47 protein-coding genes (2 of these 47 only partly in view) are annotated in these 57,671 nt (G+C 71.6%); 27 read left to right on the top strand and 20 right to left on the bottom strand.

Annotation, left to right across the window (positions count from 1 at the left end; genetic code table 11):
* Nucleotides 1-2,802, bottom strand: partial view of a beta-N-acetylglucosaminidase domain-containing protein gene (locus tag RM704_RS32225; RefSeq protein ID WP_052146387.1) — the 5' portion only. It extends 306 nt beyond the left edge of the window; the window shows 2,802 of its 3,108 coding nt (coding positions 1-2,802); the start codon lies at nucleotides 2,800-2,802; its stop codon lies beyond the left edge, outside the window.
* 160 nt (nucleotides 2,803-2,962) lie between these two features.
* Between RM704_RS32225 and RM704_RS32220 the strand changes: the two genes are divergently transcribed.
* From RM704_RS32220 to RM704_RS32195, 6 genes are all read left to right on the top strand, one after another.
* On the top strand, nucleotides 2,963-3,496 hold the full coding sequence (locus tag RM704_RS32220; RefSeq protein WP_033530852.1) for a MarR family winged helix-turn-helix transcriptional regulator: 534 nt from the start codon (nucleotides 2,963-2,965) through the stop codon (nucleotides 3,494-3,496).
* Nucleotides 3,497-3,727: 231 nt separating this feature from the next.
* The gene (locus RM704_RS32215; protein WP_033530853.1) at nucleotides 3,728-4,651 is read left to right on the top strand and encodes a cyclase family protein; all 924 of its coding nucleotides are present in this window, start codon (nucleotides 3,728-3,730) and stop codon (nucleotides 4,649-4,651) included.
* A 153-nt stretch (nucleotides 4,652-4,804) separates the two neighbouring features.
* On the top strand, nucleotides 4,805-7,831 hold the full coding sequence (locus tag RM704_RS32210) for a SpoIIE family protein phosphatase (protein ID WP_033530854.1): 3,027 nt from the start codon (nucleotides 4,805-4,807) through the stop codon (nucleotides 7,829-7,831).
* A gap of 162 nt (nucleotides 7,832-7,993) precedes the next feature.
* A complete protein-coding gene (locus RM704_RS32205; protein WP_033530855.1) occupies nucleotides 7,994-9,595 on the top strand; it encodes a sugar ABC transporter ATP-binding protein in 1,602 nt (533 codons plus the stop codon).
* On the top strand, nucleotides 9,592-10,719 hold the full coding sequence (locus tag RM704_RS32200; protein ID WP_033530856.1) for an ABC transporter permease: 1,128 nt from the start codon (nucleotides 9,592-9,594) through the stop codon (nucleotides 10,717-10,719). Before RM704_RS32205 ends, RM704_RS32200 begins: the two co-directional genes overlap by 4 nt.
* Nucleotides 10,720-10,897: 178 nt before the next feature.
* Nucleotides 10,898-12,067 (top strand): substrate-binding domain-containing protein, encoded by a 1,170-nt coding sequence (locus tag RM704_RS32195; RefSeq protein WP_033530857.1) that lies wholly within the window; start codon nucleotides 10,898-10,900, stop codon nucleotides 12,065-12,067.
* Between the two features lie 54 nt (nucleotides 12,068-12,121).
* Here RM704_RS32195 and RM704_RS32190 read toward each other — a convergent pair whose 3' ends face one another.
* The gene (locus RM704_RS32190; RefSeq protein ID WP_033530858.1) at nucleotides 12,122-13,375 is read right to left on the bottom strand and encodes a PP2C family protein-serine/threonine phosphatase; all 1,254 of its coding nucleotides are present in this window, start codon (nucleotides 13,373-13,375) and stop codon (nucleotides 12,122-12,124) included.
* Between the two features lie 202 nt (nucleotides 13,376-13,577).
* Nucleotides 13,578-15,074: an FAD-binding protein gene (locus tag RM704_RS32185; RefSeq protein WP_033531082.1), complete on the bottom strand. Its 1,497-nt coding sequence runs from the start codon at nucleotides 15,072-15,074 to the stop codon at nucleotides 13,578-13,580.
* 527 nt (nucleotides 15,075-15,601) lie between these two features.
* On the opposite strand from RM704_RS32185, the gene RM704_RS32180 reads away from it, so the two are divergent.
* The 6 genes from RM704_RS32180 (at nucleotide 15,602) to RM704_RS32155 (ending at nucleotide 22,376) form a co-directional block, all read left to right on the top strand.
* On the top strand, nucleotides 15,602-16,807 hold the full coding sequence (locus RM704_RS32180) for a sensor histidine kinase (RefSeq protein WP_033530859.1): 1,206 nt from the start codon (nucleotides 15,602-15,604) through the stop codon (nucleotides 16,805-16,807).
* On the top strand, nucleotides 16,804-17,205 hold the full coding sequence (locus RM704_RS32175; protein ID WP_033530860.1) for a roadblock/LC7 domain-containing protein: 402 nt from the start codon (nucleotides 16,804-16,806) through the stop codon (nucleotides 17,203-17,205). The genes RM704_RS32180 and RM704_RS32175 overlap by 4 nt, the downstream gene beginning before the upstream one ends.
* Nucleotides 17,202-17,579 carry a DUF742 domain-containing protein gene (locus RM704_RS32170; protein ID WP_033530861.1) on the top strand — a complete coding sequence of 126 codons (378 nt, stop codon included), beginning with the start codon at nucleotides 17,202-17,204 and terminating at the stop codon, nucleotides 17,577-17,579. Before RM704_RS32175 ends, RM704_RS32170 begins: the two co-directional genes overlap by 4 nt.
* Nucleotides 17,554-18,147: a GTP-binding protein gene (locus tag RM704_RS32165; protein WP_013005331.1), complete on the top strand. Its 594-nt coding sequence runs from the start codon at nucleotides 17,554-17,556 to the stop codon at nucleotides 18,145-18,147. The genes RM704_RS32170 and RM704_RS32165 overlap by 26 nt, the downstream gene beginning before the upstream one ends.
* 13 nt (nucleotides 18,148-18,160) lie before the next feature.
* A complete protein-coding gene (locus RM704_RS32160; protein ID WP_033530862.1) occupies nucleotides 18,161-19,501 on the top strand; it encodes a cytochrome P450 in 1,341 nt (446 codons plus the stop codon).
* Nucleotides 19,502-19,835: 334 nt separating this feature from the next.
* On the top strand, nucleotides 19,836-22,376 hold the full coding sequence (locus tag RM704_RS32155; RefSeq protein ID WP_052146388.1) for a tryptophanase: 2,541 nt from the start codon (nucleotides 19,836-19,838) through the stop codon (nucleotides 22,374-22,376).
* Between the two features lie 52 nt (nucleotides 22,377-22,428).
* Here RM704_RS32155 and RM704_RS32150 read toward each other — a convergent pair whose 3' ends face one another.
* Nucleotides 22,429-24,441, bottom strand: a complete 2,013-nt coding sequence (locus tag RM704_RS32150; protein WP_033531084.1) for an SMI1/KNR4 family protein — start codon at nucleotides 24,439-24,441, stop codon at nucleotides 22,429-22,431.
* A gap of 227 nt (nucleotides 24,442-24,668) precedes the next feature.
* On the opposite strand from RM704_RS32150, the gene RM704_RS32145 reads away from it, so the two are divergent.
* Genes RM704_RS32145 through RM704_RS32120 form a run of 6 tightly spaced genes read left to right on the top strand, consistent with a single transcriptional unit; the run spans nucleotide 24,669 to nucleotide 28,433 of the window.
* Complete coding sequence (locus RM704_RS32145) at nucleotides 24,669-25,043, top strand: PhlB family protein (protein ID WP_157856781.1); 375 nt, start codon at nucleotides 24,669-24,671, stop codon at nucleotides 25,041-25,043.
* Between the two features lie 59 nt (nucleotides 25,044-25,102).
* Nucleotides 25,103-26,404, top strand: coding sequence for a CaiB/BaiF CoA transferase family protein (locus RM704_RS32140; RefSeq protein WP_078937385.1), 1,302 nt, complete (start codon nucleotides 25,103-25,105; stop codon nucleotides 26,402-26,404).
* Complete coding sequence (locus tag RM704_RS32135; protein WP_033530863.1) at nucleotides 26,401-27,579, top strand: acyl-CoA dehydrogenase family protein; 1,179 nt, start codon at nucleotides 26,401-26,403, stop codon at nucleotides 27,577-27,579. Before RM704_RS32140 ends, RM704_RS32135 begins: the two co-directional genes overlap by 4 nt.
* Before the next feature lie 26 nt (nucleotides 27,580-27,605).
* Complete coding sequence (locus tag RM704_RS32130; protein WP_311591595.1) at nucleotides 27,606-27,755, top strand: hypothetical protein; 150 nt, start codon at nucleotides 27,606-27,608, stop codon at nucleotides 27,753-27,755.
* Nucleotides 27,756-27,793: 38 nt separating this feature from the next.
* Nucleotides 27,794-28,057 (top strand): hypothetical protein, encoded by a 264-nt coding sequence (locus tag RM704_RS32125; protein ID WP_052146390.1) that lies wholly within the window; start codon nucleotides 27,794-27,796, stop codon nucleotides 28,055-28,057.
* Between the two features lie 55 nt (nucleotides 28,058-28,112).
* The gene (locus RM704_RS32120) at nucleotides 28,113-28,433 is read left to right on the top strand and encodes an electron transfer flavoprotein subunit beta/FixA family protein (RefSeq protein WP_052146391.1); all 321 of its coding nucleotides are present in this window, start codon (nucleotides 28,113-28,115) and stop codon (nucleotides 28,431-28,433) included.
* A gap of 128 nt (nucleotides 28,434-28,561) precedes the next feature.
* Here the strand turns inward: RM704_RS32120 and RM704_RS32115 are convergent, their stop codons facing one another.
* Both RM704_RS32115 and RM704_RS32110 read right to left on the bottom strand, forming a co-directional pair.
* Nucleotides 28,562-29,056, bottom strand: a complete 495-nt coding sequence (locus tag RM704_RS32115; protein ID WP_033530864.1) for a flavin reductase family protein — start codon at nucleotides 29,054-29,056, stop codon at nucleotides 28,562-28,564.
* Entirely contained in the window at nucleotides 29,053-30,234 is a 1,182-nt protein-coding gene (locus RM704_RS32110; RefSeq protein ID WP_033530865.1) for an acyl-CoA dehydrogenase family protein, read from the bottom strand. The genes RM704_RS32115 and RM704_RS32110 overlap by 4 nt, the downstream gene beginning before the upstream one ends.
* A 434-nt stretch (nucleotides 30,235-30,668) precedes the next feature.
* Here RM704_RS32110 and RM704_RS32105 point away from each other — a divergent pair, with 434 nt between their 5' ends.
* Nucleotides 30,669-31,619, top strand: coding sequence for an AraC-like ligand-binding domain-containing protein (locus RM704_RS32105; protein WP_033530866.1), 951 nt, complete (start codon nucleotides 30,669-30,671; stop codon nucleotides 31,617-31,619).
* Nucleotides 31,620-31,665: 46 nt separating this feature from the next.
* On the opposite strand, the gene RM704_RS32100 is transcribed toward RM704_RS32105, so the two are convergent.
* From RM704_RS32100 to eno, 5 genes are all read right to left on the bottom strand, one after another.
* On the bottom strand, nucleotides 31,666-32,532 hold the full coding sequence (locus tag RM704_RS32100) for a 3-hydroxybutyryl-CoA dehydrogenase (RefSeq protein WP_033530867.1): 867 nt from the start codon (nucleotides 32,530-32,532) through the stop codon (nucleotides 31,666-31,668).
* Nucleotides 32,533-32,818: 286 nt separating this feature from the next.
* Nucleotides 32,819-33,928 carry an alcohol dehydrogenase catalytic domain-containing protein gene (locus tag RM704_RS32095; RefSeq protein WP_192829809.1) on the bottom strand — a complete coding sequence of 370 codons (1,110 nt, stop codon included), beginning with the start codon at nucleotides 33,926-33,928 and terminating at the stop codon, nucleotides 32,819-32,821.
* Between the two features lie 40 nt (nucleotides 33,929-33,968).
* A complete protein-coding gene (locus tag RM704_RS32090; protein ID WP_033530869.1) occupies nucleotides 33,969-34,532 on the bottom strand; it encodes a carboxymuconolactone decarboxylase family protein in 564 nt (187 codons plus the stop codon).
* 27 nt (nucleotides 34,533-34,559) lie between these two features.
* Nucleotides 34,560-35,570 (bottom strand): VOC family protein, encoded by a 1,011-nt coding sequence (locus tag RM704_RS32085; protein WP_033530870.1) that lies wholly within the window; start codon nucleotides 35,568-35,570, stop codon nucleotides 34,560-34,562.
* Nucleotides 35,571-35,681: 111 nt separating this feature from the next.
* Entirely contained in the window at nucleotides 35,682-37,004 is a 1,323-nt protein-coding gene (eno, locus tag RM704_RS32080) for a phosphopyruvate hydratase (RefSeq protein WP_052146392.1), read from the bottom strand.
* Between the two features lie 449 nt (nucleotides 37,005-37,453).
* Here eno and RM704_RS32075 point away from each other — a divergent pair, with 449 nt between their 5' ends.
* A complete protein-coding gene (locus RM704_RS32075; protein WP_078937386.1) occupies nucleotides 37,454-38,047 on the top strand; it encodes an NADPH-dependent FMN reductase in 594 nt (197 codons plus the stop codon).
* 93 nt (nucleotides 38,048-38,140) lie between these two features.
* Here RM704_RS32075 and RM704_RS32070 read toward each other — a convergent pair whose 3' ends face one another.
* The gene (locus RM704_RS32070; RefSeq protein WP_033530871.1) at nucleotides 38,141-39,172 is read right to left on the bottom strand and encodes a LacI family DNA-binding transcriptional regulator; all 1,032 of its coding nucleotides are present in this window, start codon (nucleotides 39,170-39,172) and stop codon (nucleotides 38,141-38,143) included.
* Between the two features lie 183 nt (nucleotides 39,173-39,355).
* Here RM704_RS32070 and RM704_RS32065 point away from each other — a divergent pair, with 183 nt between their 5' ends.
* Nucleotides 39,356-40,135: a fumarylacetoacetate hydrolase family protein gene (locus tag RM704_RS32065; protein WP_033530872.1), complete on the top strand. Its 780-nt coding sequence runs from the start codon at nucleotides 39,356-39,358 to the stop codon at nucleotides 40,133-40,135.
* A 73-nt stretch (nucleotides 40,136-40,208) separates the two neighbouring features.
* Here the strand turns inward: RM704_RS32065 and RM704_RS32060 are convergent, their stop codons facing one another.
* On the bottom strand, nucleotides 40,209-41,477 hold the full coding sequence (locus RM704_RS32060) for an MFS transporter (RefSeq protein WP_033530873.1): 1,269 nt from the start codon (nucleotides 41,475-41,477) through the stop codon (nucleotides 40,209-40,211).
* Between the two features lie 691 nt (nucleotides 41,478-42,168).
* On the opposite strand from RM704_RS32060, the gene RM704_RS32055 reads away from it, so the two are divergent.
* From RM704_RS32055 to RM704_RS32045, 3 genes are read left to right on the top strand one after another with little or no spacing between them, the layout of a single operon-like run.
* Complete coding sequence (locus RM704_RS32055; protein WP_052146393.1) at nucleotides 42,169-43,197, top strand: C-terminal binding protein; 1,029 nt, start codon at nucleotides 42,169-42,171, stop codon at nucleotides 43,195-43,197.
* On the top strand, nucleotides 43,194-44,327 hold the full coding sequence (locus RM704_RS32050; RefSeq protein ID WP_311591585.1) for a phosphotransferase family protein: 1,134 nt from the start codon (nucleotides 43,194-43,196) through the stop codon (nucleotides 44,325-44,327). The genes RM704_RS32055 and RM704_RS32050 overlap by 4 nt, the downstream gene beginning before the upstream one ends.
* Nucleotides 44,328-44,346: 19 nt before the next feature.
* On the top strand, nucleotides 44,347-44,877 hold the full coding sequence (locus RM704_RS32045; RefSeq protein ID WP_033530875.1) for a cupin domain-containing protein: 531 nt from the start codon (nucleotides 44,347-44,349) through the stop codon (nucleotides 44,875-44,877).
* Between the two features lie 78 nt (nucleotides 44,878-44,955).
* Here RM704_RS32045 and RM704_RS32040 read toward each other — a convergent pair whose 3' ends face one another.
* From RM704_RS32040 to RM704_RS32015, 6 genes are all read right to left on the bottom strand, one after another.
* Nucleotides 44,956-45,816: a 3-hydroxybutyryl-CoA dehydrogenase gene (locus RM704_RS32040; protein ID WP_033530876.1), complete on the bottom strand. Its 861-nt coding sequence runs from the start codon at nucleotides 45,814-45,816 to the stop codon at nucleotides 44,956-44,958.
* 44 nt (nucleotides 45,817-45,860) lie between these two features.
* Complete coding sequence (gene icmF, locus RM704_RS32035; RefSeq protein WP_033530877.1) at nucleotides 45,861-49,091, bottom strand: fused isobutyryl-CoA mutase/GTPase IcmF; 3,231 nt, start codon at nucleotides 49,089-49,091, stop codon at nucleotides 45,861-45,863.
* A gap of 92 nt (nucleotides 49,092-49,183) precedes the next feature.
* Nucleotides 49,184-50,209, bottom strand: coding sequence for a PDR/VanB family oxidoreductase (locus RM704_RS32030; RefSeq protein WP_033530878.1), 1,026 nt, complete (start codon nucleotides 50,207-50,209; stop codon nucleotides 49,184-49,186).
* A 17-nt stretch (nucleotides 50,210-50,226) separates the two neighbouring features.
* Nucleotides 50,227-51,417 carry an acetyl-CoA C-acyltransferase gene (locus RM704_RS32025; protein WP_033530879.1) on the bottom strand — a complete coding sequence of 397 codons (1,191 nt, stop codon included), beginning with the start codon at nucleotides 51,415-51,417 and terminating at the stop codon, nucleotides 50,227-50,229.
* Between the two features lie 21 nt (nucleotides 51,418-51,438).
* Nucleotides 51,439-52,053, bottom strand: a complete 615-nt coding sequence (locus RM704_RS32020; RefSeq protein WP_033530880.1) for a histidine phosphatase family protein — start codon at nucleotides 52,051-52,053, stop codon at nucleotides 51,439-51,441.
* A 113-nt stretch (nucleotides 52,054-52,166) separates the two neighbouring features.
* Entirely contained in the window at nucleotides 52,167-53,705 is a 1,539-nt protein-coding gene (locus RM704_RS32015) for an AMP-binding protein (RefSeq protein WP_033530881.1), read from the bottom strand.
* A gap of 195 nt (nucleotides 53,706-53,900) precedes the next feature.
* Between RM704_RS32015 and RM704_RS32010 the strand changes: the two genes are divergently transcribed.
* The 3 genes from RM704_RS32010 (at nucleotide 53,901) to RM704_RS32000 (ending at nucleotide 56,778) form a co-directional block, all read left to right on the top strand.
* A complete protein-coding gene (locus RM704_RS32010) occupies nucleotides 53,901-55,139 on the top strand; it encodes an acyl-CoA dehydrogenase family protein (RefSeq protein WP_033530882.1) in 1,239 nt (412 codons plus the stop codon).
* 73 nt (nucleotides 55,140-55,212) lie between these two features.
* Entirely contained in the window at nucleotides 55,213-55,977 is a 765-nt protein-coding gene (locus RM704_RS32005) for an SDR family NAD(P)-dependent oxidoreductase (RefSeq protein WP_033530883.1), read from the top strand.
* A 3-nt stretch (nucleotides 55,978-55,980) separates the two neighbouring features.
* Nucleotides 55,981-56,778 (top strand): ThuA domain-containing protein, encoded by a 798-nt coding sequence (locus RM704_RS32000; RefSeq protein WP_033530884.1) that lies wholly within the window; start codon nucleotides 55,981-55,983, stop codon nucleotides 56,776-56,778.
* A gap of 37 nt (nucleotides 56,779-56,815) precedes the next feature.
* Here the strand turns inward: RM704_RS32000 and RM704_RS31995 are convergent, their stop codons facing one another.
* Nucleotides 56,816-57,671, bottom strand: the 3' portion of a protein-coding gene (locus RM704_RS31995) for an NAD(P)-dependent alcohol dehydrogenase (protein ID WP_033530885.1). 188 nt of this gene lie beyond the right edge of the window; 856 of the gene's 1,044 nt are visible here — the last part of the coding sequence; the start codon falls outside the window, past its right edge; the stop codon is at nucleotides 56,816-56,818.

The raw sequence follows: 57,671 nt of genomic DNA, 5'->3' as shown, positions 1-57,671 counted from the left end.
CAGCGTCGGCTCGGTGTCGTTGCTCGCGGTGTCGATCGGAGTGACCGTCGAGCCGCCGGAGTTGGACACGTACACCGTCTTCCCGTCCGGCGCGGCGACGACGTTGAAGGGGCGGGGCCCGACCGGGATCGCCGCCCCCGCCCTCCGGGTCGTGAGGTCGACCGGCGAGACGGTGTTGTCGTGGATGTTCGCCACGTACAGCGTCCGCCCGTCCGGGGTGACCGCCATGTTCTCGGGCCCCGACCCGACCGTGATCGTCGCGCCCGCCCGCAACGTGCCCGTGTCCACCGGCTGCACCGTGCCGTCCGTGTAGTTGGCGACCCACAGGGTGCCGCCGTCCGGGGTGAGCGCGAGCCCGGCGGGGACCCGGCCCACCGCGACCGTGGCGGTGACCTCGCCGCCGGCCACGTCGATGACGCTCACCGAGTTCGCGCCCTGGTTCGCGGCGTAGGCGGTGCGCCCGTCGGCGCTCACGACCACCTCTCCCGGGTTGGCGCCCACGGCGATCTCCGTGCTCCTGCCGGAGGACAGATCGACGGAACTGACCGACGCCCCACTGAAGTTGGCCGTCAACGCCCTGGGTGTGCCCTCCCCGTCGGTGACCCGCACCGGGAGCGCCCGGCCGAGCACGCCCGAGCCGGACACCACCACGGAGTGCACGCCCTCGCTGGCACCGGTCAGGGTGACGTCGACGGACGCGCCGCCTCCGGCCGGCACGGTCACGGTTCCCTCGGCGGGCGAGGCGGTGACACCGTCCGGCACGTCGAGCTTCCAGCCGACCGTACGGCCCGCCTCACCGGAGAAGCGGAGCTCCACCGTCTCGGACGCCCCCGGCTCCACGGAGAGCGAACCCGGGACGAAGGAGGCGTCGACGCCGGGGTCGGGCGCGTGCTGGAGCATCGCCCGGTACAGGAACTGGTCCATCACCCCCGGCGCCACCTGCTGCGGTATCGCGTCCAGTGCCTTGCGCTCGCTCCGCAGCCTGTTCCAGTACGTCGACACCGCGTCGGCGTCGCCCCGCTTGCCGGCCAGCAGCAGGTCGACGGCGGTCAGCCCGGCGGTGCCGTAGGAGCCGAGCTTGTCCAGCCAGGGCGAAGTCTCCTCGAGGAAACCGGGGTTGGCGAGCAGCGCGCGCAACCGCGCGGGCGTGGCGGCCATGTCCGTGAAGTACGACCGCAGCGCGGCCGTGGCCCCGTCGAGGCCGCTGTCCTTCTCGTACGCCTCGTGGAAGGCGGCGAGGAGCCCCGCCAGCGTGGGGGACTCGGTGGCGTCGAGCGGGGAGGAGTAGCTGTTCTCGGCGAAGATCCGCAGCCATCCCGCGGCGTCCGGCCCCGCCAGGTCCCGGACGGAGGCGAGGAAGGCGGCCCGGGGGTCGTACGCGTCCGCGTTCCACAGGTAGGCCGCCGACGTGAACAGCGCGAGCCTGCTCGCCTCGGCCTGCACCATCGGGTTGGCGGTGACACCGACGGACTCCCGCGCCACACCGGCCTCCCGGCCCGTGTAGGGGCCGAGCAGGAGACGGCTGGTGACGTAGTCGTTGACCGGGTAGTTGTCCCAGACCAGGACCGGATGCCCGTAGACCTCACGGGCCTGCCGCAGCTGCGCGGCGGTGATCGTCGGCGCGATCACCCCGACACCGGTCCACTCCACCACCACGTCCGGGTCCAACCACTCGCGCAGCGCCTTCTTGTACGGGGTGTCCGCGAGGTCCGAGTACTCGGTGGGGACCATCTCCAGCGGATCGAGCCCGGGACGGCCGGCGGAGAACTCCTCCCACACCCGGTTCAGCAGATGCGCCTGAGCCGCGCCGGCGGCCCCGCCCCCGCTGCCGAAACGCTCCTCGTCCGCCGCGCAGTTCCACTCGGTGTAGCTGATGTCGTCCAGCGGGATCGCGAAGGACCGCACACCGATGTCGTACAGCGAGGCGAACTTGCGGACCAGCGCGGTGCTGTCACCGTCCGAGGAGTAGCAGACCGACAGGCCGGGCGAGAGGGCGTAGGTGAGGCGGACGTGGTCGGCGGTGGCCCGCTCGACGAGTTCGCGCAGCTGGGCGAGCCGGTCGGCCGGGTACTCGTCGCGCCACCGTTCCCGCAGATACGGGTCGTCCTTGGGGGAGTACACGTACACGTTCTGCTTGGTGCGGCCGTAGAAGTCGAGTTGGCTCAGCCGTTCGGCGTGGGACCACGGGGTGCCGTAGAAACCCTCGATGACACCGCGCAGCGCGGCCGTGGGCCAGTCGCGGACGGTCACCTCGGGCAGGTGGCCGCCGGTGAGGAGCTGGCGCAGGGTCTGGGCGGCGTAGAACGTGCCGGTGGTGTCGGCGCCGGAGAGCGCCAGCAGGGTACGGCCGGCGCCGCGGCCGGAGGCCAGGACGTACCCCTCGGGAGGCAGCCCGGCCGGGGATCCGACGCCGAGCCGCCGCAACGCGCCCTCGGTCGCCGGGTTCTCGTCGGGACCGCCGACGTAGACGGTGAGTCCGGCGGGCGGCGGGCGCTTCCCGGCCGGCACGGTGACGATCCGGTCGGCCCCGGCGGCTCGCAAGGCGGCCTCGACGACGCGGCGCGCGGAGGGGTCGGTGCCGGGTCCGACGACCTCCACCACCCGGTCGGGAACGGGGAGCCGGCGTCCGTCGCCCTCGATCTGGCGGGGCGTCGGCCAGACCTCGGGCACCGACGGGGTCTTCGGGGCGGACGGTGCGGCGGCGGCAGCGGACGGCAGCGAGGGGAGGCTCAGGCTCAGGGCCAGCAACAGCGCCCACGGGAGGCGCAGGGAGCGTGGGAGGAAAGAGGTGATTGAAGCCATCGAAAGAGGCTAGAGCTGCTGAATCAAGCATTCAACAGGGCCTGGACGTCGTCCAGGAACCCTTCCCGTCCTGAGAGGCGGGCCCGCCTCGGTCATGAGGAGGGAAAATCTGTGCGGATCCACGGCCGGTCACCACAGCACGGCGGGATAGAAAGAGACCATGACTGAACGCGATGGGCCGACGGGTGGCGCGGACGACGTCGATGAGGTGACGCGCGCGGTGCTCACCGCGTCGCGGCTGTTGGTCGCGATCTCCGCACGGTCACTCGCCGCCGTCGAGGAGCGGGTGACGCTGCCGCAGTTCCGGATGCTGGTGGTGCTGTCCGTACGAGGCGCCACGAAGCTCGTCGTACTCGCCGATCAGCTCCAGGTCGCCCCGTCCACCGCGATGCGCATGGTCGACCGGCTGATCGCCGCCGGGCTCGCCGACCGGCAGACCAACCCCGACAACCGCCGCGAGACCCTGCTCCGCCTCACCGACGAGGGCCGGCGCGCCGTCGAGGAGGTCACGGTCCGGCGGCGCGCCGAACTCGCCACGGTGGTCGAGCGTCTCGCCCCGAGGCAACGGGCGGCGCTCGTCGACGCGTTGACCGCGTTCAACGCGGCGGGCGGGGAACCTGTGGCCCCGGCGACGGACGACGCGGAGCCGTACCCGCTCGGCTGGGCCGACACCGGCGTGGGCGGAGGCATCTGAGACACCGGGCGCCGCCCCGGCGACCCGGGCGACGACGGGGCGCCCGGGGGTCGTGGTGGCGCATCCGCACTCCGCCGCCGTGGCGCTGCCCGCCCTCCTGCCCCTGTGCCACCCGAGCGACTTCTCCTCGCACAGCCCGATCGCCGCGGCGCGCGACACGGCCATAAGGTGCTTACGGGGCGCCGTGCCCGCGCCCTGCCGGCCTGGTGTCGACCCGAACAGCGAGGACGTATGAGCGCGCGGCCCACCGTCTCCCGCGAGGAGTTCGACGCACTCTTCGAAGCGGTCCGCACCTGGGGGCGCTGGGACCGGGCCGATCGTGGCGCGTGGAACCGGGTGACCGGGGACCACGTGCGGCGGGCCGTCGGACTGGTGAGGTCCGGCGTGGTCGTCCCGATGGCGCTGCCCTGGAACACCCGCTCGGGCCCGGACAACCGCAAGCCCGCCTTGCACCACATGACCGACCTCGGGGACGTGGAGGGTCCCGAGCCCACGACCCACAAGGACTTCATCGCCGCCGACTACCACGGCAAGGGCGTCACCCATCTCGACGCCCTGAGTCACATCGCCTACGCGGGACTGCTCTACGACGGCAGGCCGGCCCGCGAGAACGTCGACGCCGCGGGTGCCCGCTTCGGCTCGGTGGCGGCGCTCGGCCCCCTCGTCACGAGAGGGGTCCTCCTGGACCTCCCCGCCGTGCTCGGCGTCCCCTGGCTGGAGCCGGGGCACGCGGTGCGCGCCGGGGACGTCCGTGCCGCGGAGGAGGCGCTCGGCGTGACGATCGGCGAGGGCGACGCGGTGCTGCTGCGCTCCGGACACGTCCGCCGCCGCGCGGAACTGGGCGCCTGGGACCCCGCCACGGCGAGCGCGGGGTTCCATGTGGACGCCGTACCCCTGCTGGCCGAGCGGGGGGTCGCGCTGCTCGGCGGGGACGGGGACAGCGATGTGCGGCCGTCGCCCGTGGCGGGCGTGCACTCGCCGGTGCACGCCCTGGCGGTGGCCGCGATGGGGGTGCCGCTGCTGGACAACCTGGACCTGGAGGCGCTCGCCGGCGCGACCGCCGAGGCGGGGCGGTACGAGTTCCTGCTCGTCGTGGCCCCGCTGAACGTCCCGGGCGGCACCGGTTCGCCCGTCAACCCGGTCGCCGTCCTGTGAGCCGGACCCGACGCTTGTCCACCGGACCGGCCCCGCCCGGTCACCGTGGGTGAGGCAACCCGTGAACCGTGACTCGTGTTGCTGATGCCCTTATCCTCGTCAATGTCAGATATTTCCGATAAGCGGATTGTCCAGGGCGCGAGTGAGGCCAGCGTGGTGCGGTCCGACGGCGAGCCGATACCCACGGGGCGTGCGACAGACGGCACGGGCCCCACCCTTTTCCGTGAGCGGTTCCTGCAGGGCGAGCCGCTGGAGTCGGGCGTGCGCGCCTCGATCCTCGACTCCTGGCGGCGTTGCCGCTCCCTGGGGCTCTTGCCGGACCGCTCCGACCCTCCCTTCCGGGACGACTTCGACCGCGACGGCCGGGTCGCCCGTGCCGCCGCGCCGGTGCTGGACCGGCTGGAGTCCAGGTTCGCCGGCAGCGCCATGAACATCTCCGTCGCCGACGCGAACGGCACGGTACTGCTGCGCCGCTTCGGCGAGGCGTCCCTGGCCAGAGCGCTCCCTGACATCCAGACCGTGCCGGGATTCGTGTTCGCCGAGCGGTTCGCCGGCACCAACGGCATCGGTCTGGCCCTGGCGGAACGGCGACTCATCAGGGTCTACGGCGCCGAGCACTTCGCCGAGCGCTCCCAGGGCAGCGCTTGCCGCGCGCTCCCCGTCCGCGACCCGCTCAGCGGGCGGATCGAGGGCGTCCTGTGCTTCGGATATCCGCGCGGCTTCGAGAACCCGGCACTCTCCACCGTGATCCGCAAGGCCGCCGCGGCCATCGAGCGGCGGCTCCTCGGGCAGAGCTCCGCACGCGAGCGCTCCCTGCTGCGGGCGTATCTGAACGCGGGGGACGAGGTGGGCGCGGGCCCGCTCCGCACCATCGGCGTCGACGAACTGGCCCTCGGGCTGCGCCCCGCCGACCGGGTGACCCTCCTGGAGAAGGCCGCCGAGCTGATCTCGCGGGCGCAGCGGGCAGCCGTCGAGGTGGCCCTCACGGACGGCCGCCGCGTCACGCTCGTGAGCCGCCCGATGACGAGTGCCTCCGGGGTGGAGGGCGTCGCCGTCGAGGCCGTCCCGCACGACTCCTCCCGGCCCGAGGTGTTCACCGCGCCACGCCGGATCGAGCCGGTGCCGAGCCTCACCGCCGGGTCCGCGAGCCCCGTCGCTCCCCTCGCGCCCGTCGACCCCTCGATGGTCCACCGCGTCCGGAACGCCCCCCTCGTCGAGGCCTCCGGCCCACTCTCCGCCGTGCCGGTCCCCGGTCACCCGCGTGAAGCCACGTCCCCCGGCAGGACCGGGACGGGTGTCGACGGCCTCACTGCCGGGAGCCGCCCCACCGCCGCCCCGGCGGAGGCCCTGGCCGCCGACGGCTCGCCCACGGCCGACGGCCCCACGCCCGCCCCCGTCGTTCCGCCCGCCGCCCCCGTCGTTCCGCCCGCCGCCGACGGCGTCCCGGGCGGCCGTCCCGGCTCCCCGGCGCCGGAGAGGGGTCTTCTGATGGTGGGGGAGCCCCATGTCGGCGGCTACGCCCTGGCCGCGCGCCGCCGGCTGGAGCTGCTGTCCGAGGCCAGCGCCCGGATCGGCACCACCCTGGACGTGCGCCGCACCGCCCAGGAGCTCGCCGAGACGGCGGTGCCGCGCCTCGCCGACTTCGTCACCATCGATCTGGCCGAGCCCGTGCTGCGGGGCGAGGAGGCGGCGGACCCCCGGAGCGACCTGCGGCGCACGGTGGTCCACGGCATCCGGGACGACCTCCCCTTCAGCCCGGTCGGCAAGCAGGTCGACTACGGCCCGACCGTCCCGCAGCTGCGCTGCCTGACCAATGGCGAGGCCGTGCTGGAACCGGACCTGAGGACGGCCGCCGGCTGGCTCGCGCAGGACCCCGAGCACACCGAGCGGCTGCTGGGCCACGTCCACTCCCTCATCGCGGTGCCCCTGGTCGCCCGAGGGGTCGTCCTGGGCGTCGCCGCCTTCTACCGGGCCCAGGACCCCACCCCCTTCGGGGACGACGACCGCTCACTGGCGCAGGAACTCGCCACCCGCGCCGCCCTGTCGATCGACAACGCCCGGCGCTACACCCGCGAACGCACCATGGTCCTCGCCCTGCAGCGCAGCCTGCTCCCGCAAGGACTGCCCGACCGGGACTCCGTGGAGGTCGCCCACCGGTATCTGCCCGCCGAATCCGACGTCGGCGGCGACTGGTACGACGTCATCCCGCTCTCCGGGACCAGGATCGGCCTCTTCGTCGGCGACGTCGTCGGCCACGGCATGCTGTCCGCCGCCACCATGGGCCGCGTCCGCACGGCCGCCCGCAGCTTCGCCGAACTCGACTTCCCGCCCGACGAGGTCCTCACCCACCTCGACAACCTCGTGGGACGGCTGGATCGCGAGGACCCCGTCTCCGACGGCGGTGGCATCATCGGCGCGACCTGTCTGTACGCCGTCTACGACCCGACCTCGCAGCAGTGCACCCTGGCCCGCGCCGGCCACCCGCCGCCGGCCCTGGTCCAGCCCGACGGCACCGTGTCCTTCCCCGAACTGCCCGCCGGACCCCCGCTCGGCCTCGGCGGCCTGCCCTTCGAGGCCGTCGACGTCCATCTGCCCGAGGGCAGCACCCTGGTCCTCTACACCGACGGCCTCATCGAGGACCGCGAACGCGACGTCGACGTGGTGCTCGACCAGTTGCGCGCAGCCCTGGCCCACCCCGAGCACACCCCGGAGGAGACCTGCCGGCTGGTCCTGGAGAGCGTCGCGTCCCCCCACCCCGGCGACGACATCGCCCTGCTCGTCGCCCGCACCCACGCCTTCGACCCGCGCAGCGTCGCCACCTGGGAGCTGCCCGCCGACCCGGCCCGCGTCAGCGAGGTCCGCGCCGGAGCCCTCCGGCAACTGGCCGACTGGGGGATCGACGAGGCCGCGTTCGCCGCCGAACTGGTGCTCAGCGAGCTGATCACCAACGCGATCCGCCACGGCGCCGGGCCCATCCGGGTACGGCTGCTCCGTGACCGCTCCCTGATCTGCGAGGTCGCCGACACCAGCAGCACCGCACCGCACCTGCGCCGGGCGGCCACCACCGACGAGGGCGGGCGCGGCCTGTTCCTCGTCGCCCAGCTCTCGCAGAGCTGGGGCACGCGCTACACCCCGGAGGGCAAGGTCATCTGGGCCGAATGCGGGCTCGACGAGGGCTGAGGCGAGCACGGCGGCCCACCCTCTGACCCGTTGGGGTCGGCGACCGTGACCACATGTCGCCAATGAGGCGAAAGGCGCGAATAAAGCGAAATGGGCGGTTAGCATCGCTGGCGCAAGCCGAAGTCGGGAAGAACTCGCCAGGCCGACCCCCCGGAGCTGTCCGTGCACGACGCTCACGACACCTCTGCGCAGCCGGCCCCGCCCAGCGGGGCGGAGCCGCTGGTGCGTGTCCGCGGCCTCACGAAACGTTTCGGCGGAACCTTGGCACTGGCCGGGGTCGACCTCGACGTCCACGCGGGCAGCGTGCTCGCGCTCCTCGGTCCCAACGGAGCCGGAAAGTCGACACTCATCAAGATCCTCGCCGGTGTCCACCACGCCGACTCGGGCCGGATCACCGTGGACGGGCACCCGCTGGGCAGCCACGCCGCCTCCCACCGCATGTCGTTCATCCACCAGGACCTCGGACTCGTGGAGTGGATGACGGTCGCGGAGAACATCGCCCTGAGCACCGGGTACGCGCGCCGTGCCGGACTGATCTCCTGGCGGCGGACCCGGGACCGCTGCACCGAGGCCCTGGCGCTGGTCGGCGGCCACCTGGATCCGGACGCGCCGGTCGCCCGCCTCGCCCCCGCCGAACGGTCGCTGGTCGCCATCGGCCGCGCCCTGGCCACCCGGGCGGGGCTCATCGTGCTCGACGAGCCGACCGCCCGCCTCCCCGCCGCGGACTGCGCCCGCCTCTTCCGCGTCCTGCGCACCCTGCGCGACCGGGGCCACGGCATCCTCTACGTCAGCCACCGCCTCGACGAGGTGTACGAGGTCGCCGACACCTTCGCCGTCCTGCGCGACGGCCGTCTCGTCAGCCAGGGCTCGACAGCGGGCCACAGCCCCCTGCGCCTGGTGCGCGACATCACCGGTGAGGAACCGGCGGGCCCGCGGCCCGCCCCGACACCGCACGCCGCCCCCGCACCGCCCGCCGCCCCGGCACCCGGTCCCGCCCCGACACCGTCGGCCGCCCCGGCGGTGCTCGCCCTCGACGGCGTACGGACATCCGGTACCGGCCCGGTCGACCTGGAGCTGCGTGCCGGCGAGGCCCTCGGTCTGGTCGGGCTCTCGGGCGCCGGACACACGGACCTCGGCCGCGCCCTCGCGGGGGCCCGCCCCCTCCTCGGCGGACGGGTCCTGCTCGACGGCCGCCCCTACCGACCCCGGTCCGTCACCGACGCCGTGGCCCGCCGCGTCGCCCTCGTCCCCGGCGACCGACTGCGGGAAGGCTGCCTCCCCGAACTGACCGTACGGGAGAACCTCCTGGCCAACCCCCGCGCGGGCGACGGTCCCCCACCGCGCTGGATCGCCCCCGGCCGGGAACGCGCCGTGGCCGCCGCCCTGACCGAACGGTTCTCGGTGCGGCCCGGTGACAGCGAGGCGACCATCGCCACCCTGTCCGGCGGAAACCAGCAGAAGGTACTGATCGGCCGCTGGCTCCGGACCGGACTGCGTCTGCTGATCCTGGAGGAACCGACGGCGAGCGTCGACGTCGGCGCCAAGGCCGCGATCCACCGCCTCCTGGACGAGGCACGGTCCGCGGGCCTCGCGGTCCTCCTCATCTCCACCGACTTCGAGGAGGTGGCGGGCGTGTGCGGGCGCGCCCTGGTCTTCGTCCGGGGAGCGGTGACGGCCGAGCTGAGCGGCCCGGCGCTCACGGTCGCGGGCCTGACCCGGGCGGCCTCGGCCATGCCCCCCTCCGGCACCGCGACGCACCCGTGACGGCCCGGCCCCCCACGCCGCGCCCGCGTCGCCCGCGTCCGCCGCACCGGCGCGGCGCCCGAGGCGGTCCCGACGGCTCCGGCGGACACCTCATCGGTGCCTACGGCCTCCTCGGCCTCACCGTCCTGCTCGTCCTGGTCTTCTCCCTGACCCTGCCGCGCACCTTCCCCACCCTGGACACCCTCGACGCGATCCTCTCCACCCAGTCGATCCCCGCCGTCCTCGCGCTCGCCGCCATGGTCCCGATCGTGACCGGCGCGTTCGACCTCTCCATCGGCTACGGCCTCGGACTGGCGCACGTGTTGGTGCTGCACCTCGTCGCCGAGGCCGACTGGCCGTGGCCGCTCGCCTGCCTCGCCGTGATCGTCGGAGGGACGGTCGTGGGCGTCCTCAACGGCGTCATCGTGGAGTTCGGCCGGATCGACTCCTTCATCGCCACCCTCGGCACCGGCAGCATGATGTACGCCGTCACCGGCTGGATCACCGACGGCGGCCGGATCGTCCCGGGTCCCCAGGGCCTGCCGCCCGCCTTCACCGACCTCTACACCTCCACCTTCCTCGGTCTTCCGGTCCCCGCCTTCTACGTGCTGGCCCTCGCGGTCGCCCTCTGGCTGGTGCTGGAGCGGCTGCCGATCGGGCGGTACCTGTACGTCGTCGGATCGAACCCCCGCGCCGCCGACCTCGTCGGCATCCCCGTGCGCACCTACACCGTCTGTGCCTTCGCCACGTCCGGCCTGATCGTCGGCTTCGCGGGGGTACTGCTCGCGGCCCAGCAGCAGATCGGCAATCCGAGCGTCGGCCTCGACTACCTGCTGCCCGCCTTCGTCGGAGCCCTCCTCGGCTCCACCGCCATCCGACCGGGCCGCCCCAACGCCCTGGGCACCCTCGTCGCCGTCGCCGTCCTCGCCGTCGGCCTCACCGGTATCGGCCAGATGGGCGCCGATTTCTGGACGGTGCCCCTGTTCCACGGCGGCACCCTCCTCCTCGCCGTCGGCCTGGCCGGGTACGCCGCCCGCCGCCGGATGCGCACCGGCGTCCTCGCGAGCCGCGCCGCGCCCGCCGTGACACCGGACGCGCCGCCCGCACCGCCTCCGGACGGCGATCCGAAGGACCGAGGACCGTGACCGGGACACCCCACCCGGCCGCTCGCCCCGGCCCCCCGCGCGGCCGCCGCTCCCGGCGGCGCCTCCGCGTCCGCTCCTCCCCGACCGCGGACCACCTCCGCCGCAGCCACCGGTCACGACCACCTCGGCAGCGGCTTCCGGCAGCCTTTCCCCGCTCGTCCCTCCGCAAGGAGTCCTCGTGCACCACCACCGCAAGGCCCGCTCCGGCGGGGCCGGGGTCCGCTACGCGGCGACCGTCCTGCTGACCGCGGCGGCCACCGTCGTACTCGCCGGCTGCGAACGCGGATCGTCCGGCGACCCGGAGTCCTCGGCCACGGGCACGAGCGGCTGCCCCGCGGCGCAGGCCAGGGCCGAGGCCGCCGTCAGCCGGGCGGAGCGCGACGACGTCGCCTGGAACGGCCCGACCACCGGGCCCAGAGCCGTGACCGGCAGAACCCTCGTCTACGTCGCCCAGACCATGACCAACCCCGGAGTCGCGGGCGCCGCCGAGGGAGTACGGGAAGCCGCGCGGGTCATCGGCTGGAACCTGCGGGTGATCGACGGCGGGGGCACGCCCGCCGGCATCCAGGCCGCGATGAGCGAGGCCGTGACGCTCCGCCCGTCGGGCATCGTCATCGGCGGCTTCGACCCCAACTCGACCTCGCAGCAGATCGCACAGGCCGAGCAGGCCGGCATCCCGCTCATCGGCTGGCACGCGGTCGCCGCCCCCGGCCCCAGCCGGCGCCCCGCTCTCTTCACCAACATCACCACGCAGGTCGAGGACGTGGCGAGGATCAGCGCCCGATGGGTCATCTCCACCTCGAACGGCGACGCCGGGGCCGTGGTCCTCACCGACGCCTCGATCCCCTTCGCCAGGAACAAGTCCGAGCTGATCAGGGACGAACTCGCCACCTGCGCGGGCGTGGACCTCCTGGCGTACGTGAACATCCCGATCTCCGACGCGAGCAGCCGTACGCCCCGCGAGGTCTCCTCGCTGCTCTCCCGCTTCCAGGACCGATGGACCCACTCGATCGCCATCAACGACCTGTACTTCGCCGACGCCGCCCCCGCCTTCCGCGCCGCCGGCAAGGACGGCTCGGGCCCGCCGTTCAACATCGGGGCCGGGGACGGCGACCCGTCCGCCTTCCAGCGCGTCGACAGCGACCAGTACCAGGCGGCCACCGTCCCCGAGCCGCTCACCCTCCAGGGCTGGCAGATCGTCGACGAGTTCAACCGCGCCTTCTCCGGCAGCCCCGCCAGCGGCTATGTGGCGCCCGTCCACATCACCACGGCCGACAACAGTGACGGCGCCACGAGCTGGAACCCGTCGGGCTACCAGGAGGGATACCGGAAGATCTGGGGCAGGTGACGCCGCCGAGAACCATCAGGAGCGCCGCGGGCGGGCCGGGGCCGCCCGCCCGCGTCACAACCGCAGGACGATCAGCGCGGTGTCGTCGGTGTTGCCGGCGGGCGGCAGCAGATCGGCCAGCAGGGCGTCGGCCAGGGTCTCGGGGTCGAGGTCGCGGTGGTCGGCCAGGGACTCGGCGAGGCGTTCCAGACCGGTGTCGATGCTCTCGGTGCGGCGCTCGATCAACCCGTCCGTGTACAGGACCAGGAGGGAGCCCTCGACGAAGGGCGTGCGGGCCTGCGGCCGCGGGACCTGGACGGGCCGGGCGGCGAGCGGCGGGTCGGTGGCGCCGTCGAGGAAGGTGACGGTGCCGTCGGGGTGCGCCAGCGCGGGCGGCGGATGGCCCGCGCAGCTGTAGGTGATGGTGCGGTCGTCCCAGTCGATGAAGGTCGTGACGACGGTGGTCGACTCGGCGCCGTCGACGGAGCGGGCGTAGCGGTCGAGGGCCTCCAGGGCCTCGGCCGGACCGTCGGCGACGCGTGTGGCCCCGCTCAGGGCGCTGCGCAACTGCCCCATGGCACAGGCGGCCGCCAGACCGTGGCCGACGACGTCGCCGACGGCCACCGCGAGGCCCTCGCCGTCCAGCCCGACCAGGTCGTACCAGTCGCCGCACACGTTCAGCGCGCCGATGGCCGGCCGGTAGCGCACGGCCGCGTCGTGCGACCCGGTGGGGCCGGGGGAGGGCAGCATCGCCGCCTGCAGCGCCAGGGCCACCTCACGCTCGTGGGCGTGCGCCGTGCGCAGCCGTTCGTTGACCTCCTGCAGTTCCCGGGCGCGGGTGTACAGCTCGGCCTCCAGCACCCGGGCCCGGCTGTCCTCGCCCGCACCGCCCCGAGCGTCCCCGCCGGCGTCCCCCCGGGCGCGGATGAGTTCGGTGACCTCCTCCACCCGGTGCACGATCAGGTCGACCTTGCCGTCGGGGCCCAGGACGGGGGCGTTGACCGGGCTCCAGTAGTGCTCCTGCCAGAGGCCGGGCCGCTGCGGGTCCTCGATGTCGTAGCGGAGCAGCGCCATCGTGTCGCGCTCCCCGGTGGACACCGTGCGCAGCATCGACGCCTCCGTCTCCCGCATACCGGCCGCGGCCGGGTCGTTCGGGTTCTCGGGGAAGACGTCGAAGATGTAGCGCCCGAGCAACTGTTCGCGGCTGCGTCCGGCCAGCCGCAGGAAGTCGTCGTTGGCGTCGGCGTACACGAGATCGGGCGTGAGCAGAGCCACCATGCCGGGCAGGGCCCGGAAGACCTCCGCATAGTCGATATGCGGTTCCCTCATGTCCAGCCTGCCTTGGCGCCGAGCGTCGGTGTGCCTCTCCACGATAGGCGCGAACCGACCACGGGACCCGACAGTCCGCGGCACTGGTGCCGGAACCTTCCCGATCCGCCAGGTGGGTGTCCCACGAAAGAGTGGTGCCGTCCTGCGGACGGGCCTGGTCCGCACTCCCCCCAGGGCGGCGGACCAGGCCGGATCCGGCCGGTCAGAAGATGCCCGGGCCGGGAGTCAGGACGCCGGAGGGGTCGTAGCGGCTCTTCCATGCCGTGAACTTCTGCCACATCGAGCCGTAGTGCGCCCGCCAGTCGGCCTCCGTGAACGGGCACGCGCCATGGGGGTAGCGCACTCCGCCGACGGCCGCCGCGTCCTGGTAGAAGCGGTAGTTGCGGTCCGCCATCCGTGACGCGAACTCGGGGTCGGGGCCGGACCGGGCCGCGTCGGTGAGCACGCTGACCAGCCAGACCCAGGGGCCGCTCGTCGCGTCGGGCAGCCGCAGCAGCGGTCGGCCGTAGCTCGAGCGCAGCATCGGGAAGACGAGGCCGAAGCCGGTCGGGCCCAGGTCCTCGGAGGTCAGCGACGGGAACACCGACTCGACGTACTGCTCGACGGCGCCGTCCGGCAGGAACAGATCCGACCAGGGCTTGACCTTCGCGTCCCAGTCCAGGTTCGCCGCGAACGCGTCGTACATGTCGGTGACCAGGGACATGTAGTCGAGGTAGGAGTAGTCCTCGAAGGCGGCGGAGGCCGCGGCGGGGCTGAGCCCGCGCAGCAGACGGGACCCGTCGGGGGTGTCGCCGGGGTTGTGGAAGACGGTGGCCCACAGGACCAGGGGCTGTGCCGTGCCGGGCTGCGGAATGCTGCCGAGCGAGTCGAACTCGCCCCGGTTCGCCAGGATGCGGATGTCCTGGAAGAACGTCGGGATGTCCGGGTAGCCGATCCGGTAGGTGCGGGCCAACTGCTTGGCCGGCACCAGATCGACGGTGGCCCGGGTGATGACGCCGCACTGCCCGAGTCCGGCGAGTGCCGCCTCGAACAGGTCGCTGTTCTGCGAGCCGGAGCACCACCTCGCCCGGCCCTCGCCGGTGACGACTTGGAGCCGCCGGGCGTGGTCGACCTGGGCGCCGACCCGGTAGGACGACATCATCCCGATCCCGCCCATGGAGAGGGTCCCGCCGACCGTCGTCCTGGTGTAGCTGGTGATCGACGCCGGAGTGAGGCCCTCCTCGTACGCCGCCTCGATCAGGTCCTTCCACAGCACACCGGCGTCGACATCGGCGCCGGCCGTGCCGATCGAGTGGATCGTGTCCAGTGACCGCATCTCGACGACCAGGCCACCGCTCACGAGCGGTTGGCCGAACATGGCGTGGTGGGCACCGGCCGGGGCGACCTCGATGCCGTGGTCGGCGCAGAAGCCGACCATCTTGCCGATGTCCTGCACCGACCCCGGACGCAGCACCGCGCAGGGTGTCCGGAACACGATGTTGCCCTGGTCGTGCGCGTTCGCCGCGAGCGACTCCGCGTCGAACACGAGCGTCCCGTCGAGGGGCGGGGCCGTGGCGAAGGACGTGCTGTCCGCTGCCTCCGCCTCGGTCACCCACTGGCGGGTGAGCAGATCGAAACCGGCCACGAGCGCCAGGGTCCCGGCTCCGAACCGGGCCAGGAACTGCCGTCTGCCGACGGGACCGCTCTGTCTCTCTGTCATGACAGCCTCCGTGGTGTCGACGCGGCGGATCGTCGGCACGCCGCGTCGGGTCTGTCGTCCTGTCGTGGGTGGGAGTCCGTGCTCGACCGGTACTCGACCGAACCGGCGTGCTGACACTCCGTGTTCATCACCAAGCGCGATCTCCCCCTGACAATCCGCTTACGGCTCATCATGACTTCCCGGGGGCCCGTCGCGCGACGGGATCGCGAGCCGGAGACGCCCGGCGAGGCGGTGGGAGCGCTCGCCGAAGTGGATTTACCTCAAGGCGCGACCAAAGCCCCTATTCGGCCTCGCTCGTATGCGTGACGCACGGCTCAACCTGCGCAAGAACCGGGCAGGTTGACGATCCGTCATCAGGTCGAGTGATGATACGATCACCGCACTTACCGAACGGACGGATAGGTGCAAAAGGAGCACCTCTCGCCATTCGTGGAGGCCTGGGTGGCAACCCCGGAGTGGCTGGCCTTCGGTCTGTGTGAATTGACGGAAATTCAGTAGCTGGCCATCGGCCGCCTGAAGAGGGTCTCATGACGCAATACATACAAAATCCGGCGCTCTGGGCACTCATTGTCGTAACCCTTGCCGCCGTCGCCCTGGTCATTCGTCAGCGACGGGCGGCGCGAGCATTACGACAGGAGATCGCAGGGCTCAGAAATCACTACGGTGAATTGGAGAGCCAATACTCGGATTCCGTCCGCGCGGCCCAGCAGGAAGCCGAAGGTGAGACCAGGACGGCTCTGAAGGCCGCCATGCGGACACTCCAGGGTCTCGCCGCGGAGCAGCAGCGCATCATCTCCGGGCTGCAGCGCAAGTACGGCGACTCCGTCATGCTCCAGGACCTCCTGGAGATCGACCACATGAACGCGCAGTTCGGCCGGCGCGCCCAGTCCATCGCCGTGCTGTGCGAGGGCTGGCTCGGCCGCCACCGCGACGTGGCCTCGGTCTACGACGTGGTCCGCAGTGCCCAGGGCCGGATCCGCCACTTCCAGCGGGCGCACATCCTGTCCAAGGTCGACTTCGGCGTCACCAGCCGGGCCGTCGAACCGGTGGCGCTGGCGCTGGCGGAGCTGCTCGACAACGCGACCAGCTACTCCAGCCCGGACACCGTCGTCGAGATCAACGTCCGCTCCGTGCCCAAGGGCGTCTGCATCATCGTCGACGACGCCGGTGTCGGGATGAACGAGGAGGAGAAGGCGAGGGCCGAGAAGCTCCTGACGAGCGAGCGCGTCACGGGTGTCTCGGGCCTCGGCAACCCTCCGCAGTTCGGCTTCGCCGTGATCGGCGTGCTCTGCGAGCGGTTCGGCTTCACCGTGTCGGTGGACTCCACCTCTCCCTACGGAGGTGTGCGGGCGGTCGTGCTGCTGCCCGAGGAACTGCTCACCGCGATGCCGGAGCCCAAGCAACCGACGGTGTCGGTGGAACCGGTCGCGCCCCGGGACGTCCCGTCTCCCGTGGAGGCGAGGCCCTCCGTGTACGACAGCGCCCCCGAGTCCTCGCTGCCCGTGGGCACGACCGAGGACGGTCTGCCCAAGCGGCGTCGCAAGCGTCCGATGGCCCTGGTCTCCAACGGTCCGTCCGCCGCCCCGGCGCCGCGGCGCCGCAGCGAGGACACGGCAGCGATCATGGCCGCCTTCAAGCAGGGCACGGACGCGGGTCGCGCCACACACCCGGAGGCGGGAGAGCGGCAGAGCGGCTCCCCTGACGCAAGCAGCGAAGGGCACGAGGTCCAATGAACAACGATCTTTCATGGATGCTTGACAGCGCCCTGGAGATCCCCGGAGCTCTCCACGCGGTTCTGGTCTCCGCCGACGGGTTGCTGAGGGCCCGTTCGAAGGGAGTGGACAAGGACGACGCGGACAAGGCCGCCGCCGCGATGAGCGGTATGCAGTCGCTGAGCCGGTCACTGGCGTTCTTCTGCTCCCGCTCGGATCTGCGGTGGCAGCAGACGCTGGTCGAGTTCGACGGCGGCTGGATCTTCCTGATCTCGGCCGGTGACGGCGCCTACCTCGCGGTGTCGGCCTCCTCCGACGTCGACATGGCGGACATCACCTTCCGTATGCAGCAGCTCGTCGGCCAGCTGGGCAAGGTCATGACCGCCCCGCCCAGGGAGAGCAGCGTGGTAGGGCCATGACCGACTCCGACAGGCATGAGCACGAGGCCGCCGAATTAGTGCGGCCGTATGTCATCACCGGCGGCCGCAGCCTCCCCGGCGAGAGCCAGTTCTCCCTGATCACTCTGGTCACGGCGGTCGCCGACCAGCAGCAGCGGCCCGCGCGCCTCTCGCCCGAGGAGCAGGACCTGCTGCGCATGTGTGTCGGCGGTTACCTCTCCGTCGCCGAGATCGCGGGACACATCCAGCTGCCGGTGGGAGTGGTGAAGATCCTGCTGGCCGCGCTCTCCGAGGCCGGCTACCTCGTCACCCGTCCGCCGGAGACCCGTGCTCCCGTCGCCAACCTGCAGATTCTCGAGGAGGTGCTCAATGGTCTCCAGTCCAAGTTTGGATGAACGGGCGTACGTCCCGGGCGGAGAGACGCAGACCGCCGTGAAGATCCTGGTCGTCGGGCACTTCGCGGTGGGCAAGACCACGTTCATCGGGTCGATCTCCGAGATCTCGCCGCTCTCCACCGAGGAGACGATGACCCAGGCGGGCGAGGCGATCGACGACCTCAAGGGCGTCCAGGGCAAGACCACCACCACGGTCGCCATGGACTTCGGCCGGCTCACCGTCAGCGACCGTGTCGTGCTGTACCTCTTCGGCACACCCGGCCAGCAACGCTTCGTGCAGATGTGGGAGGACATGGCACGCGGCGCCCTCGGGGCGCTGGTGCTGGTCGACCCCGAGCGGCTGGCCGACTCCTTCGCCGTGATCGACCTGATCGAGCAGTACGGACTCGACTACGCGATCGCGGTCAACCATTTCGACGGTACGTCGATACGTGATGCGAGGGCGCTGCGCGAAGCGCTGGATCTCCTCGACGACACCCCCATCGTCACCTGCGACGCGCGGGACGAACGGTCGTCGGCCGAGGCTCTGATCACGCTCGTCCGCTACTTGATGGACCGCGCCCGTTAGGAGCAGAGCAGACATGACCACCGACTCCACTCTTCCCTCACCCCCACCCGGCTGCCCGGCCCACGGCAGCGGACTGCGGGTTCCGCTGTACGGGTCGGAGTTCGCGGCCGACCCGCAGGCGTACTACGCGTACATGCGGCACTACGGGCCGAGCGCGCCGGTCGAGATCGCTCCCGGTGTGGACGCGACCCTCGTCACCGACCACGCGACCGCGCTGAAACTGCTGCAGGACCCCGGCAACTTCCGCAAGGACGCCCGCCGTTGGCGAGACGTCGCCGAGGGCAAGGTCGGCCCGGACAGCCCGGTCGTCCCGATGCTGGGCTACCGTCCCAACGCCATGTTCACCGACGGTGCCGAGCACGCGCGGCTGCGGCAGGCGATCACCGACAGCCTGGCCAAGGTGGACTCCCGCCGGATCAGCGACATGACCAAGCGGGCCTCCGACTACCTCCTCGCCCAGGTCTCCGGCCGCGGTTCCATCGACCTGATGAACGACTACGTCAAGCAGCTGCCGCTGCTCGTGTTCAACGAGCTCTTCGGCTGCCCTGCGGACATCGGCGACCGGGTCGTCTTCGGTATCTCCGGAGTCTTCGAGGGCGTCAACGCCGAGAAGGCGAACCAGGTGCTCGGCCAGGCCGTGTTCGAACTGGTGGCCCTGAAGCGGGCCAGGCCGGCCGACGACGTCACCTCGTACCTGATGCGGCACGAGGCGCGCCTGACCGACGAGGAGTTGGTCCACCAACTGATCCTGCTCCTCGGCGCGGGCGCCGAGCCGCTGCGCAACCTCATCGGCAACACCCTGCACCGGCTGCTCCTGCACGACCGGTACGCCGACGGCGGTCTGATCGAGGAGGCCATCGACGACACGCTGTGGGAGAACCCGCCCATGGCGAACTACGCGCCGCACTACCCCGCGGCCGACATGGAGTTCGGCGGGACCAAGCTGCGGGCGGGCGATCTGGTCCTGGTCAGCATGACGGCCGCCAACACCGACCCGGCGCTCGTGGCGGCCGGTCAGACGGGCGGCCGGCGGGCCCACCTGTCGTGGAGCGCCGGCCCGCACGCCTGCCCCTCCAAGGAACTCGCCCGGCTCGTCACCATGGTGGCCATCGAGAACCTGCTCAACCGGCTGCACGACATCGAACTCGCGGTCCCCGAGGACAGCCTGACCTGGCGTCCGGGCCCCTTCCACCGCGCGCTGGCCGCGCTTCCCTGCCGCTTCACCCCGCAGGTCGTCCAGCGGCCGAACCCGCCCCGCGCGACGGAGCCTTCCGCGCGCGAGGAGAACGCCCCGGCGGGCCGGAAGGCGGAGCGAGGTGTGTGGGGCTCCTTCCTGCAGTGGTTGAAGGGGTGACGCAGACAACAGTCTGTGACAGCGGTTACTGCATGAGTATTCAACCAAAGGGGTAGTAACGCGGCGGCATTCGTGGTGACCAATGAACAAAGGGAGGTGTCGTGGACCACATATCCGACGGCGCCGCTTCTGCTCGACATCCGGATCTCTTCCGCCGCTCCCGACCAGACATCGACTTACACCGCGCGGAGACCAGGGGCGTGACCCGCCACCAGTCGCCGCGAGACGAGATACCCGCCCAGGCCGGCGGGTATCTTTCTGTGTCCCCGCACGCCTCTCACCGGCAGGGGACCGCGGCTCCGCCTCCGTACTCCGAGCAGCGGCGGGAGACGTGGTGAGCGCCCTCGGGTACGGCACCGGGGGCACCCCGCGGGACCGGACGCTCGGCGCTCTCGTGACCGGCCAACTGCTGCGGCTCTGCGAGGCGTCGGGGCTCGGCCGGACCGACGCGCGGAACTACGCGCGTCTACTGACCGACTCGCTGGGGGAGGTGGCCGAACGGCCCCTGAACCTGCCGCCCCCGTCCCTCAGTTTCCTGTCCGACGACTCGACCCCGGTGGAGTTCTCGCTCTCCCTCACACCGGACGCGCCCCCCGCGGTACGGGTGCTGCTGGAACCGGGATGCGGGGCCGGCGGTCTGCGGGACAACGGCCGCGTCGGACTGCGTGCCGTCCGTGCCATGGCGCGGCGCTGGGGCTTCGCCACCGACCAACTGGACGTACTGGAGGACCTGTTCCTCCCCGCCGACCCGCAGGGCCCTCTGGCGCTGTGGATCGCGCTGGAGCTGCGTCCCGGCGGCGTTCCCAAGATCAAGGTGTATCTGAACCCGTCGGCGTCCGGCGCGGCACGGGCGGCCGAGACGGTACGGACGGCCCTGGACCGGCTGGGCCACCGGCACGCCTTCGACGCACTGCCGCCGGCCGACGGCTATCCGTTCTTCGCGCTCGACCTGGGCGACTGGGCGGCGCCCCGGGTGAAGATCTACACCACCCACCGCGACCTGGCGGTGACGGACGTCGGCGGGCTGTGCCGGATGGAATCCGGCCCCGACAGCGCGACGTTGGAGGCGTTCCTCCGTACGGCGGGCGGCTTCGACGAGGCAACGGACAGCTCCCGGGCTCTGCCGGAGGCCCGGTTCGACCGGCGGCCCGTCCTGTCCTGCCATTCCTTCACCCGCACGACCGGCGGACCCACCGGCTTCACCCTGCACGTCCCGGTCAGGGACTACGCCCGCGACGACGCCGAGGCACTGCGCCGGGCCGGGGTCCTCCTCGGCCGCCATGGGCTGGACCCCGGCGCACTCGACCGGCCGCTGGCCGCCGTCACCGGACGCCGGCTGACGGACGGGGTGGGGCTCGTCGCGTACCTGGCGCTCGCCCATGAGCAGGGCAGACCGACCCGGATGACCGCGTACATCTCGTCGGAGGCCTACGCGGTCCGGCCGCCGAACGGCGGCAGGCACATCGATCACGAACCATTCAGCAGCATGTCAGGAGCAAGAACCGCCATGGAGCCCTACCGCATCAAGGTCGTCGAGCCCATCGCGCTCACCACTCGGGAACAGCGCGAGGCGGCGCTGGAACGGGTGCACCACAACCTGTTCGACCTGCGCGCCGAGGAGGTGACCATCGACCTGCTCAGCGACTCGGGCACCGGCGCCATCTCGGCCGCGCAGTTGGCCGCGGGCATGGAGGGCGACGAGTCGTACGCGGGCTCGCGCTCCTTCTACCGCTTCCACGAGACCGTGACGGAACTGACCGGCTACCGGCACATCCTGCCCGCCCACCAGGGGCGGGCCGCGGAACGCATCCTCTTCACGAACCTTCTCGAACCCGGTGGCATCGTCCTCGCCAACACCCACTTCGACACGACCCGGGCCAACGTCGAGCTTTCCGGATGTCAGGCCCATGACATTCCGTGCGCGGAGGCCCGCGACCTGGACAGCGAAGTGCCCTTCAAGGGCAACATCGACCTGGACAGACTCCGGCAGACCCTGGAGGGACCGGACGGCTCCCGGGTCCGTGTGGTGATCATGACGATCACCAACAACGGCGGCGGGGGCCAGCCGGTCTCCATGGAGAACCTGAAACAGACCGCCGAGATCTGCCGGCGACACGGCGTCCCGATGATCCTGGACGCCGCCAGGTTCGCCGAGAACGCCTGGCTGGTGACCCGCCACGAGGAGGCCTACCGGGATCGCACCCCGCGCCAGGTCGCCGAAGAAGCGTTCCGTCTCGCCGACGGCTGTGTGATGAGCGCCAAGAAGGACGGCATCGTCCACATCGGCGGATTCATCGGGCTCAACGACCCCGAACTCGCCGAGAAGTGCGAACGCCTCCTCATCGCCACCGAGGGCTTCGCCACCTACGGCGGTCTCGCCGGCCGCGACCTCGACATGATGGCCACCGGCCTGCTGGAGGTGACCGAGCCCGCCTACCTCGCCGAGCGCGCCGACGTGGCCTCCCATCTCGCCGACCGCGTCCGCGCGGCGGGCGTCGACCTGCTCGAACCCCCGGGCCTGCACGCCCTCTACCTCAACGCGGGTCGCCTGCTCCCGCACATACCGCCCCACCACTACCCGGGTCACGCCCTCGCCTGCCGCCTCTACCTCGAAGGCGGCATCCGCTCGGCCGAACTCGGTTCCCTCTACCTCGGTGAGGAGGACGAGGACGGCAACCCCATCAAGAGCGCGCCGTACGAACTGGTCCGACTCGCGCTCCCGCGCCGGGTCTACACACGCAGCCACTACGACCATGTCGGCAGAACCCTCGAACGCATCGCCAAGGAGGCGGAGTCCGTCCACGGCTACCGCATCGTGGAGCAGTCCCCGATCCTGCGGCACTTCCGCGCCAAGCTGCAGCCGGTGAGCGGCTGAGCCGGCGGTGGTCGCCCCGCCGCCGAGCGGGGCGACCACCGGTCGGAGCAGGTCAGGTCAGCCGGATCACCGTGTACGTCTCTCCCTCCCCGGGCGGCCGGGTCCAGGAGCGGGTGGTGAACGTGTGCAGCCGCCCACGCGTGATGGCGTGGCGCGGCAGGTGGACGCCGAACTCCCCGGAAACCGCTGCCAGCAGCGCCCGTTCCGTCTCGGCGCCGGGCCTCGGCCCATCGAAGAACCGGCTCGGATCCAGCGCCGGCGGTATCTCCCCGCTCCGCCGGACCTCCCCGTCGGCGAAGGTGAACGCGTACTGCTCGGCACCGTCCCGCGCCACCGAGAGATGGAAGTACGGCTCCTCGTGCGGCGTCCTGAGGCCGCTCCACACCACCACCGCGCGGGTGCCCTCGCTGGCCCGGGCCGCCGGCGAGACGAACCGCTGCGGGCCGAACGGGGACGGCTCGCCGTCGAAGGCGAAGCTCCAGCCGGGGCCGGCCCGCCCCACCGACACGAGAGCCTTGTCGTCGTAGGACGAGAACTCCCTCCGGCCGTGCAGCCACCTGCGGCGAGCCTCCCAGGAGGTCAGGGGTTCACTGAGCACGGCGCCGCCTTCGCCACCGCCACCGCCACCGCCTTCGCCGACGCCCCCGTCCTTGCCGCCGACCGCGTCCGGGTCTCCGCCCTGGCCTCCGCCCTGGCCTCCGCCCTGGCCTCCGTCTCCGTCTCCGTCCGCGAGACGGCGGGGCAGATCCTCCGGATCCACCCCTTCCACCAGCACGAACCGGAAGGTTCTGCGGTTGTTGCCCGGGTCCGGCTCCGCGAGCCACGCCAGGTCGCCCGGGTCGAGCCGGGCCGTCGGCGTCGGTGCCTCGTCCGCCTGCCCACCTCTCGGCGTGGAGAGCAGCTCGCGGCCCCGCTCCGGGGTCGCGAGCGGCCCGAGCAGGGGGTCGGCCACCCACCCCAACGGCGCCAGATGGTCCGGTCCCAGCGGCTCCCACCGGGGCACGGCGTCCCTCAGCGTCAGCCAGGCCCCGTCGGTGTCCCCCCACCGCGCCAACTCCCGCGCCCGCTCGACCGCCGCACCGAACGGTCCGGCCGCCGTGTACCGGTACGTGCCGCCGCGCACCTGCTCCAGCGTCGCGTAGGCCAGGGACACCACGTCCTCGTCGGCGCCCCGCAGATGGTAGGTCAGCGTGGAGTCGTCCCGGTGCGAGTGCGCCGCGTGCTCGGCGACCAGCGGCGGCAGCAGATCGGGCGCGTAGCGCGGATCCGTCACCAGGTCCTCGAAGTACACCCCCGAGGTCTGTCCGAGCAGGCGGCGCATCTGGTCGCCCAGCCCGGCGGCGCGCGGTCTGCCGTACACCCTGGCCTCGTCCAGCGCCTCCGCGGCCTGCTCCCAGTCGCCGCGCAGCGCATCCAGCCGCGCCCGCTCCACCTGGGCGTCCAACCGGCGTGTCGTGTCGTTGACGAAGTCCGGCTCCCCGTCGCTCCCGCTCGCCCGCAGACTGTGGAACTCCCGGTACATCTCCCGCATGAACGCGGCGAAGTCGGCGTGCCGCTCGGGTGGCGCGGCCCGCCAGCTCGACCATGTGTACACGGCCCACTCACCGTTCTCGTCGACATCCTCGGGATCCAGCAGGACGTGGGTGACATCGGACTCCACGTCGAGCTGCAGCCCGCGCCGCCAGAGGTCGGCCTCCCGCCGCTCCTCGGGATCGGCGTCCTCGTCCAGGTACTCCTCGAAGATGTCCGCGAGTCCCGACGCGTTGTCGTGCCAGCGGGCGTCCCCCGTCCCCGCCAGCAGCCACACGAAGCCACCCGCGTGCCGCCATCCGTCGCTCACCCCGAGGAACTCCCGGTACGACGGGGGCATCCGCCGGCCGAGGCGCTCCTCCATGGCCGCGATCCGCTCCTCGGAGGCGGGCGGGAACCCCAGCCACCGCGCCTGCCGGGCGGTCTCGTCGTCCTCGTCGCGTTGCTCGTCGTCCGGCAGGGAATCCGCCCACTCCCCGCTCCACCTACGCAGGAACGACTGCCAGTCGAATGCCGCGGTGTCCGTCTCGGTCATGCTTCCGATGCTGTCACCCACCACTGACAACGGGCCCGGCCCGCCGGCCTCACGGGGAGCGTAGCGCCGGTGGACCGGCTCCGACCTGGGTGAACGGAACGCTTTCGGCGCACAAACGTGCGTCAGTACGTCGTTGACCGGTGTTCCGCGGCGGGGCCAGGGTGGTGGAGCCGGAACGGATGCCGATCTCCCGTTCCCGGCCACCGACATCCGTGCAGGAGGCCGTGATGCTCCCGATCGACACCCTTGAACACACCGAGCCCGGGGAGAGCCCCGCGGCCGGACTGGTCTTCCAGCGCTGCCTGTGGTGCGGCATGCCGGCCTACCGCCGCTCGTTCTGCCGTGCCTGCGGATCCGTGGCCTTCCGGCGGGAGCGCAGCGCGGGCGACGGGATCGTCCTGCGCCGCCACGGCCACGTGCCGCACAACACCTGGTTCGTCGCCATGAACGAGGGATTCAACCTGCTCTGCCGCGCCACCGGCACGGTACCGGTCACGGTCGGGTCCCGGGTGAGTGTCGTAGAGGCCGCATCGGCTCTCGGTCAGGAGCTTCCCACGGTCGCGGCCACGCGCCCGCCGTCGGCCGCGGAGCGCTGGTGGTGACGGGGAACGGCTCGTCGGCAGACACCCCCCGCGCGGGGGGAGATCAGAGAGGAGGGTGCGTGGACACCCAGCGCACACCGACGGACGGACAGGTTGACGGTCCGGAGGGAGCGGGGCGCGGTGCGTTGGAAGGGCTGCGCATAGCCGACTTCTCCCGGGTCCTCGCGGGGCCGTACGCCACCATGCTCCTCGCCGACCTCGGCGCGGACGTGGTGAAGGTCGAACGCCCGGGCATCGGGGACGACACCCGGGCCTGGCACCCGCCGGCCGCCCCCGACGGCACATCGACCTACTTCCTCGGCGTCAACCGCAACAAGCGGTCCGTCACCCTGGACCTCACGACCGACGTCGGCCGCGAACAGGCCCGCGCCCTGGTCGCCGAGTGCGACGTGCTGGTGGAGAACTTCCGCCCCGGCACGATGGAACGACTGGGCCTGGGCCCTGAGGAACTCCTCGCCCTGCACCCGGAGTTGGTCTACTGCTCGATCAGCGGCTTCGGCAGCGGCGAGGGCGCGCGGATCCCCGGGTACGACCTGCTCGTGCAGGCCGTCGGCGGGCTGATGAGCGTGACCGGGGAAACGGCCGGGGAGCCGGTGAAAGCGGGCGTGGCCCTCGTCGACGTCATCACCGGTCTGCACGCCTCGCTCGGCGTCCTGGCCGCCCTGCGGCACCGCGACGCCACCGGGCAGGGCCAGCACGTGGAGGTGAACCTCCTCAGTTCGCTGCTGTCGGCCCTGGTCAACCAGGCGTCGGCGTTCGCCGTCGCCGGAGTGGTGCCGGGCCGGATGGGCAACGCGCACCCGAGCATCGCCCCGTACGAGACCTTCCGGGCCGCCGACCGTCCGATCGCGATCGCGGTGGGCAACGACCGCCAGTTCGCCGCGCTCGCCGACCTCCTGGGGGAGCCCGGACTCGCTCGCGACGACCGGTTCCGCACCAACACCGACCGGGTCGCCCACCGCGCCGAACTGCGGGACGTCCTGACGGCCCGCCTCGCCGCCGCCGACGCGGACCACTGGTCGGCCGCTCTGCTGGCCGCGGGGGTGCCGGCCGGGCCGGTCAACACCGTCGAGGAGGCGTTCGACTTCGCCCGGAAGCTCGGTCTTCCCGGCATCGTCGACATCCCCGCCGCACCCGCCGCACCGGCCGCACCCGCCGGCCCAGGGGCCAGTTCCTCCCGCCAGGTCGCGAACCCCATCACGCTGAGCGCGACGCCGGTCCGGTACGACCTGCCACCGCCCCGCCTGGGCCAGCACACCGCGGAGATCCTGCGTCCCTCCGCCCACCGCCTCACCCGGCCCACCCGGGCCGAACTCCCCACGACCGAACCGAACACGACGAACCACAGGAGCTCACGATGAACGGCGCCACACCGCTGAAGGACCCCCTCGACCTGCTCGACCTCCCCTCCACCCTCACCGACGAGGAGCGCGAGATCCAGGCCACCGTCGCCAAGTTCCTCGCCGACCGGGTGCGACCGCACATCGGCGAGTGGTTCGAGAACGCGCACTTCGCCCGTGAACTGGCGCCGGAACTCGGCAAGTTGGGCGTCCTGGGCATGCACCTCGACGGCTACGGCTGTGCCGGCACCAACGCGGTCAGCTACGGCCTGGCCTGTCTGGAACTGGAGGCGGCGGACTCCGGCTTCCGCAGCTTCGTCTCCGTGCAGGGCTCGCTGTCGATGTACTCCATCTGGAAGTGGGGGTCCGAGGAGCAGAAGCAGGAGTGGCTCCCCCGGCTCGCCGCGGGTGAGGCCATCGGCTGCTTCGGCCTGACCGAGCCCGACTTCGGCAGCAACCCCTCGGGGATGCGCACCAGAGCCGTCCGCGACGGCGCCGACTGGATCCTCAACGGCTCCAAGATGTGGATCACCAACGGCGGGATCGCCGACGTGGCCACCGTCTGGGCGCAGACCGAGGACGGCGTCCGCGGGTTCCTCGTGCCGCGCGGGACGCCCGGCTTCACCACTCAGGACATCAAGCAGAAGATGTCGCTGCGCGCGTCCATCACCTCGGAGTTGTACTTCGACGACGTACGCCTGCCCGACTCCGCCCGACTGCCGCACGCCCAGGGCCTGCGCGGCCCGCTCTCCTGCCTGAACGAGGCCCGCTTCGGCATCCTGTTCGGCGCGGTCGGCGCCGCCCGCGACTCCATCCAGTCGGCCATCGCCTACGCCGACTCCCGCGTGCAGTTCGACAAGCCGATCAGCGCCTTCCAGCTCACCCAGAAGAAGCTCGCCGACATGAGCGTGTCCGTCGGCAACGCCGCCCTGCTCGCCGTGCACCTCGGCCGGCTCAAGGACCAGGGCCGCATCCGCCCCGAACAGATCAGCGTCGGCAAGCTCAACAACGTCCGTGAGGCGATCGCCATCGCCCGGGAGTGCCGCACCGTCCTCGGCGCGAACGGCATCTCCCTGGAGTACTCGCCGCTGCGTCATGCCAACAACCTGGAGTCCGTCCTCACGTACGAGGGCACCAGCGAGATGCACACCCTGGTCGTCGGGCAGGCGATCACCGGCTACCCGGCGTTCCGCTGACCGGCGCGGACCCGAGGAAGACGACCGTGAACCTCGTCGTACTCGTCAAACAGGTCCCGGACACGGCTGCCGAACGCACCCTCTCCGCGACCGACCTCACCCTCCACCGTGAGGACGCCGGCCTCGTCCTGGACGAGATCAACGAGCGTGCCGCGGTAGAGGCGCTGACGCTGTAGGAGGGGCTCCATGGAGCCGATGTGGTGACCACCGCGAAGTGCTGGCCGCCGCCGTGCGGACCGTCGGGGACGTCGGCCTCGTTCTCGCGGGCAACGCGACGACCGACGGACGGTCGAGCGCCGTCCCGGCGGTCCTCGCGGTCCTGTTCGGGCTGCCGCAGGTGACGTACGCCCGGGAGGTGACCGTGGACGCGGGCCGGGTACGGGTGGAGCGCGAGACGGAGGACGGTGAGGCGACGCTCGACGCGCCGCTGCCCGCCTGGTCAGCGTCACCGAGAAGATCAACGAGCCTGCCGTGGTAGAGGCGCTGACGCTGAAAGAGGGGCTCCACGGAGCCGATGTGGTGACCACCGCGAAGTGCTGGCCGCCGCCGTGCGGACCGTCGGTGACGTCGGCCTCGTTCTCGCGGGCAACGCGACGACCGACGGACGGTCGAGCGCCGTCCCGGCGGTCCTCGCGGTCCTGTTCGGGCTGCCGCAGGTGACGTACGCCCGGGAGGTGACCGTGGAGGCGGGCCGGGTACGGGTGGAGCGCGAGACGGAGGACGGTGAGGCGACGCTCGACGCGCCGCTGCCCGCGCTGGTCAGGGTCACCGAGAAGATCAACGAACCGCGCTCCTGGAGCTGGCCGCCCAGGCGATCGCCGACCACGCGAAGAAGCGCCGCGTCACCCGGCTGACGAGGCGGCCGACCAGCCGCGAGGTCCGCCACGCCGGAGCCCTCGCCGAAGTGGCCGTCGGGGCCGCTAGGCGACAGCGGCCTCGTCCTGAGCGGCCCCCTCCATCGGCAACGTGCCCGGCAACGGCGTCAGGAAGCCAGGCGTCGGAACCGGCTGCCGTGGAACACCAGCGGTTCGCGGTCGGGATCGGCCCTGAGCCCGTGGATCTCCAGCAGGACGATCGTGTGGTCGCCGCCGGGGAGTTCGGCGTGGACCGAGCAGGACAGCCAGAGGTTGGCACCGTGGATGTACACGCCGCCGTCCTCGCCGCTCTCCCAGTCGACGTTCGTGAACCGGTCACCGTCCCGCCCGGCCAGCGAGCGGCAGACCAGATCCTGTCCCTCGGCCAGGACACTCAGCCCCAGTTGTCCCTGTCGTCGCAGCTTCGGCCAGGTCGCCGAGGTGTCCTGGACGCAGACCGAGACCAGGGGCGGGCGAAGGGACACCGGCGTGAAGGTGCTGGCGACCATGCCCACCGGCGTACCCGCGTCGAGTGCGCACAGGGCCGTCACCCCGGAGGGGAAGCAGCCGAACGCCTGGCGCAGCACGGCGGGATCCGTGGGCGCCGTCACGAGCGGGCTCATCGGACGTCCTCCAGCCCCGACAGGACCGCGCCCAGACGCCGCAGCGACCCGTTGTTGCCGGCCACGTGCTGGGAGACGCAGCGGACGTCGCGCCAGCGCCGCTGCAGGGGGTTCGAGCTGTACAGCCCGGAGCTGCCCGACAGCGTCATGATCTCGTTGAGGATCCGGATGCCCTCGTGGTGGATGTGCTGGTGGCAGCCGGTGTGAGCGAACCACTCGGTCGAGGTGGGCTCGCCTCCCGCGAGCGCTCGGTCCATGACCGTGCGGCCGGTCTGCTCCAGCAGTGCCCACAGCGCGGCGGTGCGCAGATGCAGTTCGGCGAACTTCTCCTGGAACACCGGGTCCTCTCCGATGACCATCCTCGGGTCGAACGCCGGCCGCTTGGAGACGGCCAGTTCCGCGAGGTCGCCGAGCGCCCCGTTCAGGCAACCGATGACGACGGCGTCGTGCGAGGCGCCGGTGGCGGCGTACGGCAGGCCGTAGAAGGGCGCGGGGATGTGGTTCTCGCCCACCAGCGGGCCCGTGAAACGCTCGGGCACGAAGACGTCGTCCATCGTGAAGTCCGTGCTCTGCGTGGCGCGCAGGCCCACCGCGTCCCAGGTGTCGAGGAACGTGGCCTGCTCGGGGCGGAGCAGCGCGACGCGCATGTCCGGGCGGCCGTCCGGCAGCGGGGGCGCGCCGTCGACCACGAAGCCCGCCAGCAGCCAGTCCGGGGTGAACGAGCCACTGGCCAGCGGCCAGCGCCCACTGAGCCGGTAGCCGCCCGCCACGGGGGTCGCGCGGCCCTTGGGGGCTATCGCCCCACGGAGCATCAGATCGGCACCGTCGCCGAACACTTCTCGCTCCAGCGTCTCCCGCGGCAGCGATCGTACGAAGAACCAGGCCATCGAGGCCGCCTGAACGGTCCAGCCGGTCGACCCGTCGGCCCGTGAGATCTCCCGGACCACCCGAGCGCTCTGCACGAGGTCGAGCTGCTCGCCGCCCCATGCCCGGGGCAGGCTCATCCGGAACACACCGGCCTCGCGCAGAGCGGTGATGATCTCCGCGGGGACGGCCCGGGCCTCCTCGGCCTCGGCGGAACGTGCGGCGATCTCGGGCAGGTGCGTACGGACGCGGGCGAGTACGCCGTCATGGGCCGCCCGGTCGTCGGGCGAGGTCGTCGCGAGCAATGTCGTCATGATCGATCCTTGGGGATGTGTGCGTCCGGGGAGCGTCCGGGCCGCTTCATGGCTGATGGAGGATGCCTCACGCGGCTTGCGCGGAACGGCGGCTCCGGTGGGAGCACGGTGGCCGTTTCGGGTGGGCGGGCACGGCGGCCGTTCCGGGGCGGTCGGCCTGGACGGAACACCTCGCCCTGGGCCGTACCCGCCCGTCTTCGCGGGGGCGTTCGTGCTCGTCCTGCACGAACGCCGTACGAGGCGCCTCGGGAACTGCTCGCATGATGCGGGGCGGAACGGGGGTCCTGCTTGTGCCGGGGAGCACAGGTTAATTGCGTGCCTGAGAACACTTCCCCGGGCCGGTTGCGGATGGCCTAGGAGGACTTACCATTCCTCGCCAGGAGTGCCGTTCGAGTCCGTTCCTCGGGGGCCGGACGCACCGGGAGGAGAGCCGCATGCCCCGGATCACGACGCCGAGCCACGGCACGGCCACCGAGCGGCTGGAGTGCTGGCGGCACGCCGTGAGCGAGAACCTGGTGCCCCTGGAGGTCCTGCCCCGCGAGAGCACCGACTTCAGCGCGTCCCTGCACGCCGTGAGGGTCGGCCAGGTGCAGATGTCGGTCATCTCGGCCGCACCGCACAGCATCGCGCGCACCCGTCGGCACATCGCCTCCGACGCCCCCGACTTCTTCCAGCTCACGCTGCAGCTCACCGGGCAGGGCGTGCTGACCCAGCTGGACCGTCAGGCGCGGATCGGCCCGGGCGAACTGGTCGTCTACGACACGCGCCGTCCCTTCACCTACGAGCTCGACGAGTCCCACACGGGTCTCGTGTTGATGTTTCCGCAGGCCATGCTGCAGCTGACGGGCCGTGACCTGGCGCGTGTGACGGCGACGCCGGTGCCCTGCCACGACGGCCTCGGACAGGTGGTCCTGCCCCTCCTGCGCGGCCTGGCACGTCAGATGGAGCACCTGGAGGCCAGGGCCACGCCGCGGCTCGTCGACAACGTCGTGGACCTGATCGGCACCCTGCTCGTGGAGCACGCCGACGTGGCCCGGACGACCGAGGCGGACGGCTCGGACCGGCTCACCGAGCGGGTCCTCGTGCACATGGAGCAGCGGCTGGCCGACCCCGGGCTGAGCCCGGAGGGGATCGCCGCGGCCCACCGCATCTCCCGGCGCTACCTCTACAAGTTGCTGGCGGCGCAGGGGTACACGGTCTCGGGCTGGATCCGGGAGCAGCGTCTCGCCCGGTGCCGCCGCGACCTCGCCGATCCCGCCCTGGACCACCTGCCGGTCGGCGCCATCGGCGGGCGCTGGGGATTCGCCGACCCGGCCCACTTCAGCCATGCCTTCAAGGCGGCGTACGGCATGAGCCCCCGAGAGGCGCGCAGAGCCCCTCGATGACGGCGGCCGGCCGGCGCGGGAGTGCTCCCGAGGACGGCCGGAAGCCTCAGGCAGTCCGGTAGCTGAAGAAGCCCTGTCCCGACTTACGGCCCAGCAGACCCGACTCGACCATGCGGCGCAGCAACGGGGGAGGGGCGTACAGCGGCTCCCTGTACTCCTCGTACAGTGCCTCGCCGATCGCCGCCACCGTGTCCAGACCTATCAGGTCGGCGAGGCGCAGCGGCCCCATGGGGTGAGCGCAGCCGGCGGTCATCCCCGTGTCGATGTCCTCGGCCGTCGCCGTGCCGGAGCCGACCAGCCGGACCGCTGCCAACAGGTAGGGAATCAACAGGGAGTTCACCACGAAGCCCGCCCGGTCCTGCGTGACGATCGTCTGCTTGCCCAGCGTCTCGCCCGCGAAGGCGCGCACCCGCGACTGGGTGGCCTGCGAGGTGTGCAGGGTGGGGATGATCTCGACCAGCGGCATGACGGGGACCGGGTTGAAGAAGTGCAACCCGATCACGGATTCCGGCCGACCGGCCGCGGCGGCGAGCCGGGAGATCGGGATCGAGGAGGTGTTGCTCGCCAGCACGGTGGCGGGGTCGGTGATCACCTCGCCCAACTGCCGGAACAGTGCCGTCTTGGCCGGCTCGTCCTCGACGGCGGCCTCGACGACCAGGTCCGCCCCGTCCAGTCGGGAGAGATCGCCGGTGACCGAGATGCCGGCCAGGGCACGGGCACGCTCCTCGGGTTGGACGGCACCACGCTTCTCCGCCTTGAGCAGGGAGTCCGCCACGCCCACCAGACCGGCACGGGCCCTGTCCTCCGTCAGGTCGCACAGGGTGACACGCAGCCCGGCCCGTGCGCACACCTCGGTGATGCCCCGGCCCATCTGCCCCGCGCCGACGACGCCTACGTGTTCGATCGCTGTCATGTGTCTCCGCCTGTCCCTCCGTCGGGCGGCGTCGACCACCGCCGACCGGTGTGTGATTGGTGTCGAGCGTAGGTCCGACACACCCCCTCTGACCTGCCCGGACAGTGCGACATCCGCGCACAGACATGCGTCGGACGCGCCGTACGCCGAGCGGGATCAGGCGCTCCGATCCGGTGCGGGGGAGCGGGAACGCCGAAACACCCCGCGGCGGCGTCAGGGCAGAACAGGACCGCCGCGGGGTGTGCTTGGGGGTTGTACGCGGGTCAGTGGGTCGGGGGTTCGGGGGTCAGGGGATGACGACGTAGTTGCCGAACCCGCCGTCGGGATCCGTGGCCCGCCCCGAGATCGCCTCGTTGACCTCGGCCAACGGGAACGGCTTGGTGATCAGGTAGGATAGGTCCAGGGCTCCCGTCGCGACCATGTCGGCCACTTCCTGGCCCTGCGCCGTGCTGAACCAGTTGGAGCCGATGAGCTGGACCTGCTCGTCCATGAGCCACTTCACGTCCACGGGCAACCGGTCGGCCACGCCACCGACGTTGACCACCTTGCCGCCCCGGCGGACGCCCCGCATGGAGTCCAGCATCGTCTCCACGGGGGCCTTGGCGCCGAGCGCGCTGATGACGAAGTCCGCCCCCTCGCCGCCGGTACGGGACTTGGCCCACTCGCCCGTGGAGCCCTCGCCCAGCCGCATGACCTCGATCCGGTCGGGCGCCAACTCCTTGACCCGCTTGAGGAGTTCCTCGTTGCGGCCCGTTCCCAGGACCTTGGAGACACCCGAGGCCAGCGCGAGCAGCGTGGAGGCGACGCCGAGCGTGCCGGTGACACCGTCGATCAGCGCGACCTGGCCGGGGCCGGCCGCGGCGTGCCGGAGGGCACCGTAGGAGGTGCCGATGTAGCCGAGCTTGCCGGCCTGTTCGAACGTCATGGTGTCGGGGATGTTGACGATCGCGTACTGCGGTGCCGTCATGTACTCCGCGAAGCCCCCATAGGGGTACAGGTCGAAGATCCGCTGGCCGTCGCGCGAGGTGCTGAAGTAACCGTTCAGGGTGAAGTAGCGGCACCGGCTGAGCTCACCGCCGCGGCACACCTGACAACTGCCGCAGGACCGCAGCGGACTCACATAGACCCGGTCGCCGGGCTTGGTGTTGAGGACGGCCTCCCCGACCGCCTCGACGACACCCGCCGGGTCGAGACCGAAGATCGCCGGCAGCTCGGGCAGCGGCTGGTGCGGGTACCAGGTGGGCCAGTTGTTGATCACATTGGCCATGTTCGGCACGATGCCACAGGCCTTCACCCGCACCAGCACATCGGTCGGGCGCGGGGTGGGTACGTCGATCGTGTCCACCGACATCGGTTCACCGAGCGCGTGGAGTCGTGCGGCGAGCATTTTCGCCATGGAAACACTCCCTCATTGAAATGCCGTACGGTGCCGACGACTACGCGGCGGGCAGCGAATTCGGGAACGGATTCGGGTAGTTGTCCTCAAGGTCGATGCCCAGCAATCCCATGATGCGGACGCCGGAGTTGTACCAGGCGATGGACAAGGAGAGTTCGACCAACTGCTTGTCCGTCAGGTGAGCGGCGGCGGCACGCCAGGTCTCCTCCGACACGTCGACCCGGAGCGTGGACTCCGCGGCGAGGCGCATGACCGCCTTCTCCGTCTCGTCGAACAGGTCGGACGACTCGAAGTCGGCCACCGCCGCGAGCTGTTCCTCACTGAGCCCGGCCTTGAGCCCGTGGGACTGGTGGTGCGCGACCTCGTACGCCGACCGGGTCGCGTGGCCCACGGTCAGGATGGCCAGTTCCCGCAGACGGGGGCTGAGGTCGGCGGCCCGCAGCGCGTTGGCGTAGGTCAGGAAGGCGTCCAGCTGGGTCGGCGCGTGGGTCAGGGCGAGGAAGATGTTCGCCGTCGGGACCTTGCGCTCGGCCTCCAGCCGGTCGTAGAGCGGCTTCTGCGACTCGTCGGCGTCCTCGCGGCGCAGATAGGGGACGCGTGCCATGGGTGTCTCTCCTCCGGTAGGCAATGATCAGCGGGTGGACGGGGACTGTTCGAGCAGGAACCGTTCCAGCGACATGGGATTCGGCGGCTCGGCCGGCGGGATCTGCTCGACCCCCACGAAGGGCGACGCCTCGAAGTACCACCTCTCCAGCGCCGGCAGACCCCAGCGGGCGTTGGTGCTCAGCGATCCCGCGTCCCAGCGCACCGGCTCGATCTCGGTGTCGATCGTCTGGTAGTGGCTGTTGAAGACCTCCACCCGGTGCCCGTCGGGGTCCCGGAGGTAGGCGAAGAGCATCCCGCCCGGCCCGTGCCGGCCGGGACCGCGCTCCACGCCCTCGCCGTAGCCCTGGATACCCGCGAAGTCGCAGGCGGTGAAGATGTCGTGGCTCTCGGAGACGGTGTACGCGAAGTGGTGCAGGGCGGGCCCGGTGTTCTCGACGATCGCCAGGTCCAGGCAGGTGCCCTTCCGGTACATGAACGCGCCCAGCAGCTTGTCGCCGTGCGCCAGGTACTCGGAGTTGCGAAAGCCCAGTTCGCCGTAGAACGCGCACAGCTCGTACGTGTCCGGCGCGAAGGTCTGGTAGTGATCGAGCCGCTGCGCGTGCGCGCCCTTGTGGAGCTGGAAGTCGATGTGCAGCCTCGGTCGGGTCTCCATGTGCGCGCAGAGTTCGAGCGGCGTGCCCACGGGGTCGCTGACGTGCAGGGTCCGGCCCTGGTACGGGGCGTCGACCCATGCGGCGGGCAGCCCCCGCTCACGGAACCAGGCGTACGCGAGATCGAGGTCCTCGTCGAAGAAGACCCGGAAACCGATCCTCTCGCAGGAGCCCGCGCCCTCCTCGTCCCATTGCAGGACGAGGCTGTGGTGGCAGGCCTCCGCCAGACCGCGGAGGTAGCAGGTGCGCTCGTCCTCGTCGCTGACGACGAGTCCCAGCACATTCACGTAGAAGTTCCGGCTCTCGGCCAGATCGGCGACGGTGAGCCGGACATGGCTGGAGCGGGTGATGTTGAAACTGGGGCGCAGATTGACGGGCGGCAGCATGCTGGTCTCCGTGCTCGGATCGGCTCTTCGTTTTCGCCGGCTGTGATACTCAGTGTCGCGCGGCGGTTTTCGGCTCGGCGGTAAAGGCCTCAGGTTTTCGGCTCCGCGGTATCAGGTCTCGGAATCGCGGCCGGCCCCGGAGGCGTCGGAGCCGGCGAAGGTGAAGGCGGACCATCCGCTGAATTCGGCGGAATCACCGAGGGACTCCTCGATGCGCAGAACCTCGTTCCATTTCGCCATGCGCTCGGACCGGGTGAACGAGCCCACCTTCAGCTGGCCGGCGTCCCAGCCCACGCTCAGATGGGCGATGGTGATGTCCTCCGTCTCGCCGGAACGCGCCGAGACGATCGTGCCGAAGCCGGCTTCCTTTCCGGCACGCAGCGCCTGGAACGCCTCCGTGATCGTTCCGGCCTGGTTCGGCTTCACCAGGACGGCGTTCGCCGCACCGTCACTCGCCGCCGCCTCCACGCGCTTGGCGTTCGTGACCAGGTAGTCGTCGCCGATCACCTGGCAGCGCCGACCGTAGCGCCGGGTGAACTCCACCATGCCGTCGTGGTCGTCCTCGCCGACCGGGTCCTCGACGGACAGGATCGGGTACTGCTCGATCCAGCCGCCCAGCATGTCGATCAACGCCCCGGTGTCGAGGGTGCGGTCGTCCAGGGCGAGCGTGTACCGGCCGCCGCTGCCGAACTGCGACGCCGCGACGTCCAGCGAGATGCCCACCTCGGTCGAGGGAGCGAAGCCCGCGGTCACGATGGCGCGGGTCAGCATCTCCAGCGCCTCCTCGTTGGAGTCGAACGCGGGCCAGAAGCCGCCCTCGTCGGCCACGCCCTGGGCCTTCCCGGCCGCGCGCATCAGGCTTCCGGCCGCCCGGTAGATCTCCGCGGTCCAATCCAGGGCCTCGGCGAAACCGGCGGCGGCCGGGCACATCACCATGAAGTCCTGGACGTCGACCCGGCGGTCCGCGTGGGCGCCGCCGCCGAAGATCTGGATCTCGGGCAGGGGGATGCGGACCGGGCGTTCGCCCGCCAGGTGCCTCCACAGCGGTACGCCCGCCGACGCGGCGGCGGCGTGCAGGACGGCCATGGAGGTGGCCACGATCGCGTTGCCGCCGAGACGGCCGCGGTCGGTGGTGCCGTCGAGGTCCACCAGGAGCCGGTCGACGCTCTCCTGGTCGGCCGCGTCGTGGCCGGTGAGGGCGGGCGCGATCTCGTCGTTCACCGAGCCGACCGCGCCGCGGACGTCGAGCCCGCCGAAACGGCTGCCGCCGTCACGGCGGTCGAGTGCCTCGCCCTGGCCCGTCGAGGCACCCGCCGGTGCGATGGCCCGCCCGAGCGCGCCGTCCGCGAGGCGGACCTCGACCTCCACGGTCGGCCGCCCGCGGGAATCCCACACCCGGCGGCCCTGGAGCTTGGCGATCCGCGCATCTGACATGCGGTGCAACCTTTCGGAGTACGGACGACCGTGTGAGCGTCGGGAGCTCGTACCGGTCGTCGGGAAAGGGACGTCCGCACGACGGAAGGCGTGCGGACGTCGTCGTCGGCGAACGGGCGCGGGGGTGGGCACCGAGGGGGCGCTCCCCGCGTCGGTTCGGCGGCGCCGAGAGCGAGCGGAAGCTCGGTGCGGCTCTCTCGGTGAAGTGCTAACGATAGCGCAATCGTGCGAACTGTCGGGCGTGATGTCAAGAGGAGTGCCGTCCTGGTCTCCGTCCGGTTCGCGGAGAAGGTGGAGCCTCTTGGTTCGCCCTCCCCTGAATGCTATCGTTCGCACGATCCCGCTCCGACAAGGCTCCGGCGGGTCCGCGCGCTTCCTGGACGGACGGACAGCACAGGAACGGGCGGGTCCGCCGGTCCGGGCGCGGCCGAAAGGAAAGTGGGCCCGACATGACAGCCGAACCCTCTGTGGCGCCGATGACTCTCACCACCGTGGTGGCCAGCACTCGTCCCGGACGGGTGGGAAGATCCGTCGCGGACTGGTTCACCGCCCGGGCCGCGGAGTGCGAACACTTCGACTCGCACACCGTCGACCTGCGAGAGCTCGACCTCCCCTTCTTCGACGAACCTCATCCGCCCGCCCTGCGGCAGTACACGAGGGACCACACCCGGCGGTGGAGCGGGATCGTCGAGGCGTCGGACGCGTTCGTCTTCGTCACCCCCGAGTACAACGGCGGCTTCCCCGCCCCCTTGAAGAACGCCTGGGACTACCTCGTCGTGGAGTGGCAGCACAAGCCGGCGGCGTTCGTCAGCTACGGAGGAGTGTCGGCGGGCACCCGGGCGGTGCAGATGGGCAAACAGGTCGTGGCGAACCTCAGGATGCTGCCGATCGGCCCGACCGTCAGCATCCCCTTCGTGGGTGAACTCGTCGAGGACGGTGTCTTCCGGCCCGGCAAGATCCACGAGGCCGCGGCCGAACAGGTGCTGGACGAACTCGTACGCACCGCCCAGGTCATGCGCCGGTTGCGTGCCGGCGCGTACTGACGCGCGTATCGGACCGTCGCCGGACGGATGCACGAAAGGCGCCCGAAGCATCGTGCTTCGGGCGCCTTCCGTGCATCCGCTGCGTCGCAGGGATCAGCGAGCCCGGGACGCGGCCCGCCCGTCCGGCGACGCCGTACTGCCGCGCACGATCAGCGATCCGGGGGAGACCGACGTGTACGGGCCGTCGTTGCCCGGCTTGGTCTTGAGGCGGCGCATCAGCCACAGCGCGCAGCCGGTGGCCATCTCCTCGATCGGCAGGCCGATCGTGGTGAGCCCGGGACCCCACCAGGAGAACCCGGGCTCGTCGCCGAAGCCGATCACGGACAGCTCCCGGGGCACCTCCACGCCCTGCTCGGAGAGTTCCTCCAGGACTCCCCGGGTGAGCTGGATCGACCCCAGCACCAGGGCGGTGGGCGCGTCCGGGCCCTTCAGCAGCCGTCGCATCGCCTGGCGGCCGTGGTCCACGGACGACGGCGGTGCCAACTCCGTTCGCGCGGCGTCGGCCTTCAGCCCGCCCTCGGTCAGGGCGGTGCGGAAGCCGCGCAGACGCTCCGCGCCGGTCGGCAGCTCCTCGGGGCCGCCCAGGTACGCGATACGCGTGTGCCCCTCAGCCACCAGGTGCGCGGTGGCCCGGCGCAGCGCCTCGTGGTCGTCCACGCCGAACCACTGGGAGCCGAGCGAGGGGTGGCGGCGCAGCAGTTGCAGGTGCGGCACCGTGCGCAGGAGCTTGACGGAATCGCCGTGCGGGCGTGCGGTGGGCACGATGATGACGCCCGCCACGCGGGTGGCGGACAGCTCGCGCAGATGGCGCAGCTCCACCATCCGGTCGTCGTCGGTCTCCGCGAGCATCAGCTGGAAGCCCTCGGCCTCCATGTTCTTCGACAGCTCGTGCGCGATGGTCGAGTAGAAGCTGTTGCGGATGTCGGGGATCACCAGTCCCACCACGTTGCTGGACGCCCCGCGCATCATCCGTGCCGCGCGGTTGCCGACGTATCCCATCTCCGAGGCGGCCTGGCGGACCTTGAACTTGGTCTCCTCGCTGATGCGGGGATCGTCGGCGAGCGCCCGGCCGACCGTCGAGACGGAGACTCCGAGGCGTTCGGCGATGTCTCTGGTCGTGATCACGTATGGGTCCCCTCGAACTCGCTCATCCCGCGACGTCACTTTCCGTGTGCCAACGATAGCACTAACGTCGCGCTCCGTGGTCGGGAGAGAAGTGCGCGAGATTGATCGTTCCGCGCGTGCTAACGTTAGCATTGCTGGATGGGACATGCAGCCGTCTGCGGCTGCCTAGCTGCGGAGGTTTCCGTGCGCATCATCAGATATGCCGTCGGCGGTGTGTCTCACTACGGAGAACTCGTGTCCGGTGACCGCCGGATCGCGAGATGCGAGGGGGATCCCTTCAACGGGCTTTCTCCCACCGGGCATTTCGACGAAATGGCCGACGTGGTCGTTCTCGCGCCGCTGGAACGGCCGCGCGTCTTCGGGTTCGCCTACAACTACGCCGCACATGTCGACGAGAGCGATCGTGCGGTTCCGGACGTTCCCGTGTGCTTCATGAAACCGAGTACCGCGGTGATCGGCCCGAACGAGGCCATCGTCTATCCGGCGGATGGGGAACTGGTCCATTTCGAAGGCGAGTTGGTCGTCGTCATCGGAAAGGAGGCCCGGCATGTGAAGCCTTCCCAGGCGCACGAGTACATCCTCGGCTACACGTGCGGCAACGACGTCAGCGACCGCGTCGTCCAGCGCAGGGAAAGCGCGTTCGGCACGCTTCTCATCGGAAAGGGCCAGGACACCTTCGCCCCCCTCGGGCCGGTGATCGAGACCGGACTCGATCCCTCGTCGCTGACGCTGACGACCCGGGTGAACGGCACCGTCATGCAGTCGGCGAGCACCGCTGACCTGCTGCTCACCGTTCCCGACCTGATCGGCTACCTCAGCCGCCATCTCACGCTGCTGCCCGGAGACGCGATCATGACCGGCACGCCGGCCGGCGTCGGACCGATCCGGCCGGGGGACGAGGTCGAGGTGGAGATCGAGGGCATCGGCGTCCTGCGCAACCCGGTGGTCGCCGAGGTCCGCTGACCCCGGTCGCCCCGGGACACGCGTCAGGGCCTGTCCCACCGCTCGGCGGTGGGACAGGCCCTCGGCGTGTCCGCTAGCGGACCGCGTTGTTGAACTGCGAGGTGCGCACGAAGGCCAGGGCCCCGACGCCCACCAGCGGCAGCACCGTGACCTGCAGCAGCCCCGCCTGGGCCCAGCCGAAGGAATCCACCAGGGTCGCGAAGAGCAGGCCCGAGAAGGCCGCCGGCCCGTAGTAGCTGGTCACGAAGAGACCGGAGGCGCGTCCGATCTGCCCCGGGCGCACGGCCCGCTGTATCGCGCTGTTGGTGTTGGGATAGATGAAGCCCAGTCCGAAGGCGCCCATGAGGAAGGCGAAGACGCACTGCAGGCCCACGCCGGCCTGTGTCTGGTAGATGCACGCACTCACGGCGGAGACGGCCACCAGGCTCAGCATCAGCAGGTTGCGCTGGTTGAAGCGGTCGCCGAGCCAGCCGCCGAACACCGCGGTCATGCCGCCGAAGCCGAGGAGGCTCATGGCCAGGGCCGCCTGCCCCGGGGTGTAGTGCAGCGAGGTGATGAGGTAGGTCGGGTAGAGGCCGAGGAACCCGTAGAGGGCGACGCCGCTGATGACGGCGTGGACGGCCAGCGCGACGGTGTTGCGGTTGTAGGCGGAGGCCGGCATGTACTCGTACGTCCCCGTCGCGGCGACCTTCTCCGCGGAGTGCTCCGTCAGGCCCGTGCGCACCAGGAACAGCGAGGCGGCGGCGATCAGCAGCCCCGCCGCGCCGAACAGGTAGAACGGCGAGTGCCAGGTCCCGTGCATGCTCATGAGCTCGACACCGATGAGCGGGGCGATGAACACACCGATCGAGTAGCCCACGCCGATCACGCCGAAGGCGAGGCCGCGGCGGTGGGCGAAGAAGGCGCCGATGGCCGCGAAGATGGCGGCGGACTGCATGCCCTCACCGAAGCCGGAGACGACCCGGTACACGGTCATGTCGGCGAAACCGGTGGCCAGCGGCGTGGCCATCGTGCCCAGGGAGTAGATCACGATGCTGGCCAGCAGCACGGTCTTGCGGCGGAAGCGGTCCAGGAGGTAGCCGGCGGGGAGGCCGGCCAGGGCCATGCCCAGGGTGAAGTTCGTGGCCAGCAGCCCGCCCTGCTCCAGGGAGAACCCGTACTCCTCGCGGATGTTGGGCAGCAGGGGCGGGAAGACCTGGCGGTCCATCGCGTTGACCATGTACGACAGGACGATCAGCAGAAAGCCCACGCCGATCATGGGGCGGGAAAGGGGAGGTCGACCACTCACCGGTGTTTCGCCGGCGGGCATCGCGCTGGTGTCGACCTGCGCTGCGTGAGACATAGCGGCTCCTGATGGGGAAATCGCCGGGGCGTGCCGCGGCGGATCCGTCGCCGTCCGGGATCGTACGTGGCCGTCGGGCCGGGGACGTACGGGCGATGACGGGAAAAGGCGAGCTGAACACGGACTGGCCGCGACGGCTGTGCGGTCGGCGACCGGTGGAATGGGGACGGCGAGGGCTGACGCGCGGTCGGACGCCGCGTGCGGAATTCAGCCGGGTACCGCCCGTCGGTGACATCCGTGGCTATGGCGTCTTCGACAGCTGGACTTCGTGTGGACACTTGTCGGTCACACGGTCGGCGCTGGCCAAAACCATGGAGGGAACTATCGGGCGCGTCAAGATGTGGACCGCGGTTTTTCTCGGGGGGCTTTCTGTTGTTTCTGCGGTCTTGACGTCCTGGCGACCGCGAGTGCTATCGTTAGCACCGCGTGGCTGTGACACAGTGATTCGACGTGCCCCGACACCCCGTGATCCGCACCAGGGGCCGACCGCGACGCCCGCCCGGCCACAAGTCGTCGGGCGTCGACGACTTCCATGACCTCACCACCCCGCTCCTCAAGGCGGCCGACGGCCCTTCGGACGAGCTGTCGGCCGCCCCTTCGGGAGCGGGCAGACCCGCGGCGGACATGACCGCGACCGGGAGCGAGAGCGACCGGCCCGCCGCGACCGCACGATTCTGCGAGGACACCTGCCATGAACCCATCGAGAGACCCGTCGAGAAACCCGTTGAGCCGCCCGGGCACCGTGCTCCTCACCGACTACGCCTGGCCCGACGACCTCGTCGAGCGTGCGGTCGTCGAGGGGGCGGGCCACACCCTGGTCACCGGCCCCGCCGAGCCCGGCTCCGCCGAGGCCGTCGAGGAGCTCGTGGCCGCGCACCGGCCCGACGGGATCCTGACCTGCTGGGCGCCCGTCTCGGCCGCCGCGATCGGCGGCTCGCCGGACCTGCGGATCGTGGCCAGGCTCGGCGTCGGCCTCGACAACATCGCCGTGGAGGCCGCCACCGACCAGGGCGTCTGGGTCACCAACGTGCCGGACTACTGCGTCGAGGAGGTCGCGGACCACGCCGTCGGCATGGTGCTGTCCTGGGCGCGGGGCCTGGCCGTCCTCGACCGGGAGGTCCGCGCGGGACGCTGGGACCCGGCGAGCGCACGCCTGCGCCGAGTGTCGACGCTGACCTGCGGAATCGTCGGATACGGCCGCATCGGACGTGCCACCGCGAGGCGGCTCGGAGCGTTCGGCTGCCGCGTCCTCGCCCACGACCCGCATCCGCCCGCCGACAGCCCGGACGCGGAGATGGCGGGTCTGGAGGAACTGCTGCGCCGCAGCGACGTGGTGATCCTCCACCTGCCGCTCACACCGGACACGCACCACATCATCGGCGCCGAGGAGCTGGCGCTGATGTCGCCGGGCGGTCTGCTGGTCAACGTCAGCCGGGGTGGTCTGGTGGACACCGACGCGGTGATCAAGGCACTCGACAGCGGACACCTGGACGGGGCCGCCTTCGACGTCCTGGAGACCGAGCCGCACGTCCCCGACGGACTGCTGGCCCAGCGGGGCGCGCTGCTCACCCCGCACGTGGCGTTCTCCTCCGACGCCTCGGTCACCGAGCTGCGCCGCCGCGCCGCAGAGGAGGTCGTACGGATCCTCGCGGGCGAGGCACCGGCTCACGCCCGCAACAGCCCGCGCGGTCCGGCCACGGGGTCGGGTGACCCGCGATGAGTTCGCCCACCGCGCCGATGAGCCCGAACCCGGAACCGGACGCGGTCTCCGGTCCGGACGCGGTCTCCGGTCCGGACTCGGCCCCCGGCCCGGATCCGGAGCTGCCCCCGGAGTCGGAGCCGGGCGCCTCTCCGGCCGCCTTCCTGCTCGACCGCGGTCTCGCCCGGCCCGGTGAGCCCGCCCGCTGGACGCCGCTGGCCGGCGGGGTCTCGTCCGACCTGTGGCGGGTGGACCTGCCGGGGCGCTCGCTCTGCGTGAAGCGGGCGCTGTCCCGGCTGCGGGTCGCCGCCGACTGGCGGGCACCGGTCTCACGCAACGCCTACGAATGGGCGTGGATGCGGTTCGCGGCCCGGCACCGGCCCGACAGCGTGCCGGAACTGCTGGCCCACGACGCCGAGGCCGGACTCTTCGCGATGGCGTTCCTGCCGCCCGAGCGGTACCCCGTGTGGAAGACGCAGCTGTTCCACGGCCGCGTGGAGGTGACGACCGCCGCGGCCGTCGGAGAACTGCTCGGCACCCTTCACGCCGCGAGCGCGAAGGACGCGGATCTCGCCGCGGAGTTCGCCACCGACGACAACTTCCACGCACTGCGCGTCGAGCCGTACCTGCTCGCCACCGCGACGGCGCACCCCGAACTGAGCGACCTCCTGCACGGCCTCGCCCGTCGCACCGCCACGACCCACCTCGCCCTCGTGCACGGCGACGTCAGCCCCAAGAACATCCTCGTCGGCCCGGACGCGCCCGTACTGCTGGACGCCGAGTGCGCCTGGTACGGCGACCCCGCCTTCGACCTGGCCTTCTGCGTCAACCATCTGCTGCTCAAGAGCCTGGTGCTGCCGGCGTTCCGGGAGGACCTCCTGCGGTCCGCGCAGGTGCTGGCCGAGCAGTACCTGCGCTGTGTCGACTGGGAGCCACGGCAGGCACTCGACGCACGGGTGGCGTCCCTGCTGCCGGCGTTGCTGCTCGCGCGCGTGGACGGCAAGTCCCCCGCGGAGTACCTCACGGACGACCGGCACCGACAGTTCGTACGCGGGGCCGCCACGGCCCTGCTGCGGTCGCCGCTCCCGACGACGGCGGACCTGCTGACCACCTGGACGAAGGCACTCGACGGCTCGACCGACACGGCCTGACCCGACCGAGGAGAGACACATGCGCAGAGTTGTCACCGGGCACGACGAGCACGGCAGATCGGTCGTCGTCAGCGACGGCCCCGTCCCCCGCAGCCGCGAGTTCACCAGCCTGCCGGGCTGGGTCTCCCGTCTGCCCTGGGCCACGGAACCCGGCGAGCCGGTCGGCCGGACCGGCGAGGACCCCACGCCGAAGGTCACCAGCCTCCTCCCGGCGCCGGGAGGCACGCGGTTCGTCGTGCTCACCATCCCGCCGGACAGCGCGATGGCCGATCCGTCCTTCGACCCCGTCGCCTTCGACCGGGAACAACGGGCGGACTCGCCCGGCATCGCCGAGCTCATGGAGCCCGACGGCATGCACACCACGCCGACCGTGGACTACGGCATCGTCCTGCACGGCGACATCGTCCTCGAACTCGACGACGGCCACCGCACCCCTCTCTCGACCGGCGACATCGTGATCCAGAACGGCACCCGCCACAGCTGGCGCAACCTCGGCGACCAGCCGGTCACGATGGCCTTCGTCCTCATCGGAGCGGAGCGCGAGGACTGAACCGGGTCGCCCGGGTCCGGACCACCGTCGGCGCACGGCACCGTCCGGACCACGTGCTCACGGGGGCGGAGGCCCTTGTCAGGCGTCGTAAATGTGGAAACCGCGACCGCTCTTGCGGCCGAGGTGGCCGGCGGCGACCATCCGGCGCAGGAGGGCGGGAGGCGCGTACAGCGGCTCCTTGAACTCCTCGTACATCGACTCCGCCACGGACTGCGCCGTGTCCAGGCCGATGAGGTCGAGCAGGCGCAACGGCCCCATCGGGTGGGCGCATCCGAGCTCCATGCCCCGGTCGATGTCCTCCGGCCGCGCGGAGCCCGACTCCACCATCCGTACCGCGCTGAGCAGGTAGGGCACCAGGAGGGCGTTGACGACGAAACCGGAGCGGTCGGGCGCCTGGATGGCCTGTTTGCCCAACTGCTCGGCCAGGCCGCGGGTGCGCCGCACGGTGTCCGCGCCGGTGGTCAGAGCGGGAATGAGCTCGACCAACCGCTGTACCGGTACGGGGTTGAAGAAGTGCATGCCGATGACCTGCGCGGGTCGCTCGGTGACGACGGCGAGATCGACGACGGGGATCGAGGACGTGTTGGTGGCCAGGACCGCCGCGGGGTCCTCGACCGCCTTGTCCAGGGTGCGCAGGACGTCGGCCTTGATGTCGCGGTTCTCGGCGACGGCCTCGATGACGAACTGACGGTCGGCCATGTCGCTGAGGTCATGGGTGAAGGACAGCCGGGCGAGGGCCTGGTCTCGCTGCTCCTCGCCGAGCTTGCCGCGGCGTACGCCGCGGTCCAGGGAGGCGGTGAGCCGGCGGCGGCCTGCCTCGAGCGCGTCCGGAGTGGCCTCGGCCACACGCACGTCGATGCCGCGGCGGGCGGCGACTTCGGCGATGCCGGAGCCCATGAGGCCGCATCCCACGACGCCGAGCCGGGTGACGGGATCCATCTGAGGTCCTCTCTGATGAGCCGCTACGTGGTCCACGGGCTGGATCACACGTTGCGGCGGTACTGGCCGCCGACCTCGAAGAAGGCCTCGGTGATCTGCTGGAGCGAGCACACCCTGGCGGCGTCCATGAGTACGGCGAAGACGTTGCGGCCGTCCATGGCCGCGTCCTTGAGAGCGGTCAGGGCCGCGTGGGCGTCGTCGCGATGGCGCGACTGGCAGCCGCGCACGCGTCGCAGCTGGGACCGCTTCTCGTCCTCGGTCGCGCGGGCCAGCTCGATGACACCCGCCTCGGCCGTGTCGGCGTGGGTGTTGCGGAAGGTGTTGACGCCGATGATGGGCAGGGTGCCGTCGTGCTTGCGCTGCTCGTAGAGCATCGACTCGTCCTGGATACGGCCCCTCTGGTAGCCGGTCTCCATGGCACCGAGGACGCCGCCTCGCTCGCTGATCCGCTCGAACTCCAGGAGTACCGCTTCCTCGACCAGGTCGGTGAGCTCGTCGATGACGAACGAACCCTGCAGCGGGTTCTCGTTCATCGCCAGGCCCCACTCCCGGTTGATGATCAGCTGGATGGCCAGGGCCCTGCGGACCGAGTCCTCGGTGGGGGTGGTGACCGCCTCGTCGTAGGCGTTGGTGTGCAGGCTGTTGCAGTTGTCGTAGATCGCGATGAGTGCCTGAAGCGTCGTGCGGATGTCGTTGAAGTTCATCTCCTGGGCGTGCAGGGAGCGGCCGGAGGTCTGCACGTGGTACTTCAGCTTCTGGGAGCGCTCGCCCGCCCCGTACTTGTCCTTCATCGCGACGGCCCAGATACGGCGGGCGACCCGGCCGAGGACGGAGTACTCGGGGTCCATGCCGTTGGAGAAGAAGAACGACAGGTTCGGGGCGAAGTCGTCGATGTCCATGCCCCGGGCGAGGTAGGCCTCGACGTAGGTGAACCCGTTGGCCAGGGTGAACGCCAGCTGGCTGATGGGGTTCGCCCCGGCTTCGGCGATGTGGTAGCCCGAGATCGACACCGAGTAGAAGTTGCGGACCCTGTTGGTGATGAACCACTCCTGGATGTCGGCCATCATCCGCAGCGAGAACTCGGTGGAGAACAGGCAGGTGTTCTGGCCCTGGTCCTCCTTGAGGATGTCGGCCTGCACCGTGCCGCGTACGTTCGCCAGCGCGTGCGCGCGCAGCTCGGCTGCCTCGTCCGGCGACGGATCGCGGCCCTCGGCGGCGCGGAACCTCTCGACCTGCTGGTCGATGACGGTGTTGAGGAAGAACGCCAGGATGGTCGGCGCGGGTCCGTTGATGGTCATGGAGACCGAAGTGGTCGGAGCGACGAGGTCGAAGCCGTCGTAGAGCGCCTTCATGTCGTCCAGCGTGGCCACCGACACACCGGAGGTGCCGACCTTGCCGTAGATGTCGGGACGTTCGTCCGGGTCGCGGCCGTAGAGCGTCACCGAGTCGAAGGCGGTGGACAGCCGGGTGGCCGGCTGCCCCTCGGAGAGCAGCTTGAACCGGCGGTTGGTGCGGAACGGATCGCCCTCGCCGGCGAACATCCGCGCAGGGTCCTCGCCGTCGCGCTTGAAGGGGAACACCCCGGCCGTGAAGGGGAAGTAGCCCGGCAGGTTCTCCCGGCGCCAGAACCGCACCAGCTCGCCGTGGTCGGAGAACCGGGGCAGGGCGACGCGAGGGACCTTGTTGCCCGACAGGGACTCGCGGGTCAGCCGGGTGCGGATCTCCTTGTCCCGGACCTTCACCACCTGTTCGTCGCCGGAGTAGGAGGCGATGACGGCGGGCCATGCGCCGATCTGCTCCCTGACCTCGTGCGGGAGCCGCCTGACGGCGGCGTCGAGCAGCGCCCGGACGTTCCCCGCGTCGGAGCCCGCCTCGACGAGCTCGGCCTCGACCGCCTCCAGCCGCTGCACCCGCCGGGCCGCCTCGGCCAGCCTCCCGGTGTCCGCGTGGTACGTGCGGACGGTGTCGGTGATCTCGGCGAGATAGCGCACCCGGTCGGCCGGGACCACCTGGCGGATGCCCGAGGAGTGGCGCACGTCGACCGGTACCAGCGCGCCCTCCGACAGGGGCAGCCCCTTCCCGGCCAGGTCGGTCCGCAGGTGCTGGTAGAGAGCGGTGACCCCGTCGTCGTTGAAGGTCGCCGCGGAGGTGCCGTACACCGGCATGTCCTCGGGCCGCTTGTCGAACGCCTCCCGGTTGCGGACCAGTTGGCGGCCCACGTCGCGCAGGGCGTCCTTGGCGCCACGCCGCTCGAACTTGTTGATCGCCACGACGTCGGCGAAGTCGAGCATGTCGATCTTCTCCAGCTGCGAGGCGGCACCGAACTCCGGCGTCATCACGTACAGCGAGGTGTCCACGAACGGCACGATCGCCGCGTCGCCCTGGCCGATGCCCGGCGTCTCGACGATCACCAGGTCGAAGCCGGCGGCCTTCACGACGTCGATCACGTCGGACAGGTGCTCGGGCAGCTCGTGGCTGCCGCGGGTGGCCAGACTCCGGAAGAACACCCGGTCCCCGTCCAGGGAGTTCATCCGGATCCGGTCACCGAGCAACGCGCCGCCGCCACGGCGACGGGTCGGGTCGACCGCGATCACCGCGGTCCGTAGCTTGTCCCGCTGGTCGACCCGGAAGCGGCGCACCAACTCGTCGGTGAGTGACGACTTGCCCGAGCCGCCGGTGCCGGTGAGGCCCAGCACCGGTACGACCCGGGCTGCGGCGGCCGCACGCAAGCGCTCCAGGAAGTCGGGAGGCAGCTTGCCGAGTTCGGCGCCGGTGATGGCGCGGGCGATCGCGAACCGGTCACCGGCGAGCACGGCGGCCGCGTCGGCCGGCCTGTCGTCCCAGAGGTCGAAGTCGCAGTCACGCACCACCGAGTTGACCATCCCGGCCAGGCCCATCCGCTGCCCGTCCTCCGGGGAGAAGATGGTCACCCCGCTGTCGCGCAGCCGGGTGATCTCGGCGGGCACGATGACGCCGCCCCCGCCGCCCACCACCCGGACGTGCTCGGCTCCCTGCGCGCGCAGCGACTCGACCAGGTACTCGAAGTACTCGACGTGCCCGCCCTGGTAGGAGGAGACCGCCACACCGTGCGCGTCCTCCTCCAGCGCCGCGTCCACGACCTCCCGCACCGACCGGTTGTGTCCGAGGTGGATCACCTCGGCGCCCTGGGACTGGAAGATCCGCCTCATGATGTTGATCGACGCGTCGTGCCCGTCGAACAGAGCCGAAGCGGTGACCAGGCGGACGGGGTGCACGGGTCGATGCTGATCGCTCATGAGGGCCTTCCCGGGCAGGGTGGGGTGCTGAAGGACGAAAGAGGTACGAAGAAATACTAGGACGTCCTAGTAAATCGCGGAGGTGATCGCTGTCACAGATCGAGGACGAGGCGTGGCCCGCACGAGCGGGAGACGCAGATGAGCATGGTGTCCCCGGCGGCCCGCTCCTCCTCGGTCAGCAGCGTGTCGCGGTGGTCGGGCGTGCCGTCGATCACATCGGTCTCGCAGGTGCCGCAGGTGCCTTCCCGGCAGGAGAAGTCGACCTCGACACCGGCCTCCTCCACGGCTTCGAGCACCGAGCGGTCCGGGGGCACGGTGAGGGTGAGCCCGGAACGGGCGAGTTCCAGCTCGAAGGCCTCGGCCGGACCGGCCTCCGCCGTCGGTGCCGACGGGGCGAACCGTTCGACGCCCAGGGCGCCGGGCGGCCAGCCCGCGCACTGCTCCCGCACCGCCCGCAGCAGGGGTTCGGGACCGCAGGCGTGTACGAGGGTGTTCTCCTCGGGCTCGCCGAGGTGGGCGGCGAGATCCAGCAGGCCGTATTCGTCCTGCGGACGGACGAGCACACGGTCCCCGTACGGGGCGAGGCGATCCAGGAACGCCATGGAGGTGCGGGTGCGGCCGCCGTACAGCAGCCGCCAGTCGGCCCCCGAGGCCGCCGCGGCCTCGACCATGGGGAGGATGGGCGTGATGCCGACGCCGCCGGCGATGAACAGATGGCGTGCGGCGGGCCGCAGCGGGAAGTTGTTCCGTGGTCCACGGACCCGCACGGTGTCGCCTTCGCGCAGGCGGTCGTGGACGTACGCGGAGCCGCCGCGCCCCTGCGGTTCGCGCAGCACGGCGATCTGCCACGCCTCGCGTTCGGCCGGGTGTCCGCACAGGGAGTACTGACGGATCACAGCGCCGTGGCCGTCACCGTCGCCGGACGTGCCGGACTCGCCGTTTCCGCTGCCCTCGCCGTTCTCGCTGTTCAGGTACACGTCGATATGGGCGCCCGGCGTCCAGGAGGCCAGCGGGCCGCCGTCGGGGCGGCGAAGGGTGAGGCAGACCACGCCGTCGGCGGCGATGGTGCGGCTCGCCACGGCGAGGGTCGTGTCGATCGGGGGCAGTCGGTCGTTCATGGGGTCGGCTCCGGGGCTCAGGCGGGTGTCGGTACGTGCAGCAATAGCGCGTCGCCCTGGCCGCCGCCCCCGCACAGGGCCGCCGCTCCGCTGCCGCCTCCGCGCCTGCGCAGTTGCGCCGCGAGAGTCAGCACCAGCCGGGCTCCGGTCATACCGACCGGGTGCCCGAGCGCGATCGCTCCCCCGTTGACGTTCACCTTGTCCAGGGGGATGTCCAGCTCCCGCAGCGAAGCCAGGGCCACGCCCGCGAACGCCTCGTTGATCTCGAACAGGTCCAGGTCGGCGGCCTTCAGCCGGCCGTCCCGGGACAGGGCGTCACGGACTGCGCCGGCCGGCTGGACCAGGAGCGAGGGATCCGGGCCCGCGACCGTGCCGTAGGCCCCGATCTCGGCGAGCGGCGTCAGACCCTCCCACCGGGCGCGTTCCGCGCTCATCACCACGACGGCCGCGGCGCCGTCGGAGAGCTGGGACGAGTTGCCCGCGGTGATGGTGCCCGTGCCGGAGAAGGCCGGCCGCAGGCGCCCGAGTTCCTCGGCGGTGCTCCCGGGCCGTACGCCCTCGTCGGTGTCGACCACCGTCTCTCCCCGGCGTCCGGCCACGACGACCGGGGTGATCTCCTCGGAGAACGCGCCCGACTCCCGCGCGAGGGCGGCTCTTCGATGGGACTGCGCGCTGTACTCGTCCTGCTCCTCGCGGGTCAGACCGAACGGCTGCTGGTAGCGCTCGGTGGCCGCGCCCATGGAGACGCCGTCGAAGGCGCAGACGAGAGCGTCGCGGTCGAGGGCGTCCTCCACCGCCGTCGCACCGTACTTCCAGCCGGTGCGGGCTCCGCGCAGCAGATGCGGGGCGCCGGACATGGACTCCATGCCACCCGCGACGACGACCTCATGGCGTCCGGAGGTGATCATGAGGTCGGCCAGGGCGATGGCGTGCAGACCGGACAGGCAGAGCTTGTTGACGGTGCTCGCGGGGACGGAGAACGGGATGCCGGCGCCGATCGCGGCCTGCCGGGCCGGGTTGGGGCCGGCCCCGGCCTGCACGACATGGCCCATGACGACGGCCTGCACGGCCGCCGGATCCAGGTGGGCGGCGGACAGCGCCGCGCCGATGGCGTGGGCGCCGAGGTCGACCGCGGACAGGGTGCTCAGGGTGCCCATCAGTTTGCCGATGGGTGTCCTGGTTCCGGCGACGATGACGGATCCGGGCATGGCGGGACCTCCTTGGGTGGTTCAGAGGGATCCGGCGGCCGCGTCGACGGCGCGCTCGGCGATCAGGTGGGCCGTCTCGTTGACCGAGTGCAGGACGAGCCGCCCGCCCGGCATCCGCCGCACCCGGCTGACCGAGGTGTAGCCGGGGTGGAACCAGAACATCGTGGGCAGGCCGAGCATCGTCGCGAGATACGTGTTGATGATTCCGCCGTGACACACGGCCGCGACCCGCTCGCCGGGATGCGCGTCGAGAATGGTGTCCATGGCGCGTACGGCACGCGTGCGGAAGGCGTCCCAGTCCAGGTCCGGTACGAAGTCCTCGTACCGTCCCTCGGCGAGCGCCACCGACCGGGGGTCGTCCCGCTGTATCTGCTCGGGCGGCGTGTAGGGGTGCGAGACGTCGGTGTCCCATTCCCGCAGGTCGTCCAGGACGGTGGCGGTCATGCCGGTGAGCCGTTCCAGGGGCGCCACGGTCTCGCGGGCACGCCGGAACGGGCTGGAGTACAGGGCGTCGAGGTGCTCGTGCGCCAGCCAGGCGGCGGCGCGCTCGGCCTGGGCCGTGCCCTCCGGCGACAGCCCCGGGTCGAACACGCCCGCCAACGGGAGGCCGTGCCGGACGAGGAGAAGTTCGGTCATGGGTGGTCCTTCGTGCGAGGGAAGGCGGGAAGGGCAGGGACGGCGGGAAGGGCAGGGAAGGGGGGAAGGCCGGAAAGGGGCGGGAAGCGGGAAGGCGACGGGGGCGGGCCTGCTCAGCCGGCGATGGTCCGTTCCGAGCCCCAGTAGGGGCGGCGCATCGCGCGTTTGTCGAGCTTGCCCATCGCGTTGCGCAGGAGCTCGGGAACGACCTCGTAGGACTTCGGGCACTTGTAGGCGGCGAGGCGTTCGCGGCAGAACAGGTCCAGCTCGTCGGCCGGCGGCTCGTCGGCCGCGGCCACGACCAGGGCCCGCAGAGACTCACCGAAGTCCGGGTCGGGCACGCCGATGACCGCGACCTCGGCGACCGCCGGGTGCTGCCGCAGCACCGCCTCGCTCTCCGCCGGGTAGAGGTTGACCCCGCCGGAGACCACGACGTCGGCGGCGCGGTCGGTGATGAAGATGTAGCCGTCCGCGTCGACGAAGCCGATGTCGCCGAGCGTGAAGACGCCGGGGGAGAGGTAGGCGGACCTGGTCTTGTCCGGGTCCGCGTGATAGCGGACGCCTTGGTCCTCGGGCGCCCGGAAGGCGAGCAGCCCGTGCTCGCCGGGCGGCAGTTCCCGGCCGTCGTCACCGGTGACCAGCACCTCGAACGGGGGCCGGACGCGTCCGACGGATCCCGGGTGGGCCAGCCATTCGGCGCTGCTGATGCGGGCCACGGTTCCCGCCTCGCTCGCCCCGTACGACTCCGTCAGCACCGGACCGAACCAGTCGATCATGGCTCGCTTCACGTCCGGTGGACACGCGGAGCCGGTGTGGGAGACCTGCCGGAGGCTGGAGACGTCGTACCGGGCGCGGACGTCGTCCGGAAGGGCGAGCAGCCGTTGGAAGTGGGTGGGCACCATCACCGTCGAGGAGACCCGCCACCTCCGCACTCTGTGGAGAAACGTCTCCGCGCCGAATCTGCCCAGGACGACCACCGGCTCACCGGCCGTCAGGTGCCGCAGCGAGGTCAGCGGCGCGTTGTGCTGCAGGGGACCGCACACCAGGTGCGGTCCCGGGGGGAACCCGGGCCGGGCGGACATCGCGGCGAGGTAGGCGGAGGCGTCGGCGACCGGGCCGCTCACCCAGCGCACCTCGGTGCCGCGCGCCCGTCCGGTGGTGCCCGAGGTGTAGACGAGCGGAGGGCGGGCGGGCCGGTCCGTGGGAAGGGCGCGTCCGGTGGGTGCGGCCGCCAGCCACAGGTCCCAGTCGAAGGCGTGCCCGATCGGCGCGGTTCCGTGCGTCACCAGCGGCAGGCCCAGTTCCCGTGCCGCGTCGAGGGCGGCGCCCGCGCCGGCGGGTCCGGCGATGATCCCGGTCACGCCCGCGTCGATGATCTGGTCGACGAGCTCCCCCGACGTGAGGTTGCGGGACGTGGCCACGGTCCCGACCCCGGCCCGCAGACCGGCCAGATGGGCCACCAACGTCGGGATCGCGTTGTCGCCGAGGACGGCGATCCGGTCGTCGGGACCGGGCGCGAACTCCAGCAGCCGTACCGCCGCTCGTGCGACCTGGTCGACGAGTCCGGACCAGCACAGCACGTTCAGGTCGTCCGCGAGGGCGGGTTCGTCTGGTGTCTCCTGGGCGCGACGGTCGAGTGGCAGCAGCGACATGGCTCCTCCGGCGGCTCCTCGGTCCTCTCCCGATTCGAGGGGAGGACGGATGCCGAGACTGTAGCGTTTATCAAGAAAGTACGGAACACTCTGATCCCAGACGGAGCCATTACCGCACGTTCCAACCGTGAGTGCGGCCCACGCTCCACTCCCTCTTACTCAATCTTTCGTCTGGTAAGTGCCCGAGGAGGAGCCATGTCACAGCCCGATCCGGACGCCTGGCGCACACAGGTCCGGCAGTGGCTGGCCACCGTGCTCGAACCGGCGCGGACTGCGCGGTCCGCCGGAGCGGCCGCCGACCTCGCCGTGTTCCACAACCTCCCGGAGGACGAGGAACGCCTGCTGCTGGAACGCTGCCGCGCCTACCAGCGGGCCCGCTTCGACGCCGGCTACCAGGCGCTGACCCTCCCTCCGGACAAGGGTGGCGCGGGCCTGACCGCCGCCCACGCGGCGGTCTTCGCCCAGGAGGAGTCCGCCTTCGAGGTGCCGCCGTCCACCGAGCTGATCAGCGTCACCGTGCGCCTGGTCGCGATGGCCGTCTCCCTGTTCGGCACGGCCGCGCAGCGCGACCACTACGCACGCGCGTTCCTGCGCACCGACCTGCTGGCCTGCCAGCTCTTCAGCGAGCCCGCCGCCGGATCCGACCTCGCCGCCCTGCGCACCCGCGCTCGGGCGGAGGGCGACGACTGGGTGGTCGACGGCCAGAAGGTGTGGACCTCGGGCGCCCAGTTCGCCGACTACGGTCTGCTGCTCGCCCGCACCGACCCGGACGTCGTCAAACAGGCAGGCATCACCGCCTTCCTGGTGCCGATGGACGCGCCCGGCGTGGAGGTGCGGCCCATCCGTCAGATGAGCGGCGGCGCCTCCTTCAACGAGGTCTTCCTGACCGGCGTACGGGTCCCGGACCGGCTCCGGATCGGGCGCCCGGGCCAGGGCTGGGAGGTCGCCACCGCCACCCTCGCCTTCGAGCGGACCGCCTCCGGCAGCGGCAACCGCCGCAAGGGCGGCACCTTTCCGGACGTCCTCGCCCTCGCCCGCTCCCTCGGCCGCACTGGGGACCCGCTGGTCCGCCAGCGCCTCGCCGACCTGTACGTACGCACGGTCCTGAGAGCGGCCACCGTCGACCGGGTCGCAAGGACGAGCGCCGCCGGCGGCCGGCCGGGCCCGGAGGCGTCGTTGACCAAACTCATGGCCTCCGAGCTCATGACCCGCACGGGACAGGTCGCCGCCGAGCTGATGGGGGCGCGGATCAGCGCCGACACCGGGGAACCGGGCACCTTCGCCTGGACCCAGCACCTCCTCGGTGCCCCCGGCTACCGGCTGGCCGGAGGCACCGACCAGATCCAGCGCAACCTGATCGGCGAGCGCGTGCTGAAGCTGCCGCCGGAGCCACGGGCGGACCGGGCGCCCTTCTCGCAGCTGCCCGGTGACTGAGGTGACTTAAGGGGTCTGTCCCGGGGGCTGCGAGACCGGGATTCGTTCGGACAATCACAAAGGAGTGACATCGATGGATCTGGGACTGACGGGCGCGAAGGCGCTGGTGACCGGGGCGAGCCGGGGAATCGGCCGGGCTGTCGCCGCCACCCTGGCGGCCGAGGGCTGCTCGCTGGCGCTGTGCGCCCGCGGCGAGGAGGGGCTGGCCAAGGCCGCCGCCGAACTGCGGGCCGAGGGGGCCACCGTGTTCGCGGAAGCGGTGGACGTCACCGACCCGGCCGCCCTCGCGGGCTTCGTGGAGCGGTCGGCCGCCGAACTCGGCGGACTGGACCTGCTGGTGTCCAACGTGTCGGCGGGCAACGTGAAGGGCCCCGAGTCGTGGGAGGCCAGCCTGCGCGGTGACCTGATCCCGTTCGCGGGACTCGTCGAGGCGGCCCTGCCGCACCTGGAGGCCTCCGACCGGGCCGCGGTCGTGGCGATCGGCACCACCAACGCCTCCGACACCGCGCGTCCGGCCGGAGCGAACTCCTACTCCGCGCTCAAGGCGGCCGTCGTCCAGCACGCCTCGGCCCTCGCGCACGCCCTCGCCCCGAAGGGCATCCGCGTCAACACCGTCTCGCCCGGCCCGATCGACTTCCCCGGCGGCGCCTGGGAGACCATCCGCACCAGCCGCCCCGAGGTGTACGAGGAGGTGCTCGCCAAGCTGCCGATCGGCCGTTACGGCACCGCGGAGGACGTGGCCGCGGCGGTGGCGTTCCTGCTCGGGCGGAGCGGCTCCTTCTGCGTCGGGGTCAACCTCGTGGTGGACGGCGGGCTGCTCACCCGCGTCCAGTACTGAGCCGTGGCGGGCCCGGCCGGCCGCCTGGACGCCGTACTGGTCTGCGGCGGCCGATGGCACGACTTCGACCACGCCCGACTGCGGCTGCTGGAACTGCTCGGTGAGCATCCGCGCGTGCGCACCACGGTGTACCAGGACTACGACTGCGAGGCCGCCCTCGACAAGGCCGACCTGCTGGTCACCTACACCTGCGACGTCCGGCCCCGCCCGGCGCAGCGGGCCGCCCTGGCGCGGTTCGTCGAGCGGGGCGGGCGCTGGCTCGCCCTGCACGGCACCAACGCGGTGATCGAGCCGTCGACGGGCGGTGGGCCGCGGGTGTTCACCACGCCACGGCTCCTCGGCGAACTGGCGCAGGTGCTCGGCAGCCAGTTCCTGGCCCACCCGCCGATCGAGCCGTACCAGGTGCGGGTGACCCGGCCCGACCATCCGCTGGTCGCCGGCATCGGGCCGTTCACGGTCACCGACGAGCTGTACGTGTGCGAACTGCACGGGGAGCTGGAGGTACTGCTGCACGCCGAGTACACGGGACCGTGCCGCGGTTTCGCCGAGGGCGACTCGGCGGCCCTCGACGACGCGCTCCGCCCGGTGCTGTACCTCAAGCGCCACGGCCGGGGCGAGGTCTGCTACTTCACCCTCGGCCACTGCCGGGGCCGTCACGACATGCAGGACCTGGGCGTGGCCGACACCGGGCGCGTGGACCTCGGGCCGTGGCGGACACCGGAGTTCCTGACCGTGCTCCGGCGCTGTGTGGAGCGGGTGGTGGAGGTGCGCGGTCCGCACGAGGAACGGGCCGGCGCCTGAGCGAGGCTCGGGCGCCGGCCCTTCGCGGGGTCGCGGCTCAGGCGTGCGGCAGCACCACCGCGCGGCCGCCGATCTCCCCGGCGTGCAGACGTTCGTACGCCTCGGGCGCCTGCTCCAGCGTGAAGGTCTCGACGTGGGAGGACACGACACCCCGCCGCGCGAGTTCGAGGACGTCCATCAGCTCCGGCCGGCTGCCCCAGTAGGGGAAGGCGGCCGACACCTCGAACGGCAGCCCGCCGCCGAAGCCGACGGCCAGTGTGCCGCCGCCGAGGCCGACCACGGTGACGTCGCCCTCCACCGCCACCGACGCGGCGGCCACCGCCAGGGTCGCCTCGGCTCCCACGAAGTCCAGGACGACCTCCGCTCCCGTACCGCCGGTGAGTTCCCGCAGCCGTGCGGCCGCCTCGCCGTCGGAGAGCAGCGCCTCGTGGGCGCCGACCTCGCGTGCCAGCTCCAGCTTCTCCTTGCTCACGTCGAGGGCGACCACCCGGGCCGGGGTCAGCGCGCGCAGCAGCTGCACGGCGAGATGTCCCAGACCGCCCACGCCGATCACCACCGCCGTGCTGCCGGGCAGCAGCTTCGGCAGGGATCTGCGGATCGCGTGGTACGGGGTCAGTCCGGCGTCGGTGAGGGGCGCGGCCTGGACGGGGTCGACCCCGTCCAGCGGAACGAGGTGGCGGGCCGAGTCCACCAGCATGTACTCCGCCAGGGCCCCGGGCCGGCCGAGCCCCGGCGGCAGGATGCCGAGCCCGGCGGCGTACGCGCAGCAGTTCTCCTTGCCCTCGGCGCACTTGTGACAGCGCCCGCAGCCCCACGGCCCGTACACCGCCACCGCCTCGCCCTCCACCACGGTGGTGACTCCGGTGCCCACCGCCGCCACCGTCCCGACACCC

The sequence above is a fragment of the Streptomyces gottesmaniae genome, from assembly GCF_031845845.1.
Taxonomy (GTDB): domain Bacteria; phylum Actinomycetota; class Actinomycetes; order Streptomycetales; family Streptomycetaceae; genus Streptomyces; species Streptomyces akebiae.
Note: the sequence above shows the minus strand (reverse complement) of the source record. Positions and strands in the feature narration are given on the sequence as shown.

What these genes read in the sequence shown, in the direction of transcription:
- RM704_RS32220 (WP_033530852.1), top strand. Translation starts at nt 2,963, where the DNA reads ATGACTGAACGCGATGGGCCGACGGGTGGCGCGGACGACGTCGATGAG.
- RM704_RS32215 (WP_033530853.1), top strand. Translation starts at nt 3,728, where the DNA reads ATGAGCGCGCGGCCCACCGTCTCCCGCGAGGAGTTCGACGCACTCTTC.
- RM704_RS32190 (WP_033530858.1), bottom strand. Translation starts at nt 13,375, where the DNA reads ATGAGGGAACCGCATATCGACTATGCGGAGGTCTTCCGGGCCCTGCCC.
- RM704_RS32185 (WP_033531082.1), bottom strand. Translation starts at nt 15,074, where the DNA reads ATGACAGAGAGACAGAGCGGTCCCGTCGGCAGACGGCAGTTCCTGGCC.
- RM704_RS32180 (WP_033530859.1), top strand. Translation starts at nt 15,602, where the DNA reads ATGACGCAATACATACAAAATCCGGCGCTCTGGGCACTCATTGTCGTA.
- RM704_RS32175 (WP_033530860.1), top strand. Translation starts at nt 16,804, where the DNA reads ATGAACAACGATCTTTCATGGATGCTTGACAGCGCCCTGGAGATCCCC.
- RM704_RS32170 (WP_033530861.1), top strand. Translation starts at nt 17,202, where the DNA reads ATGACCGACTCCGACAGGCATGAGCACGAGGCCGCCGAATTAGTGCGG.
- RM704_RS32165 (WP_013005331.1), top strand. Translation starts at nt 17,554, where the DNA reads ATGGTCTCCAGTCCAAGTTTGGATGAACGGGCGTACGTCCCGGGCGGA.
- RM704_RS32160 (WP_033530862.1), top strand. Translation starts at nt 18,161, where the DNA reads ATGACCACCGACTCCACTCTTCCCTCACCCCCACCCGGCTGCCCGGCC.
- RM704_RS32150 (WP_033531084.1), bottom strand. Translation starts at nt 24,441, where the DNA reads ATGACCGAGACGGACACCGCGGCATTCGACTGGCAGTCGTTCCTGCGT.
- RM704_RS32145 (WP_157856781.1), top strand. Translation starts at nt 24,669, where the DNA reads ATGCTCCCGATCGACACCCTTGAACACACCGAGCCCGGGGAGAGCCCC.
- RM704_RS32135 (WP_033530863.1), top strand. Translation starts at nt 26,401, where the DNA reads ATGAACGGCGCCACACCGCTGAAGGACCCCCTCGACCTGCTCGACCTC.
- RM704_RS32115 (WP_033530864.1), bottom strand. Translation starts at nt 29,056, where the DNA reads ATGAGCCCGCTCGTGACGGCGCCCACGGATCCCGCCGTGCTGCGCCAG.
- RM704_RS32110 (WP_033530865.1), bottom strand. Translation starts at nt 30,234, where the DNA reads ATGACGACATTGCTCGCGACGACCTCGCCCGACGACCGGGCGGCCCAT.
- RM704_RS32105 (WP_033530866.1), top strand. Translation starts at nt 30,669, where the DNA reads ATGCCCCGGATCACGACGCCGAGCCACGGCACGGCCACCGAGCGGCTG.
- RM704_RS32100 (WP_033530867.1), bottom strand. Translation starts at nt 32,532, where the DNA reads ATGACAGCGATCGAACACGTAGGCGTCGTCGGCGCGGGGCAGATGGGC.
- RM704_RS32095 (WP_192829809.1), bottom strand. Translation starts at nt 33,928, where the DNA reads ATGGCGAAAATGCTCGCCGCACGACTCCACGCGCTCGGTGAACCGATG.
- RM704_RS32090 (WP_033530869.1), bottom strand. Translation starts at nt 34,532, where the DNA reads ATGGCACGCGTCCCCTATCTGCGCCGCGAGGACGCCGACGAGTCGCAG.
- RM704_RS32085 (WP_033530870.1), bottom strand. Translation starts at nt 35,570, where the DNA reads ATGCTGCCGCCCGTCAATCTGCGCCCCAGTTTCAACATCACCCGCTCC.
- eno (WP_052146392.1), bottom strand. Translation starts at nt 37,004, where the DNA reads ATGTCAGATGCGCGGATCGCCAAGCTCCAGGGCCGCCGGGTGTGGGAT.
- RM704_RS32075 (WP_078937386.1), top strand. Translation starts at nt 37,454, where the DNA reads ATGACAGCCGAACCCTCTGTGGCGCCGATGACTCTCACCACCGTGGTG.
- RM704_RS32060 (WP_033530873.1), bottom strand. Translation starts at nt 41,477, where the DNA reads ATGTCTCACGCAGCGCAGGTCGACACCAGCGCGATGCCCGCCGGCGAA.
- RM704_RS32055 (WP_052146393.1), top strand. Translation starts at nt 42,169, where the DNA reads ATGAACCCATCGAGAGACCCGTCGAGAAACCCGTTGAGCCGCCCGGGC.
- RM704_RS32050 (WP_311591585.1), top strand. Translation starts at nt 43,194, where the DNA reads ATGAGTTCGCCCACCGCGCCGATGAGCCCGAACCCGGAACCGGACGCG.
- RM704_RS32045 (WP_033530875.1), top strand. Translation starts at nt 44,347, where the DNA reads ATGCGCAGAGTTGTCACCGGGCACGACGAGCACGGCAGATCGGTCGTC.
- RM704_RS32040 (WP_033530876.1), bottom strand. Translation starts at nt 45,816, where the DNA reads ATGGATCCCGTCACCCGGCTCGGCGTCGTGGGATGCGGCCTCATGGGC.
- icmF (WP_033530877.1), bottom strand. Translation starts at nt 49,091, where the DNA reads ATGAGCGATCAGCATCGACCCGTGCACCCCGTCCGCCTGGTCACCGCT.
- RM704_RS32030 (WP_033530878.1), bottom strand. Translation starts at nt 50,209, where the DNA reads ATGAACGACCGACTGCCCCCGATCGACACGACCCTCGCCGTGGCGAGC.
- RM704_RS32025 (WP_033530879.1), bottom strand. Translation starts at nt 51,417, where the DNA reads ATGCCCGGATCCGTCATCGTCGCCGGAACCAGGACACCCATCGGCAAA.
- RM704_RS32020 (WP_033530880.1), bottom strand. Translation starts at nt 52,053, where the DNA reads ATGACCGAACTTCTCCTCGTCCGGCACGGCCTCCCGTTGGCGGGCGTG.
- RM704_RS32015 (WP_033530881.1), bottom strand. Translation starts at nt 53,705, where the DNA reads ATGTCGCTGCTGCCACTCGACCGTCGCGCCCAGGAGACACCAGACGAA.
- RM704_RS32010 (WP_033530882.1), top strand. Translation starts at nt 53,901, where the DNA reads ATGTCACAGCCCGATCCGGACGCCTGGCGCACACAGGTCCGGCAGTGG.
- RM704_RS32005 (WP_033530883.1), top strand. Translation starts at nt 55,213, where the DNA reads ATGGATCTGGGACTGACGGGCGCGAAGGCGCTGGTGACCGGGGCGAGC.